The 57671-nt window shown below is 58.7% G+C and carries 47 protein-coding genes (2 of these 47 cut by a window edge); 25 read left to right on the top strand and 22 right to left on the bottom strand.

Annotation, left to right across the window (positions count from 1 at the left end; genetic code table 11):
- On the top strand, positions 1-1746 hold the 3' portion of the coding sequence (locus ACMVPR_RS18115; protein WP_416884000.1) for a hypothetical protein. The gene continues 465 nt to the left of window position 1, outside the view; only the last 1746 of its 2211 coding nucleotides appear in the window; the start codon falls outside the window, past its left edge; it ends in the stop codon at positions 1744-1746.
- A gap of 4 nt (positions 1747-1750) precedes the next feature.
- Here ACMVPR_RS18115 and galE read toward each other — a convergent pair whose 3' ends face one another.
- Positions 1751-2767: a UDP-glucose 4-epimerase GalE gene (galE, locus tag ACMVPR_RS18110; protein WP_416883999.1), complete on the bottom strand. Its 1017-nt coding sequence runs from the start codon at positions 2765-2767 to the stop codon at positions 1751-1753.
- A 234-nt stretch (positions 2768-3001) separates the two neighbouring features.
- Between galE and ACMVPR_RS18105 the strand changes: the two genes are divergently transcribed.
- Positions 3002-4048 carry a glycosyltransferase family 2 protein gene (locus tag ACMVPR_RS18105; RefSeq protein ID WP_416883998.1) on the top strand — a complete coding sequence of 349 codons (1047 nt, stop codon included), beginning with the start codon at positions 3002-3004 and terminating at the stop codon, positions 4046-4048.
- A 16-nt stretch (positions 4049-4064) separates the two neighbouring features.
- On the opposite strand, the gene epsE is transcribed toward ACMVPR_RS18105, so the two are convergent.
- The 4 genes from epsE to ACMVPR_RS18085 all read right to left on the bottom strand — a co-directional run bounded on the left by epsE (position 4065) and on the right by ACMVPR_RS18085 (position 9778).
- A complete protein-coding gene (gene epsE, locus ACMVPR_RS18100; protein ID WP_416883997.1) occupies positions 4065-5276 on the bottom strand; it encodes an exopolysaccharide biosynthesis GT4 family glycosyltransferase EpsE in 1212 nt (403 codons plus the stop codon).
- A gap of 111 nt (positions 5277-5387) precedes the next feature.
- Positions 5388-6266 (bottom strand): DMT family transporter, encoded by an 879-nt coding sequence (locus tag ACMVPR_RS18095; RefSeq protein ID WP_300587414.1) that lies wholly within the window; start codon positions 6264-6266, stop codon positions 5388-5390.
- Positions 6263-8599 (bottom strand): PIG-L family deacetylase, encoded by a 2337-nt coding sequence (locus ACMVPR_RS18090; RefSeq protein WP_416883996.1) that lies wholly within the window; start codon positions 8597-8599, stop codon positions 6263-6265. The genes ACMVPR_RS18095 and ACMVPR_RS18090 overlap by 4 nt, the downstream gene beginning before the upstream one ends.
- Before the next feature lie 3 nt (positions 8600-8602).
- Positions 8603-9778: an ROK family protein gene (locus tag ACMVPR_RS18085; protein ID WP_416883995.1), complete on the bottom strand. Its 1176-nt coding sequence runs from the start codon at positions 9776-9778 to the stop codon at positions 8603-8605.
- A gap of 119 nt (positions 9779-9897) precedes the next feature.
- On the opposite strand from ACMVPR_RS18085, the gene ACMVPR_RS18080 reads away from it, so the two are divergent.
- The 6 genes from ACMVPR_RS18080 to ACMVPR_RS18055 all read left to right on the top strand — a co-directional run bounded on the left by ACMVPR_RS18080 (position 9898) and on the right by ACMVPR_RS18055 (position 16253).
- Entirely contained in the window at positions 9898-11166 is a 1269-nt protein-coding gene (locus tag ACMVPR_RS18080) for an extracellular solute-binding protein (RefSeq protein ID WP_416883994.1), read from the top strand.
- Between the two features lie 62 nt (positions 11167-11228).
- Complete coding sequence (locus tag ACMVPR_RS18075) at positions 11229-12116, top strand: carbohydrate ABC transporter permease (RefSeq protein WP_416883993.1); 888 nt, start codon at positions 11229-11231, stop codon at positions 12114-12116.
- Entirely contained in the window at positions 12117-12992 is an 876-nt protein-coding gene (locus ACMVPR_RS18070) for a carbohydrate ABC transporter permease (protein ID WP_416883992.1), read from the top strand. It begins immediately after the preceding gene.
- 64 nt (positions 12993-13056) lie between these two features.
- Positions 13057-14544, top strand: a complete 1488-nt coding sequence (argH, locus tag ACMVPR_RS18065) for an argininosuccinate lyase (RefSeq protein ID WP_416883991.1) — start codon at positions 13057-13059, stop codon at positions 14542-14544.
- 2 nt (positions 14545-14546) lie between these two features.
- Positions 14547-15602 (top strand): ABC transporter ATP-binding protein, encoded by a 1056-nt coding sequence (locus ACMVPR_RS18060; protein ID WP_416883990.1) that lies wholly within the window; start codon positions 14547-14549, stop codon positions 15600-15602.
- Positions 15603-15626: 24 nt separating this feature from the next.
- A complete protein-coding gene (locus ACMVPR_RS18055) occupies positions 15627-16253 on the top strand; it encodes a glutathione S-transferase family protein (protein WP_416883989.1) in 627 nt (208 codons plus the stop codon).
- 183 nt (positions 16254-16436) lie between these two features.
- Here the strand turns inward: ACMVPR_RS18055 and ACMVPR_RS18050 are convergent, their stop codons facing one another.
- Genes ACMVPR_RS18050 through ACMVPR_RS18025 form a run of 6 tightly spaced genes read right to left on the bottom strand, consistent with a single transcriptional unit; the run spans position 16437 to position 22326 of the window.
- Complete coding sequence (locus ACMVPR_RS18050; RefSeq protein ID WP_292267331.1) at positions 16437-16811, bottom strand: Na+/H+ antiporter subunit G; 375 nt, start codon at positions 16809-16811, stop codon at positions 16437-16439.
- A gap of 9 nt (positions 16812-16820) precedes the next feature.
- Positions 16821-17090 (bottom strand): K+/H+ antiporter subunit F, encoded by a 270-nt coding sequence (locus ACMVPR_RS18045; RefSeq protein WP_292267333.1) that lies wholly within the window; start codon positions 17088-17090, stop codon positions 16821-16823.
- A complete protein-coding gene (locus ACMVPR_RS18040) occupies positions 17087-17578 on the bottom strand; it encodes a Na+/H+ antiporter subunit E (protein WP_416883988.1) in 492 nt (163 codons plus the stop codon). Before ACMVPR_RS18040 ends, ACMVPR_RS18045 begins: the two co-directional genes overlap by 4 nt.
- A 2-nt stretch (positions 17579-17580) precedes the next feature.
- Positions 17581-19113 carry a monovalent cation/H+ antiporter subunit D gene (locus tag ACMVPR_RS18035; protein ID WP_300585477.1) on the bottom strand — a complete coding sequence of 511 codons (1533 nt, stop codon included), beginning with the start codon at positions 19111-19113 and terminating at the stop codon, positions 17581-17583.
- On the bottom strand, positions 19110-19463 hold the full coding sequence (locus tag ACMVPR_RS18030; RefSeq protein WP_416883987.1) for a Na+/H+ antiporter subunit C: 354 nt from the start codon (positions 19461-19463) through the stop codon (positions 19110-19112). The genes ACMVPR_RS18035 and ACMVPR_RS18030 overlap by 4 nt, the downstream gene beginning before the upstream one ends.
- Before the next feature lies 1 nt (position 19464).
- Positions 19465-22326 carry a monovalent cation/H+ antiporter subunit A gene (locus tag ACMVPR_RS18025; RefSeq protein WP_416883986.1) on the bottom strand — a complete coding sequence of 954 codons (2862 nt, stop codon included), beginning with the start codon at positions 22324-22326 and terminating at the stop codon, positions 19465-19467.
- Positions 22327-22733: 407 nt separating this feature from the next.
- Between ACMVPR_RS18025 and ACMVPR_RS18020 the strand changes: the two genes are divergently transcribed.
- The gene (locus tag ACMVPR_RS18020) at positions 22734-24029 is read left to right on the top strand and encodes a sensor histidine kinase (RefSeq protein WP_416883985.1); all 1296 of its coding nucleotides are present in this window, start codon (positions 22734-22736) and stop codon (positions 24027-24029) included.
- Positions 24030-24095: 66 nt separating this feature from the next.
- Here the strand turns inward: ACMVPR_RS18020 and katG are convergent, their stop codons facing one another.
- On the bottom strand, positions 24096-26276 hold the full coding sequence (katG, locus tag ACMVPR_RS18015) for a catalase/peroxidase HPI (protein ID WP_416883984.1): 2181 nt from the start codon (positions 26274-26276) through the stop codon (positions 24096-24098).
- Positions 26277-26393: 117 nt separating this feature from the next.
- Between katG and ACMVPR_RS18010 the strand changes: the two genes are divergently transcribed.
- The 7 genes from ACMVPR_RS18010 to urtE all read left to right on the top strand — a co-directional run bounded on the left by ACMVPR_RS18010 (position 26394) and on the right by urtE (position 34271).
- Complete coding sequence (locus ACMVPR_RS18010; RefSeq protein WP_300585467.1) at positions 26394-27293, top strand: hydrogen peroxide-inducible genes activator; 900 nt, start codon at positions 26394-26396, stop codon at positions 27291-27293.
- A 103-nt stretch (positions 27294-27396) separates the two neighbouring features.
- On the top strand, positions 27397-27855 hold the full coding sequence (locus tag ACMVPR_RS18005) for a hypothetical protein (RefSeq protein WP_416883983.1): 459 nt from the start codon (positions 27397-27399) through the stop codon (positions 27853-27855).
- Positions 27856-28151: 296 nt separating this feature from the next.
- The gene (gene urtA / locus ACMVPR_RS18000) at positions 28152-29438 is read left to right on the top strand and encodes an urea ABC transporter substrate-binding protein (protein WP_300585463.1); all 1287 of its coding nucleotides are present in this window, start codon (positions 28152-28154) and stop codon (positions 29436-29438) included.
- Positions 29439-29525: 87 nt separating this feature from the next.
- Entirely contained in the window at positions 29526-31484 is a 1959-nt protein-coding gene (gene urtB, locus ACMVPR_RS17995; RefSeq protein ID WP_416883982.1) for an urea ABC transporter permease subunit UrtB, read from the top strand.
- Positions 31485-31580: 96 nt separating this feature from the next.
- Positions 31581-32837 (top strand): urea ABC transporter permease subunit UrtC, encoded by a 1257-nt coding sequence (gene urtC / locus ACMVPR_RS17990; RefSeq protein ID WP_416883981.1) that lies wholly within the window; start codon positions 31581-31583, stop codon positions 32835-32837.
- Complete coding sequence (urtD, locus tag ACMVPR_RS17985) at positions 32834-33574, top strand: urea ABC transporter ATP-binding protein UrtD (RefSeq protein WP_300585458.1); 741 nt, start codon at positions 32834-32836, stop codon at positions 33572-33574. The genes urtC and urtD overlap by 4 nt, the downstream gene beginning before the upstream one ends.
- A 1-nt stretch (position 33575) precedes the next feature.
- A complete protein-coding gene (urtE, locus tag ACMVPR_RS17980; RefSeq protein ID WP_416884682.1) occupies positions 33576-34271 on the top strand; it encodes an urea ABC transporter ATP-binding subunit UrtE in 696 nt (231 codons plus the stop codon).
- 24 nt (positions 34272-34295) lie between these two features.
- Here urtE and ACMVPR_RS17975 read toward each other — a convergent pair whose 3' ends face one another.
- From ACMVPR_RS17975 to ACMVPR_RS17965, 3 genes are read right to left on the bottom strand one after another with little or no spacing between them, the layout of a single operon-like run.
- The gene (locus tag ACMVPR_RS17975) at positions 34296-35015 is read right to left on the bottom strand and encodes an aspartate/glutamate racemase family protein (protein WP_416883980.1); all 720 of its coding nucleotides are present in this window, start codon (positions 35013-35015) and stop codon (positions 34296-34298) included.
- On the bottom strand, positions 35015-36217 hold the full coding sequence (locus ACMVPR_RS17970; protein ID WP_416883979.1) for a DegT/DnrJ/EryC1/StrS family aminotransferase: 1203 nt from the start codon (positions 36215-36217) through the stop codon (positions 35015-35017). Before ACMVPR_RS17970 ends, ACMVPR_RS17975 begins: the two co-directional genes overlap by 1 nt.
- Positions 36218-36223: 6 nt before the next feature.
- Positions 36224-37249, bottom strand: a complete 1026-nt coding sequence (locus tag ACMVPR_RS17965; RefSeq protein ID WP_416883978.1) for a D-cysteine desulfhydrase — start codon at positions 37247-37249, stop codon at positions 36224-36226.
- 105 nt (positions 37250-37354) lie between these two features.
- Here ACMVPR_RS17965 and ACMVPR_RS17960 point away from each other — a divergent pair, with 105 nt between their 5' ends.
- Both ACMVPR_RS17960 and ACMVPR_RS17955 read left to right on the top strand, forming a co-directional pair.
- Positions 37355-38248 (top strand): LysR family transcriptional regulator, encoded by an 894-nt coding sequence (locus tag ACMVPR_RS17960; RefSeq protein WP_416883977.1) that lies wholly within the window; start codon positions 37355-37357, stop codon positions 38246-38248.
- 111 nt (positions 38249-38359) lie between these two features.
- Positions 38360-39652 (top strand): methyl-accepting chemotaxis protein, encoded by a 1293-nt coding sequence (locus tag ACMVPR_RS17955; protein WP_416883976.1) that lies wholly within the window; start codon positions 38360-38362, stop codon positions 39650-39652.
- A gap of 106 nt (positions 39653-39758) precedes the next feature.
- On the opposite strand, the gene ACMVPR_RS17950 is transcribed toward ACMVPR_RS17955, so the two are convergent.
- Positions 39759-42731, bottom strand: coding sequence for a Hint domain-containing protein (locus tag ACMVPR_RS17950; RefSeq protein ID WP_416883975.1), 2973 nt, complete (start codon positions 42729-42731; stop codon positions 39759-39761).
- 708 nt (positions 42732-43439) lie between these two features.
- Here ACMVPR_RS17950 and ACMVPR_RS17945 point away from each other — a divergent pair.
- Positions 43440-44153: a cyclic nucleotide-binding domain-containing protein gene (locus ACMVPR_RS17945; protein ID WP_416883974.1), complete on the top strand. Its 714-nt coding sequence runs from the start codon at positions 43440-43442 to the stop codon at positions 44151-44153.
- 48 nt (positions 44154-44201) lie between these two features.
- On the top strand, positions 44202-45008 hold the full coding sequence (locus ACMVPR_RS17940; RefSeq protein WP_300585439.1) for an MBL fold metallo-hydrolase: 807 nt from the start codon (positions 44202-44204) through the stop codon (positions 45006-45008).
- A 94-nt stretch (positions 45009-45102) separates the two neighbouring features.
- Here ACMVPR_RS17940 and ACMVPR_RS17935 read toward each other — a convergent pair whose 3' ends face one another.
- From ACMVPR_RS17935 to ACMVPR_RS17925, 3 genes are all read right to left on the bottom strand, one after another.
- Positions 45103-47079, bottom strand: coding sequence for an ABC transporter permease (locus tag ACMVPR_RS17935; RefSeq protein ID WP_416883973.1), 1977 nt, complete (start codon positions 47077-47079; stop codon positions 45103-45105).
- Entirely contained in the window at positions 47076-48098 is a 1023-nt protein-coding gene (locus ACMVPR_RS17930; RefSeq protein WP_416883972.1) for a quaternary amine ABC transporter ATP-binding protein, read from the bottom strand. The genes ACMVPR_RS17935 and ACMVPR_RS17930 overlap by 4 nt, the downstream gene beginning before the upstream one ends.
- A 72-nt stretch (positions 48099-48170) precedes the next feature.
- Positions 48171-49112, bottom strand: coding sequence for an ABC transporter substrate-binding protein (locus tag ACMVPR_RS17925; RefSeq protein WP_416883971.1), 942 nt, complete (start codon positions 49110-49112; stop codon positions 48171-48173).
- 273 nt (positions 49113-49385) lie between these two features.
- Between ACMVPR_RS17925 and ACMVPR_RS17920 the strand changes: the two genes are divergently transcribed.
- Genes ACMVPR_RS17920 through ACMVPR_RS17905 form a run of 4 tightly spaced genes read left to right on the top strand, consistent with a single transcriptional unit; the run spans position 49386 to position 54429 of the window.
- The gene (locus tag ACMVPR_RS17920) at positions 49386-50636 is read left to right on the top strand and encodes a sarcosine oxidase subunit beta family protein (protein WP_300585433.1); all 1251 of its coding nucleotides are present in this window, start codon (positions 49386-49388) and stop codon (positions 50634-50636) included.
- A gap of 13 nt (positions 50637-50649) precedes the next feature.
- Complete coding sequence (locus tag ACMVPR_RS17915) at positions 50650-50937, top strand: sarcosine oxidase subunit delta (RefSeq protein WP_292267055.1); 288 nt, start codon at positions 50650-50652, stop codon at positions 50935-50937.
- Positions 50934-53873 carry a sarcosine oxidase subunit alpha family protein gene (locus ACMVPR_RS17910; protein ID WP_416883970.1) on the top strand — a complete coding sequence of 980 codons (2940 nt, stop codon included), beginning with the start codon at positions 50934-50936 and terminating at the stop codon, positions 53871-53873. The genes ACMVPR_RS17915 and ACMVPR_RS17910 overlap by 4 nt, the downstream gene beginning before the upstream one ends.
- Positions 53866-54429, top strand: a complete 564-nt coding sequence (locus tag ACMVPR_RS17905) for a sarcosine oxidase subunit gamma (RefSeq protein ID WP_416883969.1) — start codon at positions 53866-53868, stop codon at positions 54427-54429. Before ACMVPR_RS17910 ends, ACMVPR_RS17905 begins: the two co-directional genes overlap by 8 nt.
- Here the strand turns inward: ACMVPR_RS17905 and ACMVPR_RS17900 are convergent.
- Complete coding sequence (locus ACMVPR_RS17900) at positions 54426-55376, bottom strand: GlxA family transcriptional regulator (RefSeq protein WP_416883968.1); 951 nt, start codon at positions 55374-55376, stop codon at positions 54426-54428. The genes ACMVPR_RS17905 and ACMVPR_RS17900 overlap by 4 nt on opposite strands.
- 174 nt (positions 55377-55550) lie before the next feature.
- Here ACMVPR_RS17900 and ACMVPR_RS17895 point away from each other — a divergent pair, with 174 nt between their 5' ends.
- Entirely contained in the window at positions 55551-56186 is a 636-nt protein-coding gene (locus ACMVPR_RS17895; protein ID WP_300585427.1) for a helix-turn-helix domain-containing protein, read from the top strand.
- Positions 56187-56243: 57 nt separating this feature from the next.
- Here ACMVPR_RS17895 and ACMVPR_RS17890 read toward each other — a convergent pair whose 3' ends face one another.
- Positions 56244-57311: a heme-dependent oxidative N-demethylase family protein gene (locus ACMVPR_RS17890; RefSeq protein ID WP_416883967.1), complete on the bottom strand. Its 1068-nt coding sequence runs from the start codon at positions 57309-57311 to the stop codon at positions 56244-56246.
- Position 57312: 1 nt separating this feature from the next.
- A protein-coding gene (locus ACMVPR_RS17885; protein WP_416883966.1) for a PDR/VanB family oxidoreductase crosses the window boundary here: on the bottom strand, positions 57313-57671 show its final stretch. Its footprint extends 604 nt past the window's final position; only the last 359 of its 963 coding nucleotides appear in the window; its start codon lies off the right edge, out of view — the gene reads right to left on this strand; the stop codon is at positions 57313-57315.

Here is a 57671-nt window from a genome sequence, read left to right as displayed (position 1 = left end):
CGGAAAGAGGAAATGCGCAAGAAGGCCGAAAAGGGCAAACCGGTGCATATCACCGAACAGCCCTGGGGCGTTTGGGGACCGATGATGGTGACCCATTATGTGCATGCGCTTGGTCTGGAGGAGCATGTGCAACCGCTCAATGCCTTCTACCCGATCACCTTTCGCGAACGGTTCAAGTTCATGCGCCGTGCCGACATTGCCGAAGGGCTGATCACGTCAGAGACAACCGCCCTGCACCTCTGGGCCTCGAACAAGCGGCAGTTGGGCAACCTGCATGACGGGCTGCCACCCAAGGGGTCGTACCTCGAAAAGCTGGTGCAAGAGCATGGCATCACCCCTGCACTGGCCCCGATCAAGGGGCGCGGAAACACGACATTCGACGGTGCTCTGATCGACGAGTTGGACCTTGATGAGGTTACCAGCGTGGCCGACCTGACCGGACAAGCACGCAGCTTCGTTCTGGCGCTGCATCACAAGTTCGATTGCGACATCCAGTTGGTGAACACCAATCGCCGCGCCAAGTTCAAAGACGAGGACATGCCCTGGCTGGCCGAGTACATCACCTTCCTGACCGAAAACGAGGTCGATCCCGACCGGATCAAGGTGATCCGCGCTGAGAAAGACCTGCGCCCGGTGGATGTGCTGTGCAATCTGCAGGGCTTTGGCGATCAGTGGAAAACGCAGTTTCTGGAGCTATTCCTGCAACGCTGCATACATTCCGACACACGGGTTTTCATGGATGTCCGGCGCGGCTCTGGCGCGTTTCCGTTTCTCAAGCCCTATGGCGCGAACACAACCCTGTCGACACGCGAGGATGACGGTAAACAGGTCACGCGCATCCGGGTCACACCCAACCCGCCCGAACCTGTCACCGATGACAGTTGGGACGCCATCGCGCTCAAGCTCGCAGGTCTTAAAGGGTGGTATCGCGCAGGCACAAACGGGCACAGCTTTGTCTACATCCCGCGCGACTCCGATACGCTGGTGGTGTCTTTTGACAATCTCGACATCGCGATGACCAAACGCGAGGACCGCCGCCCCTGGGGTTACAGCTTTATCAAAGATCAGGGCTGGTCGATGCTGGGTGTGCTGGCGGGCGGCTGGACGTGGTACCGCGAACCATGGGTTTACGACCAATTCGACGATTTGAAAGCAAGCGGGTTCTTCGAAAAGTTCAAACGCGTGGTGTTCTATGGCGCGTCAATGGGCGGGTACGCGGCTTGCGCCTTTTCCCCCGCCGCGCCGGGATGCGATGTGGTCGCCATCTCTCCGCAGTCGACGGTCGACAAATCCATTGTGCCTTGGGAAACCCGCTACAAGGTTGTCTGGGACCGCGACTTTTCCGGACCCTATGGCGACGCCGCCGTGGTCAGCCAAGCCGCCAATCGCGTTTCGATCCTGTATGATCCCTATGAGCCGCTCGACGCGCAGCACGCCGCGCGGTTCACCGGCGATAACGTGCAACACCTGCGCGCGCCGTTGCTGGGGCACCGGCTGGGCAGTTCCCTGAACCAGATGGGCATTCTGAGTCCGATCATCCTTGGCGCGCTGAATGGCACGCTGGGCGCGCACGACTATTACAAGCTGCTTCGCGAACGGCGCAGCTTCCCGCGCTACCAGAGGGAGCTGTTCAACCGCGCCGTCGAAAAGGGCCATACGACCCTCGCCAAGGCACTCGGGGAACACATCCTCAAACAGAACCCCAATCGCGCCGTGCGCATGGCAATGAAGGAATTGGCAGACTGAACGATCACTCTGCCGTTTCGGCCGAGTTCTGCATCCAGACCCAACTGGTGCGGCACATGTCGAACAGATCGTACTGTGCCTCGAACCCCAGGACCTTTTTGGCAAGGCTGGGATCGGCATAGCTGGCTGCCGCATCCCCGTCTCGGCGCGGCGCGATCTTGTAGGGGATGTCCCGATTGCTGGCCCGCGCATAGGTCGCGATCAGTTCCAGCACGGAATAGCCACGCCCGGTGCCAAGGTTCACGACATGGCCCTGCCCGTCACGCTCCAATGCCGCGAGCGACTGCACGTGACCTCGGGCCAGATCAACAACATGGATATAATCCCGCACGCCGGTCCCATCCGGCGTTGGATAATCGTTTCCGAACACCGACAGAATGGGCAGTTCGCCCACCGCGACCTTTGCGACATAGGGCATGAGGTTGTCCGGAATGCCCGACGGGTCTTCTCCGATCAAGCCAGACGGGTGCGCGCCCACAGGATTGAAATAGCGAAGCACGCCGACAGTCCATCCTGGATCGGATGCGACCGTCTGTTCGATGATCTGTTCGCAGACCAGCTTGGAATACCCATAGGGATTTCCATAGCTGAGCAGCGCAGTTTCGGGGGTCGGCAGCTCTGCGGCATTGCCATAGACCGTGGCCGAGGACGAGAACACCAACCGGCGTACGCCAGCATTGTCCATCGCCTGCATCAGATTGACCAAGCCCACAACGTTGTTCTGCATGTAGGCCAGCGGCTTGCGCACGCTTTCGCCCACCGACTTGAAGGCGGCAAAATGGATCACCGCGTCGATCTTTTGCTCTGCAAACACGCGGTCCAGCGAAGCGCGGTCCAGCACATTGGCCTCGACCACGACAGCCTCTTGCCCTGTGATCTTGGAGAGCCGTTTTGGCACGTCCCGTGCGGCATTGCTGAAATTGTCGAGGATCAGAACATCATAGCCGGCTTCGACGAGGGCGACATAGGTGTGAGACCCGATATACCCGGCCCCACCTGTCAATAGCACGCGCTGTTTCACCAAATACCCTCCTGCCACGGACCGGTCACACCGGTCTTGCCTGCGCCATGACTGCACATTCGAGGCTTTAGTAACCAAATTAGTCCAAGATCGGTACCCTGTCGTGTTAAAATTCAGAACCTAAACTGCCCCGCAATTGACAATTCCTGTGCATCGCGCCGCAGTTTGGTCAAATTACAATGCTAACACCTCGGAAAATTTACCGTTGAGTAAGAGAGTGACTATCGTAGGCTTATGACCCTGTCTTGGACGTTGACAATCTGCACATACAATCGACCTCATTTTCTGGTCGAAACCCTCCGCTGTGCGCTGAGGCAAACGCGACGACCCTCCGAGGTGGTCATCGTCGATGCCTCTGACAATTGGGAGGACAACCGGGATCAGATGGTGTCTGAATTCACGGCCGATTGGCAGGACGTGACACTGGTTTATGTCCCTGCCGATGTGCGGTCCTTGACCTTTCAACGAAATCAGGCGTTGGGCCTTGCGACGTCGGACATCGTGTTTTCGCTGGATGACGACATCTATCTGTATCCCGATGCCGCCGAGATTGTGATGCGTGTCTACGAAGCCGACGTGGACGATGAGATCGCGATGGTCACCGGTCAGTTCACACCCGGCCCTTATGAACCCGCGCGCAAACGCAGCTATCCGACCATGCAGACAGGCGCAGATCATTCGAAGCTGCGCCAATGGTTCGAGAACCAGCTGACACTCGACAGCCATTTCGTGCCTTACGGAGACCCGGTGGACATGGGCCCGGTGCCTGCATCGGTGACGCATCTGAACGTGTTCCCCAGCGGATTGGTCAACGGCGGACGCACCACGTTTCGCCGCAAATTCGCGACAGAGTCAGGCTGGACGGAATTGCTTCGCTACTATGCAACACATGAAGACAGCGACTTTTCCTATCGCATGTCGCAGTTCGGTCGTCTGGTTGTCGCCCCGGACGCCGGGTTCTTCCATGCCGACGGCAATGACAGCAAAGCCAGCCGCTTTCGCATCAATACGATCCGGGTGCGCAACCTTTTGGCCCTGCATGCGGTGCACAGCCCGAACCGCGTGCGATCCGCCCTGCGATGCGCGGCATCCTTTGCAAAGTTCATGGGTCTCTACGTGGCCATCGACGCGGCGCAGAAGCGGATCAGTTTTCCCACGGTGCGGGCCTATGCCTATGGCATTGCGCAGATCCCGGTGTTCCTGTTCTTCCCGATCCGGAACTTCAAAAAGTGGTATATCGACATGCAGGAACGCATGTACGGGGACCGCTACAAATCCTGATTTGCCGCCAGTCGGCCTAGGCGTTCCAGATCTCGCGCACCAGCATGTCTGCGCCGCGGCTTGAATCGAAATCCGCCACCACACGTGCGCGTCCGGTTTTCGCCAGCGACTGCGCCTTTTCCGGATCTGCGGCAAGCTGCATCAGGGCCTCTGCCAAGGCCTCGGGGTCTTTTGGCGGGACCAGAATGCCATCCTCGCCACTGGTGATCAGCTCGGGCACACCACCCGCGTCTGTGCCGATGGTGGGAACTTCGCAACTCATCGCTTCCATATAGGCCACGCCCAAAGGTTCCGACCAACTGGCCAGGACAAAGACATGCGATGACATCAGTTTGTCCCGTACCGCCTCGGCGCTGATGGCCCCCAGAAGAGTGACATGTTCCTCAAGCCCAAGTTCAACGATGCGCGTGTCCAGCTCTTTGTGAAAGCCGCCTCCGCCGGCATCGTCCTCGCCTGCGATCTCTAGATGCACGGGCTGCCCCCGGTCGATCATCAACCGGACCGCTTGCATCAAATCCTGATGACCTTTGACCACGTTCAGACGACCACAGCTGAACACCCGCAAAGGCTCTCCGGGAACCGGTGGCACGTAGGGCGTGTCGCGGCGGAAGGCACTTGTATCAACCCCCATCGGCTGCAGAGGCAGACGTTTCGGCAACGCGTCCCCCAATTGGCCGGGCAACAGGTCAAGCAACGCGCGGGTGATGACACTGACAAAAGCGGCGCCGCGCCATTTGAAGCGCTGGCCGACACCGTAATCCTGCAGCGGTCCATGAAGGGTCAGGCTATAGGACAGCCCATGCGCATGATGCGCAAGGGCGGCGATCAGGGCAGCTCGACCGCAGGAATGGGCGTGAATGTGGGTGATGCCGCGACGCTTGCAGTCGCGCGCCAGCTTTTCCGCCGCCGGGGCGCTGATGATGACATCCTTGAGGAACGTTTTCGCCTCGTCCTTGGGCAAGCGCCGCGCTTCTTTCAGGATCAAGCCCCAAGGCAAGCGCGGCAGGATCGCCATAAGCAACGCCGGATTGCGCGACGCCAGATAGGTCGTGCGGGCCATCGCCTCTTGCGACCATCGATGCGAGATCAAACCCGAAGGCGGAACGGTTGTGCTGTAAAGAACCGGCGTCACGCCCTGTGCCTCAAGCGCCGCGATCTCGCGCCAGAAGAAGATATGCGTCTGACCGGGGAACTGCGGCACGAGGTAAGCGAATGATTTGTTCGTCATTACAAGCGACACGTTACCCAAGCTTCCGATTGGCGGCGACGATAGGTGTGCAAGACATCATGTGCCAGTTGTTTTTCCTCAACAGACTGTTGAGACACGGATGATGTCCCCTTAGCGCACCCGCAAGCGCGACAGGTGCTTGCGCGACATGGTCAGCGATGCCGCGGCCAGCACGACAAGCGCTGCGCCTGCGTAGAACCGCAGGGTCGGAATTTCGCCAAAGACAAAATATCCGGCAGCGGTCGACAAAGGCAGGCTTAGGTAACCCAGAACAGACAGCACCCCGGCATCTCCGTTATAATGCGCACGCAGGAAACAGGCCTGTGCGCCTTGGGCAAAGACGCCAATTGCCAGCAGCGGCACAAGATGGTGCGACGGGATCGGCTGCCATGACCAGAGCGCAAACGGCAGCGTGCACAGGCCCAAGCCGATCGTGTACAATGTCATTAGAACGAGGGTCGGGGTGCTTCGAAGCCGTCTTGTGACGATCACAGCAGCCGAACCTGTCAGAATGACCAAAGCCAACGCCATGAGCCCCGGTCCAAAGGTTGTGCCGTCAGGGTCGATGGCGATCACCACACCAACCATCGCAACCGCCGCCGCGAGCCATTGCCTGGGCGTCACCCTCTCGCGCAGCAAGACTGCCGCCAGCACCATGACAACCAAGGGACGGGTGAAGTTCATCGTGGTGAACAGCGCCAGCGGCACACGCGAGATGGCAAAGTAGCTGGCGGTCAGGGTCGCTGCACTCAGGGCGATGCGCAGGATTTGCAGGGGCCAGTCAGGAACCGCGGCAAAAGCGGCACGGTGGCGCAGCACCCATGGCGACAGCAGCAGAAGACCAATCGCCGCCCGCAGGAACACGATCTGCGCCACCGGATAGCCAAGGCCCAGCGCCTTGACTATGCTCAGCGCCCAGATGTTCAGGGCCATATCGGCCAAAAGCCATGCACCCCCCTTGAGATTGTCGCGGGGCGCGTCTGTGCTCATCGGCGGGGGGCAATCAGGTTCGCCATCAGGCGATAGGCTCCTGGCACCAGCTTGGCCATCTGGTGATGCAGGACAAGGCTGCAATGGGTGTGACGGCCTTTGCCGATTTCGGCCGTGAGAAGCGCGCCGGTGAGCGGGTCTTCACCGGGGTCCGACATCGACAGAAGCGGCGTGTAGGCATCGTCCCAGCTTTTGGCAAAGTAGAGGCCACGTTCCTTGACCCAACCCTCCCAGTCCTCGGCGGTGATGTGGTTGGGCGTGTTCAGAAGCGCATGATCGGGCGCCAGATGCGTGACCTCGGCATTGGCATCGGTCACGCGCCAACGCAGCGACGGTTGTCCGATTTCGAGCCTACGCGGCGGAACAGTGTCTGAATCCCAGTTGTCCCACGGGCGGTGGTAGAGCGTCACCAGCGTGCCGCCCTCTTCTACCCATTCGCGCAGGCGGGGCATTTCCGACACCAGCCCGTCGCGGAAGCGGAGGGCGAAGATGCCGATGACAATCGTGTCGAACGCGGCAAGCGCCGCGTCACTGGTGATCTGATCGTCAGACAGAGAGGTGATGTCCGCGCCAAGCGCAGTCAGCCAGTCGGCGACTGCGTCATGCCCACTGCCGATGTAGCCGACCTTGGCTTGGGGCAGCGCGACATCCAGCACCCGAACCGTCAGGGCAGCGGGTCGGGCATAGACGGTTGGGTCGACATGGTCATAGGCGATGCGCTGTTCGGTCATCGCAGGAGAGTCACCGACATAAAGTGGGAGTGTATAAAGCCCCGGTTCGGGATCGTCCGGCAGTGTGATCTCCACCGCGCCTGTGCCATGTTCCATCGACCAACCCTCTGGCAGATCGAACGTCACCCGTGACCCCGCCGGGCTGACATCTGCAATCGCCACCGAGACAGACCTCTTGGGCGTTTTGAGGTTGATCAGAGCCGCATCTGGCGCGATCAGCGCGGCGCGGTCCGGCAGGATAACGGGCGGTTTGGCGAAGGATAAAGTGACGGTCGTCATCTCAAGCTGGATCTCGATCCGGGGCAATGGCGGATCGGCTGGATCGTATTCGGCGCGGTAAGGGTCGGTCTGATTGGCATCGGACGTAATGGTGATTTGGCCATCCTCCTCGGACCAGCCATAGGGGAGCGCGAGGTTGTAGCTGGCGCGGTCGGCATCGCCTTTGTCGAACTCTACCGTGACATCGGTTGTGTCACCGGGACGGAGCCAGGTCTGGTGCGTTCGGGCATCGGTTTCGATGCCCAGCGCCAGACGCAGGACATGGGCCAATTGCCGATGTTTGGCGGTCAGGCGGTGCGCAATGCTGTCGGGCGCATCGGCTTCGGCCTTTTGCAGGTGGAGCAGAGCCTTCTGCGCCGTCTTTGCAATGTGACGCGCATGGGGAAAGGCCGACACGGTTTCGGTGATATAGCCATGCGCCAGCAGCAGATCCTGCTTGGCACCCGGAGCGAGGTCGACCAGATCGGCCAGAGTTTGCGGCAAGCCAGCGTGCAACGCATCATCCGGCCCATCGACATGGCTGATTGCCAGATGCAGCGGCCAGTCCTTGCCAGGGCCAGCAGGAACCCAGCGCCCCATGCCTTGCGTCCGGTGATAGGCGCGGGACATCTGGCCGATGCGGGCATAGCTCCAGCCCGACATTGGGTCTTTGCCTGCACCGTCGATGGTGAGGGTGGCTTCGGGCGGAGGCAGATCGTCATCATAAGCCTGCCCGGCACCGGACCATGCGGGAAGGTACATCTTGGACACCTGCCATGGCGGCAGGTTCGACGGGAAGTCGGGATCGGCGGCAGCATCCATCACTTCATGCGCAGCTTGGGTCATGGCGCGGTGGTGGCCGTGCTGGCCGGGCACGTCGAGGAAGGTCGGCAGGATGATGTCGGGGCGATCTGTCCGCACAATCTCAACAAAGCGATGAAGCAGATGGTCGTGCCCCCAGATGCCCATCGTTTCCTCGCCGCTTTTGGAAAAGCGGAAATCGCGGATCGGGTCGTCGGGTGAGGTGCCGTGCCAGTAAAGGCGCATGTTGAGCAGATCACAGGCGCGTTCCATCTCACGCGTCCGCAAAGCGCCCAGCGCCGGGCCGCTTTCAGTACCGATGTCGTTCTGCCCGCCTTCACCGCGTGTGGAGCAAGCATAGCTGAGGTTGATGCCATCGCGCAGACCGATGGCGGCCAGAAGGGCTGTTGTCTCATCATCGGGATGCGCGCCAGTGTTCATCAGCCGGACCACGGATTGCAGCGGGCGCAGCGCCCACCAGAGATCAAGCACACGCGGGCGCATGCGGGTCTGTTCAAGGCGGGTCTGATCAGGGGTCGGCATGGGTTACCTCGCTTCGGCGATGGTGGGGGTGAAGGCCTGATGCAGCACCAGCGCAGCGGCACCGAGTGTTGCTGTCATACGACCAGAGGTGCCGCGCATCAGGCGCGGATGTGTGCGATCCGGACGGTTCGACACCGATCTGGCAGGCAGCGCCGTGCGGGCAATCATGTGATCCAGAAGATCGTCCGGCATCGCCCCGCCAAGGATCACGGTTTGTGGGTCAAAAAGGTTTTCGATGATCGACAAAGCCGAAGACAGCGCCTGTGCCGCGTGGTTCAGCCAGTCGAATAAATGGCGATTTGCGGTGGAATAGAGACTGTTGAGCTCGTCCATGTCTGTCACACTCACCCCCTGCGCGGCCAGATAGGCCTGCACGGACAAACGGCTGGTGGCACTTTCGAGTTCCACGGCATGTCCGTCGACCAGCACCTGAATGTGCCCGATCTCTCCGGCGTTGCCGAACGCGCCCTGAAGGATTTGACCGTTCTGAACAAGGCCCAGCCCGAGCCCTTGACCGAAATAGAGATAGGCAAAATCGTCCAGCCCTCGGGCGACGCCATTCATCCTTTCGGCCATCGCCGCCGCATTGGCGTCATTTTCGACGAACACAGGCAGGTCGAGCGCGTTGGCAAAGATCTCGGCCGGATCGCCGGTGTTCCAGCCGGGCAACTCTGATTCTGTGCCGGTCAGACCCGTGTCGCCGAAGGGGCCCGGCATGACGATGCCTGCGCCCATCAATGCGCCTTTGCGGACCCGCGACTCTTTGAGACAAATGTCAAGTTGAGCCGAAACAGTGTCTAAAATTGTGGATTTTCCCGCATTGCGCAGCGGAATACGCCGGGTCTGAATCGGCGTGCCGACCAGATCGACAAGCGCGGTGAAAACAGCCGTCGGGCGGACCTCAACACCAAAGGCATACCCACCGTCCGGTTTGATGGCATATTGCTGAACCGGCAGGCCGCGACCGGCGCTGCGGACCCCCTGTTCGACCAGAAGGCCTTCGCCCAGCAGATCGGAGATGATGTTGGACACCGCCTGTGTCGAAAGCCCCGAGGCGCGGGCAATTTCGGCGCGACCTGCCGCACCGACATGGCGAATGGCGCGCAGAACCAACTGTTTGTTGTGGCTGCGGGCGCGTTCGGGATTGGCCCCAAGTTGCGGTTTCAGCGTACTGACCATGCCTTCGCTTAGCGCACCAAACTTGAACACTCAAGAAAGTTGAGTTAACGCTTGGAGAATGACCGGTCGCGAACAAGAATGGATCGGCACATTCAACAGATCTCAACAGGGAGAGGTCCATGGCATTCTTCAACGTCAAGGCACTGGCCGTTGCGACAGCAACCAGCGCCGCCGCACTTTTCAGCACCGCCGCACATGCGGTGGAAATCGAATACTGGCAGTACTTCTTCGATGCCCGCGTCAAGGCAATGGAAACGCTGATCGAGAATTTCCAGGAGGCAAACCCGGACATCACGGTCAAGATGACCCATTTCCCCTATGCCGATTACCGCACCAAGGTCGCTGCAGCGATCCCAGCGGGGGAAGGCCCGGATGTGGTGCAGTTGTTCTACGGATGGCTCAATGACTACGTGGCCGCCGAGCTGATCCAGCCGCTTCCTGCGGATGTGTTCCCGGCCAGCCAGATTGATGCAGAGTTCTTTCCGATGGTGCAGGCGATGAAGGACGGCGACGCCTATTGGGCGCTGCCAACCGCCGTGCGGTCCTTGGCGTTGTTCTACAACGAGCGTCTTCTGGAAGAGGCCGGTGTCGAGCCGCCGACCACTCTGGACGAGATGATCGCCGCCGCTAAAGCCATGACCAAGCGCGATGGCGCGGGGAACCTGACGCAAGTCGGTATGACGGCGGGCATGACTGCGCAGGATCACCATTGGTGGCGCGAAGGACTGGTCCGTCAATTCGGCGGCGAGCCTTATGTCGATGATTACCAGACGGTGAATTACAACAATGAGGCCGGGCTTGAGGCGCTGAATTTCTATGCGTCGCTGTTCAGTGGCGACGATGCCGTATCCGCCATCGGGTTCATGGATGAACCGCAGGCTGCGTTCAAGGCGGGGCGTGCGGGGCTGCATATCGACGGATCGTTCCGCATCGGATCCCTGAACGACACGCGCGGCCTGAAATGGGGTGTGACCGAGCTTCCGGCGACAGCCGATGGCACGCGGTCGAATTATTCGTCTTACTGGGTGAACGCGATCACCACCAAGGCCGAGGGCGAGAAATACGACGCGGCAGTCAAGTTCATGCAGTACATCACCAGCGACGAGGCGATGCAAATCTGGTTGAACGTGGTTGGTGAATTGCCGGCAAAACCATCGGTTGGTCTGACCGACGAAAACGCGAATGACCCGGTCTATGGCCCCTTCATCAAGGGGCTCGCCTATGCCCACACCACCAAGTTCGCCAATGAAAGCGGCCAGCGTCAGGTGATGGTGGAAATGGTCGAGCGCATGACCCTGCAGGGTATGAGCGCGGAAGAAAGCCTCGCCATTGCTGCAGAGGCAGAGCAGAAGATCCTCGACGATTATTACAAGAGCGCGTCCAACTAAGCGCGCGGCACGGACGCCCCGGTTCCCTCCCGGCCGGGGCGTCACCTTTTTCGGGCTGAGGCATGTATCGCAATCTGACCATCCGGCAGAAGCAGATCGTATGGGCGTGGGCGTTCCTTGCCATTCCGATCCTGTTTTACTCGGTCATTCGGTTCTATCCGACGGGCAACGCCATCCTGATCAGCTTTCAGGACTGGAACCTGCTGGGCGACCGGACATGGACAGGTCTGGACAATTACCAGAAGCTGTTTGCCGACCCTGTGTTCTGGAAAGTGTTCAAGAACACCTTTGTTTATCTGCTGATCGGCACGCCTGTCAGTCTGCTGATTTCCTTCGTGATCGCCTACCACCTGGATCAGGTTCGGTTCATGCACGGCTTTCTGCGGATGCTTTATTTCCTGCCCTTCATGACCAGTGCGGTTGCGATGGCATGGGTCTGGCGCTGGTTCTACCAGCCGGTCCCGGTGGGTTTGTTCAACAACGCACTGGCCAGCATCGGCATTCCGCAATTCCCGTTCCTGCAATCCACCACATGGGCGCTTCCCTCTGTTCTGGCCCCTGCGGTCTGGGCCGGATTGGGGTTTCAGGTGATCATCTTCATGGCAGGGCTGCGGGCGATCCCGCGCAGCTATTACGAGGCGGCGCGCATTGACGGCGTGTCGTGGTGGACGGTGTTGTGGGAAATCACGCTGCCGCTCTTGAAGCCAACCATCGTGTTCATCGTGGTGTTTTCCTCTATCGGGTTCCTGCGCATTTTTGATCATGTGTTCAACATGACGACGAACAATCCCGGTGGGCCTTTGAATTCTACAAAACCGCTGGTTCTGATGATCTACGAGACCGCATTCAGCGCCTTTGACATGGGGTACGCCGCAGCGCAAACAGTGGTTTTGTTCCTTGTGCTGCTGGTGGTGAGCCTGATCCAGCTGCGCATTCTGAGGGACAGCTAAATGACCGCTACGGAAATCCGTCCCACGACTGACGCGCTGCTCAAGACCGAAGCTCCCAAGAAGCCTGCGAACATGGGGCAGATCCTGCGCTGGACGCTGCTGTTCCTGGGCGGTGTCGCGATGGTGATGCCCATCGCCTACATGATCTCGACCTCGCTGAAATGGCCGCATGAGGTGTATAACCTGAAGCTGATCCCGGATGAGCCACACCTGGAGAATTACACCTATGTGCTCGAGGATGGACGGTTCTACTGGTGGTTCGTCAATTCAATGATCATCGCGATCATCACGACGGTCTGTAACGTGATCTTTGACTCGCTTGTGGGTTATACCCTCTGCAAGTTCCGCTTTCCGGGCCGCTACATCGTCTTCATCGCGATCCTGTCGACACTGATGATCCCGACCGAGATGCTGGTGATCCCGTGGTATCTGATGAGCCAGCAGTTCGGGTGGCTCGACACCTATTGGGGGATCATGTTTCCGGGATTGATGACGGCCTTCGGCACCTTCCTGATGAAGCAGTTTTTCGAGACTGTTCCGGACGATTTTATAGAAGCGGCGCGGATCGACGGGCTGAACGAGTTGCAGATCTGGTGGACCGTGGCGATGCCTTTGGTGAAACCGGCGCTGGCAGCCTTGGCGATCTTTGTTTTCTTGGGCAACTGGACCGCGTTCATCTGGCCGCTGATCGTGACCAACTCGGTCGAGATGTATACCCTGCCCGTGGGTCTGTCGTCCTTTGGCGACGAGGCGGATGTGGCGTGGGAGCTGATCATGACCGGGGCGGCGATTTCGACCATTCCGACTCTGATCGTGTTCCTGATCTTCCAGCGTTACATCATTCAGGGTGTGGTGATGGCGGGCCTTAAAGGATGAGTGTGATCGGTTTGGGCTCCGTTGCGTTTGCGTATTTGGAAAGAGAAGAAGCAGGGGGCGGTGCATGACGGACCAGAGCGTGTTTCCGGACCCGACCTATCGGGACACGGTGCTCGCGCCCCTGTTTGACGGGGTGAAGGCGCATTACGCGGGGCACATGGCGGCGATCAACCGGGCGCATCTGGTGATGCTGGCGGAGACCGGGATTTTGGAGTCCGGGGACGCGGGTGCGATTGCCGGGGCGTTGCTGGATGTTGATGCCGAGGTGAACCTCGATGCGCTGAGGTATACCGGCGAGTTCGAGGATTACTTCTTTCTCGTCGAAGCGGAGTTGAAGCGCCGCTTGGGCGATCTAGGTGGAGCCTTGCACACCGCGCGGTCGCGCAATGACATGGACCATACGCTGTTCAAACTGGCGTTGCGCACTCGGGTGTCTGTGCTTTTGGAGCAGGCGTTAACCTTAACGGAGGCGCTGATCGCTAAGGCGGAGGCCGAGAAGGCGACACTGATCGTCGCCTATACGCACGGGCAGCCTGCGCAGCCGACGACCTGGGGGCACTATCTTGGCGCAGTGATCGAGGTGATGTTGCGCGATATTGCGCGTCTCAATGCGGCGGCCGATGGGTTGGAGCATTGCCCAATGGGGGCGGCGGCGATCACCACCAGCGGGTTTCCGATTGATCGGGCGCGCGTTGCCGAGTTGCTGGGATTCGAGGGGCCGCTGGTCAATTCCTATGGCTGCATCGCGTCGGTCGATTACGTGACCGGGCTTTATTCCGCGATGAAGCTGATGTTCCTGCATCTGGGGCGGGTCATTCAGGATATGCAGTTCTGGACGGCGTTCGAGGTGGGGCAGCTTTATGTCCCGAACAGCCTTGTACAGATCAGTTCGATCATGCCGCAGAAGCGCAATCCGGTGCCCATCGAACACCTGCGCCATCTCGCCAGTGCGACGGTCGGGCAATGCGATGCTATCGTTGGGGTGATGCAGAACACACCGTTCACCGACATGAATGACAGCGAAGGTGAGGTGCAGCAGTTGGGTTATGCTGCCTTCGAGCGGGGCGCGCGGGTGTTGCAGTTGCTGACGGCGCTGATCCCGGCCTGTCGGGTCAATGCGGACAGGGTGCGGCGGACGACGGATGCAGCTTGCATTACGATCACCGAATTGGCGGACACATTGGTGCGGGACGAAGGGCTAACGTTCCGCGCGGCGCATGAGATCGCTGCGGCGACGGCAAAGGCGGTGATTGCCGAAGGGGCTGCTCTGGGCGACGGGTATGCGGCGTTCTCGACTGCGTTCGAAACACTGACCGGGCGCGCGCCGGGGTTGGACGAGGCAGCGTTTCGGACAGCGGTTGCGCCGGAGACCTTTGTTGCGCGGCGGGACCGGATTGGTGGACCGGGAGAGGCGGCGTTGCGAGAGGCTTTGGCGGGGTACGTGGCGGAGGCGGAGGCGGCGCGGGCTGCCTGTGCCCTGCGCAAAACCAGACACGAAACCGCGGAACAGAGACTGAAATCGGCGTTCGATGCGCTGCTGGTGAAGGACTGAGCATGGCCGATCTGGCGATCCGAAACCTGGTCAAACGCTATGACAAGACCGAGGTGCTGCATGGCATCAGCCTTGATGTCGAAGACGGGGAGTTTGTTGTGTTTGTCGGCCCGTCGGGTTGTGGCAAGTCGACGACGCTGCGCCTGATTGCCGGTCTTGAGGACGCGACCAGCGGGGAGATCGTGATCGGCGGGCGGGTGGTCAACAACCTCGAACCCAAGGACCGGGACATCGCGATGGTGTTCCAGAACTACGCGATCTATCCGCACATGACCGTGCGCAAGAATATCGGCTTCGGGCTGCGGACCTCGAAGATGTCGAAGGCCGACAAGGAAGCGCGGATTGACGAGGTGGCAGGAATACTGGGGATGACCGACCTTTTGGCGCGCAAGCCGAGCCAGTTGTCCGGGGGACAGCGACAGCGGGTTGCCATTGGCCGGGCGATGGTGCGGGACCCGGCGGTGTTTCTGTTCGATGAGCCTTTGTCGAACCTCGATGCGCAACTGCGGACGCAGATGCGGCTGGAGATCAAGAAACTGCACCAGCGGGTCGGCAACACGATCATCTTTGTGACCCATGATCAGGTCGAGGCGATGACGATGGCTGATCGGATCGTGATCATGAAGGACGGTCATATCCAACAGGTGGGCACCCCGGCTGAGGTCTATCACAAACCGGCGAATACCTTCGTGGCGCAGTTTATCGGGGCGCCGTCGATGAACATGCTGTCTGGAACGGTGGCGAATGGGGCGGTTCAGATGGCATCCGGTAGCACGGTTGATCTTGGAGTTGGGTTACCGGAAGGCCGTTACGTGACGGTGGGCGTCCGGCCCGAAGACCTGCATCCCGGCGCGGGGCCTGCGCTGGTGCGGGGGCCGGTGACAGTGCGCGAACCTCTTGGGCATGAAACGCTGATCTATGTCGGGGCCGAGGGGCAGGAAGTGATCGCCAAGGCGGATGGGCGTACCCCGCCCGAGGTTGGCGAGGAGGTGACCTTGACGGCGGCGCTGGACACGCTGCACATCTTCGATGCGGCGACGGGTGACGCTCTGCGGTAAGTTCACAAGACAAGGCAGGATGCAATGATCGACCTATACACATGGACCACACCGAACGGGCGCAAAGTGTCCATCCTGCTGGAGGAGCTGGGTGTGCCCTATACCGTACATTCCATCGACATCGGCAAGGGTGACCAGTTCGCGTCGGAGTTCCTGAAGATTTCACCCAACAACAAGATCCCCGCGATTGTCGATCAGGAGAATGGCCTGTCGCTGATGGAGAGCGGGGCGATTATGCTCTACCTCGCGCAGAAGCACGGGCGTTTTCTGGCCGAAGGCGATGCCTATTGGCAGATGATGGAATGGCTGATGTGGCAGATGGGAGGCTTTGGCCCGATGCTGGGTCAGGCGCATCATTTCCTGAAGTTCAACAAAGGCACGTCGGACTACGCCGAGGCGCGGTACGGGAAAGAGGCGCAGCGGCTCTATTCCGTGCTGAACACGCAATTGGATGGGCGCGATTTCATCGCCGGCGAGTACACGATTGCCGATATGGCGATCTTTCCCTGGGCCGCGCGGTTCGAATGGCAGGAGATCGATCTGAACGATTTTCCCAATGTCAGAGACTGGTATCTGCGGATTGCAGAGCGTCCTGCGGTGCAAAAGGGCTATCAGGTGCCGAAGTACGTTACAGATATTCCAATGCCCTGAGACGAGGGCTGATCCGTTGCTTCAGGATCGGCTGCAAACCAGCGCGACGGTGACCAAGGAAGGCCACGGCTATTCGGAACGTACGGCAGATGGTTTGCAGCAATGCTATTTGCGCAAATATCTGGACATGGCGGACGCGTCACCAGTCCTCAAGACTTTTGGAGCCTGCGTCGGGAAAAAGACTTAGGAACCGGGACGCGACTCGGGTGGTTCGTCGTAGATCGACCAGCCGCATGTGCTTTGGCTGTCTGGCAGATCGGATCGCTTGAGATTGCGCGCGATATAGGTCTTGGCGATGAAGTTCGCCGTGATCGGAGCGGTCAGCAACAGGAACACCGAGATCAGCAACTCGTGGATCGAGAGATGTCCTGTCTTGGCGAAAAAATAGATCATCGACGCAACAAGCACACCGCCGACCCCAAGGGTTGTTGCCTTGGTTGGCGCGTGCAGACGCTGAAGGCTGTCCTTCAGCTTGACCAGACCGTAAGAGCCCACCAGACCGAAGATGCCACTGACGACAAGCGAGATGGTGATCAGAAGTTCGACGACGAAGTTCATGCTTGTCCCTTACTCGATGATGTCGCCGCGCAGCAGGAAGCGGCAGTAGGCGACGGTGGACACAAAACCGACCATAGCGACCAGCATTGCAGCTTCGAAGTAGATCGCCGTCCCGCGCCAGACACCGTAAAGCACCAAGAGCGCAATCACGTTGATGACCATCGTGTCGAGCGCGAGAATGCGGTCGGCTGCATCCGGCCCCTGCGCAATGCGCCAAAGGTCCAACAGCAGGGCGATGCCATAGCATGCGGCTGCAAACAGAATTCCGGCTTCGATCATTGGAAAATCTCCTTCAGCCGCCGTTCGTACCGGTTCTTGATCTCGTCGCGCACCGCGTCCGGGTCATCGGTGTGCAGGCAATGCACGAGGATGCTGCGGGCATCGGCGGACAATGTGGCGGAAACTGTGCCCGGTGTCATTGTGATGGTTCCAGCAAGAACAGTGATCGCTTCGGCCGATTTTACGTCAAGCGGCACAACGATCCACTGAGACCGGATGTCTTTTTCGCGTTTGAACAGGATGATTGCCGCGACCTGCACGTTGGCAACGACAATGTCCCACACCACGATCAGAACGTATTCAAACCCTTTCAGCGGGCGTTTGATCTTGGGGCGGTCCGGCCAGTAGGGCGCGGTCAGCATCGGGATCACGATCCCGAACAGAAGGCCCAAAAGCAGGTTGCCCAATGTGAACTTGTTGACCAGCGCGAGCCAGACAAACACCAGAGTCAGGCTCAGGAACGGGTGAGGGATCAAGCGTTTCAGCATGTTCAGCTCTCCTCGACCGGGGCGAGGACCGCCGAGATATATCCGGACCGGTCGAACAATTGAGCAGAGGTTTGTTCAAGATAGGTCGCAACCGGGCCCGCAAATACGGCAAGGGCCACCAGCACGGCGAGTGTCAGCATGACCGGGGTCACTTGTGCGACCGTGGCGGCGTCATGGGGCGCAGCTCCGTCCGCATCCGGCAAGGGTGCCTCGATCTCGGTCGATTTCCAGAACAGCGCGCTTCCTGCGCGGGCAAAGCCCACGATGGTCAACAGCGACCCGACAAGGATCGCTGTCCATGCCCAGACGATCACATCGGGACCACGCAGGGCATCGAGGACCAGAAGCTTGCCTAGGAACCCGCTGAGCGGCGGCATGCCGGCCATCGCTATCGCGGCGGCAAAGAAGATCGCGGCGAAGAGGCCGTTCTGCACGGTGGCGAATGTAGGCGTCAGCGAGTCGCCGCTGCGACGGCTGACCACCAGATCCGCGATCAGGAACAGGCAGGCGGCGGCAAAGGTCGAGTGCACCATGTAGTAGAGTGCTGCGGTCGTGGCGACAGGCGAAAAGACGGCGACCGCCACAAGCAATGTGCCCATGGATCCAACAACCGAGAAGCTGATCAGCGGCATCAGGCGTTTCGCGCCCAGCACCCCGAATGCACCAAGGGCAATCGTGACGATCGCGGCCGGGAAAAGCCACGCGTCGATCATGCCTTCGGTGCCGGGCACACCGGGTCCAAAGACAACGGTATGCACTCGCAGAATGGCATAGGCGCCGACCTTGGTCATGATCGCAAACAGCGCCGCAACGGGGGCGGGTGCGTTCGAATAGGTGGCCGGCAACCAGAATTGCACCGGGAACAGGGCCGCCTTGACCGCGAAGACGATCATCAGGAGCATTGCCGCGACACGGACCAGTCCAGCTTCGTCGGCGGGAATGGCCGGGATCTTGGCGGCGAGGTCAGCGATGTTGAGCGTACCTGTGCTGGCGTAAAGCGTGCCCAGTGCAAAGAGGAACAGGGTCGACCCCGCAAGGTTCATCACCACATACTGCAGACCCGCGCGCATCCTCTCCCGACCGCCCGAGTGGATCATCAGACCATAAGAGGCGATGAGCAGGATTTCGAAGAAGACGAACAGGTTGAAGATGTCGCCGGTCAGGAACGCGCCGCAGATACCCATGAGTTGGAACTGAAAAAGCGCGTGGAAATGTTTGCCGCGATTGTCCCAGCCGGTGGCCATCGCGTGCAGCAACACCATGAAGGCCAGGACCGAGGTCAGAAGCACCATCAGCGCAGACAGCCGGTCGAGGACCAGAACGATGCCGAACGGTGCGGGCCAGTCCCCCAGACGGTAGATGTGGGTTGTGCCGTCCATCGCCATGCTGAGAAGCACCATCGAGATGGCGAGCAACAGAACGGTGCCGACAGTCGATGTGACACGGGCCAGAACGATATCGTGCCGCATCATGAACCCGATGATCGGGGCGATCATGGCCGGAAGAACGACGGGAAGGATGATCCAATGGCTCATTTCGCGACGTCCTCGTCAGTCTCGGTCTGATCTATATCGATGCTGTCGGTATCCGCTTCGAGGAACGCGCCAAGCGAGACCATCACCAGAACCGCCGTCATCCCGAACGAAATCACGATAGCTGTCAGAACCAGCGCCTGCGGCAGCGGGTCGGTGTAGCTGGCTTCGCCGTATTTCGACAGGATCGGCGACATGTCGATGGCCAGACGTCCGCTGGAGAAGATAAAGACGTTGACCGCATAGGACAGCAACGCCAGCCCGAGGATCACCGGGAAGGTGCGCAACCGCAGCAAAAGGTAGACGCCGCCTGCGGTCATGGTGCCAACGGCGCTTGCAACAAGAAATTCCATGTCAGCGCGCCTCCGGTGTGTCTTCGACCCGGCTGGCGGGGTCGTAATCCATGGGGTCCACGTTCACCGTGGTGCCAGCATAGCGCGCGATGCGCGACAGGCTGTAGAGCATCAGCATCACGGCCCCCAGAACGGTCAGGAACACGCCCAAGTCAAAGAGCATGGCGGTGGCCAATTCGAACTCCTCAATCGGGGGCAGATGCACATAGGTGTAGGAGCTGGTCAGGAACGGTGCACCGAAAACCCACGCACCCGCGCCGGTCACACCGGCGATGATCACACCGAAGCCGATGAGGGTGTGGTATTCGATACGCTGGCGATCCTGTGTCCAGGCGAAACCCGACGCCATGTATTGCATCAGAAGGGCAATCGCGACGACGAGACCGGCGACAAAGCCGCCGCCCGGTTGGTTGTGGCCACGCAGGAAGATGTAGATGCCAACCATCAGCGCGATCGGCATCAAAACGCGGGTGACAACGACCATCATCAGCGGGTGACGGTCCTTGGAGCGGTCCTGCGCATAGTCGGCGTTGCGCAGACGACGTGCAGCCGGGCCTTCAAGCAGCGCTTGCATCAATGCGTAGATCAACAGACCGGCGATCCCCAGAACAATGATTTCGCCGTAGGTGTCGTATCCGCGGAAGTCCACGAGGATCACGTTCACGACGTTTGTGCCGCCGCCGCCCTCGTAGCTGTTTTCGACGTGGTAGGACGAGATTGTCGAGATGTCGCGCTGCATAAAGGCAAATGCCAGACCACCAACCCCGGCCCCTGCCGCAATGGCGATGATGCCGTCGCGGATCTTGAGGCCAAACGGGCTTTCCTTCGGGGTTTCCTTGGGCAGGAAGTGCAGCGCCAGAAGGAGCAGCATGATCGTCACGGTTTCGACCGAGATCTGCGTGAGCGCGAGGTCGGGGGCCGACATGTAGACAAAACCGGCAGAGATCGTGAGGCCAATGATCCCGATCAGTACAAGTGAGCGGAACCGGTGGTGGTGCATGGTCACGACGGACACGGTGGCAACAACCAGCATGATCCATCCAACTGCAATCACAGACGGCACAGGCAGCATCCCGCGCGTGGGTTCGGACAGGCCGCCCCCCATGAAGGCGATGGCGCCAAGCACAACCGAGCTTACGGTGAATATTGCAAGATAGCGGCTGATGGCACCATTGTGGGTGGATGCCGTGAAGCGCTGCGTCATGCCGACAATCGCGGCAATCAGGCTGTCAAAAATGGCTTTGGCTTCTGGACGGGGGGCCTTGATCCAGGCCCGATCCAGAGGCGCGTGCATGGCAAGCAGGACAGCGCCACCGACAATGGCGATAATCGACATGAAGAGCGCCGGCGTGACTCCGTGCCAGATTTTCAGGTGCGGATGCAATTCGGCCCCTGTGACTGCGCTTGCCGCAGCGGTGACGATGCCTTCGGCAAGGAAGGGCATCACGCCGATCAGTATGACCAGAATGACCAACAGCGCGGGCGAGGCCCAAAGGCCAAAGGGCGGGTCATGCGGCTTGGACGGGTAGTCGTCACGCACCGGTCCGAAAAACACATGGCTGATGAAGCGGAAGGAATAGGCAACCGACAGCAGCGCGCCGATTGTTGCCAGCGCTGGCACGGCATAGGCGCTGCCCGCCCAATAGGTGTGCGAAGCTTCCTCGAGCATCATTTCCTTGGACAGGAACCCGTTGAAGAGCGGAATACCCGCCATCGACAACGCGGCAACCGTGCCGATGAAGAAGGTGATCGGCATCAGGTGCCGCAAGCCGCCAAGGCGTTTGATGTCGCGGGTGTGCGCCTCGTGGTCGATGATCCCGGCGGTCATGAAGAGCGCCGCCTTGAAGGTCAGGTGGTTGATGATGTGGAACACGGCGGCGACCGCTGCTGCCTCGGTTCCGAAACCCAAGAGCATGGTCAGAAGGCCAAGATGGCTGACGGTCGAGAAGGCGAGGAGCGCCTTGAGGTCATCCTTGAAGAGCGCAATGAGCGCGCCAAGGACCATCGTAACCAGACCTGTGGTTGCGACGATGTAGAACCATGCATCGGTGCCAGACAGAACCGGCCACATGCGGGCCATCAGGAAAACGCCCGCTTTGACCATCGTGGCCGAGTGCAGGTAGGCCGAGACCGGTGTTGGTGCGGCCATCGCGTGCGGCAGCCAGAAGTGGAACGGGAACTGTGCGGATTTGGTGAAGGCACCCAGCAGAATCAGGATCAGCGCGGGCAGATACCATTCGGAGGCGCGGATCGCGTCACCCGCTTGCAGGATGTCAGTCAGGTTGTAGCTGCCTGCGATATTGCCAAGGATCAACATGCCGCCAATCATCGCCAAACCACCGGCCCCGGTGACGGTGAGCGCCATACGGGCACCCTGACGGCCTTCGGGCAAGTGTTTCCAATAGCCGATCAGCAGGAAGGACGACAGCGACGTCAGTTCCCAGAACACCAGCAAAAGCAGGATGTTGTCGGACAGGACAATTCCCAGCATCGCGCCCTGAAACAGCAGGAGGTAGGTGTAGAACTGCCCCACGGGATCTTCGCCCGAGAGATAGAACCGGGCGTAGAGCGTGATCAACAGGCCTACGCCAAGGATCATGCAGGCAAAGAGCAAACCCAGCCCATCAAGGAAAAACGAGGCCGAAAGGCCCAATTGCGGCAGCCAGTTCACTTCGGCCTGAATGACCTGACCGTCCAACACGGCAGGCACAAATGTCAGCAGGAGGATCAGTGCAATTGCAGTTGGAACGGCCGTGAAGCTTGCACATGCGTTGCGTCCGGCGCGAATCATGAGACCGGGAACCAACGCGCCGATGAACGGCAGCAAAGCTATGAGGATGAGGACGTTGTCCGATGTGTTCATGTCAACTGTTAGTCCAACCTGAATAACCTCGGAGCGCAATATCGTTAAACGCAGGCGTTGTAAAAGCCTCGGTACTGAAATCAGGCGTTTTATGGGTCGAGACTGGACTCAGGTTTATCTGGTGTTTTCGAAAATTAAGCGTGGGTTGTGATGTCGAGCGCGGTGTTACACGGGCCCATGATCGTCTGTACCAGAGCGTTTGCTTGAAAAAACCTGTCTTTAGGTAAACCAAGTTGTTTATTTGCGATCCAAAGCATCCAAAGATAGACGCAAGCATCAGTTTACCGTCAGAAAACAATGCCACATTTGCAGGCACGTGACGTTAGGAGACAATGACAGCAGCGCAGACTTTCTACGGTCCCGCGTTACAATTTGTGCAAAGATCAGCAAAGCCACCTACATCTCACATGCCGCTAAACGTTCAAGACAACACCGAAGCTGACGACCTCAGACAGCGCACCCAATATTCATTGGTCTCGGTCAAGCTGGTCGCGCCGTTTGCGTTGGGATGGTGGATCGCCGCGTATTTGCTTGATGCGCCGTTGCTGTCGACGGCCGCAGGCATCGCCACCCTTGGGGTGATTGGCGGCATCGCGCTGCACCACTTCCAGTGGCATCTGGCGGCACGTGTTTTCTGGTTGGGAGCAACCAATGTGGCGGTTGCACTGGCCTCTTTCGTCACGCCGCCAGAAGGTCACATGTCGTTCATATTCATCGCGACTGCGATTGGTCCCTTCGTCATATTCTCGCCGCGGACCGAAAAGTTATGGTTTTCGGTCATGCTGATCGCGCCCATTTCCCTTTGGTTCGTGGGATGGGCGACCGATTATTCCTTGGTTGGATATTTCGAGGTCTCGGCAGAGGCAGCGGATCGGGTGCTTTCACCAGCGACGGCGGTGACCCTGTTCGGAACCGTTCTGTTCGTGATTGCCTATTTTGTACACGTGACGCGCCGAAATGCCCAATCACTGAGAGAGGCACGGCGTCAGGCAGAACAATCCAGCGAAGCAAAAAGCAACCTGATGCGCAGCGTCAGTCATGAGATGCTCACTCCGCTGCACGCGATTTCCGGGTTTGCCGAATTCCTGCATTCAGACGCGAGGGCCGGTCGCAACGTGCGTAAGGAGCAGCTTGAAGAATACTCCGCACATATCATGAGCGCGTCGAACACGCTGCAGCTCATCATCGAGAACATTTTCGACTTTGCCAACTGGAACGCCGAAGAAACCTCAGCGGAGACCATGCGGGTGTCTGTGCACGCCTGCCTGAACCCCGTCATCCAGAGGTTTGCGGGCGCTCTGTCGAACAAGACTGTGACGTTGGACAATCTGGTGCGCGACGACCTTAATGTCGTTGGCAACCCGATCTGGCTGGCCGCGATCTTTAAGCAACTTCTCGACAACGCGATCAAGTTCGCCAAGCCGGGTGGGCGCATTTCGATCCGTGCCCATGCCAAAGATGACGACACGGTCGAGATTGTGTTCAAAGACGATGGCCCGGGGTTTCCCGCTGGCCGCGCGTCAGCCGCCTTTGCCGCATTCGAAAGATTGGGACACGAGACAGGCACGACCGCTGGTGTTGGTGTCGGCTTACCACTGGCACAGAATTTCGCGAAGGCGATGGGAGGTATGATCGTCATTGACGAGTCAGTTTCCGACGGCGCGCAGGTCAGGTTGGTCTTGCCGATGGCCGCGGCAGAGTGATTTTCGTCATACGTCCATGACGGGTCCCCCCGGACAGTCTTTCTGTCCGAGGGGTGCGTTTGAAGATCAGGCGATCAGATCAAAGCGATCCGCGTTCATCACCTTAGTCCATGCGGCAACGAAGTCACGGACGAATTTCGCACCGTTGTCATCCTGCGCATAAACCTCCGCATATGCCCGGAGGATCGAGTTGGAACCGAACACCAGATCCATGCTGGTTGCCGTCCACTTGACCTCACCGGTCTTGCGGTTGCGGATCTCGTAGGTGCCATCTTCCATCGGAACCCATGTATAGGTCATGTCGGTCAGGTTGACGAAGAAGTCGTTCGTCAATTGGCCCTCGCGGTCCGTGAACACGCCATGTTTGTTGCCGGCGTAGTTTGCGCCCAGAACACGCATACCGCCGACCAGAACGGTCATCTCGGCGGCTGTCAGGCCCAAAAGCTGCGCCTTGTCGAGCAACAGTTCTTCCGGGGCGACGGCGTATTTTTCTTTCTGGAAGTTGCGGAAACCACAGACCAGCGGTTCGAGCACTTCAAAGCTGGCCGCATCTGTCTGTTCCTCGCTGGCATCGCCACGGCCCGGCGCAAACGGCACGTCAACATCGTAGCCTGCTGCTTTGATCGCCTGCTCAAGACCGACATTGCCTGCCAGAACGATCACGTCCGCGATCGATGCACCGGTCTCTGCTGCGATGGGCTCGAGAATGCCGAGCACTTTGGCCAAACGTTCGGGCTCGTTTGCAACCCAGTCCTTCTGCGGCGCAAGGCGGATACGGGCGCCGTTGGCACCGCCGCGCTTGTCCGACTGACGATAGGTGCGGGCGCTGTCCCATGCGGTTGCGATCATCTCGGCCGAGGTGAGACCGCTGTCCGCGATCTTGGCTTTGACGGCAGCCACATCATAGGTGGTGCTGCCAGCCGGGATCGGGTCCTGCCAGATCAGGTCTTCGGCGGGAACGTCCGGGCCGTAGTAGTTGGCCTTGGGACCCATGTCGCGGTGGGTCAGCTTGAACCATGCGCGGGCAAAGGTGTCTGCGAAATACTCGGGGTCTGCGCGGAACTTCTGGCAGATCTCGTTGTAGATCGGGTCGACCTTCATCGCCATGTCGGCATCGGTCATCATCGGCATGTCACGCTTGGACGGGTCGGACGCATTCACCGGCTTCTTGTCTTCCGGCATGTCGACCGGTTCCCACTGGTTGGCACCGGCGGGTGATTTGGTCAGACGCCATTCATAGTCGAAGAGGTAGTCGAAATAGCCCATGTCCCACTGTGTCGGGTGCTGGGTCCACGCGCCTTCGATGCCGGACGTAAAGGCATTGGCTGCTTTGCCCTGATGGCCGGGGTTGTCCCAGCCGAAGCCTTGGGAGTGAACCGGGCAGCCTTCGGGTGCGGCACCGATCTGGTCGGCCATGCCGCCGCCACCATGCGCCTTGCCGACGGTATGACCGCCACAGGTCAGGGCTGCGGTTTCTTCGTCGTTCATTGCCATACGGGCGAAGGTTTCGCGCACGTGCAGTGCGGTGCGGGCCGGATCGGGCTGACCGTTCACACCTTCGGGGTTCACATAGATCAGGCCCATGTGGACCGCAGCAAGCGGGTTGTACATTGTGCCCGGCTGATCAAGATCGCCGTAGCGGTTCTCGCTCGGCGCAAGCCATTCGTCTTCGGCACCCCAGTTGACGTCGGTCTCCGGACCCCAGATGTCTTCGCGGCCAAAAGCGAAGCCAAAGGTTTTCAGACCCATGGATTCATATGCCATATTGCCTGCGAGAATGATCAGGTCCGCCCAAGACAACGCGTTGCCATACTTCTTCTTGACCGGCCAAAGCAGACGCCGCGCTTTGTCGAGGCTGGCGTTATCGGGCCATGAGTTGAGCGGCGCAAAACGGATATTGCCGGATCCGGCGCCGCCGCGACCGTCGCCCATGCGGTACGAACCGGCCGAGTGCCACGCCAGACGGATCATCAGACCGCCGTAGTGACCCCAATCCGCAGGCCACCAATCCTGGCTTTCCGTCATCAGCGCACGGACGTCTGCTTTGACGGCGTCATAGTCCAGCGCCTTGACGGCATCGCGGTGGTTGTAATCCGGGTCCATCGGATTCGTACGCGCGCCATGCTGGTGCAGGATGTCGAGATTGAGCGCCTTGGGCCACCACTTGGTGACGCTGTTTCCGGTGCCGGTGTTGCCACCGTGCATGATGGGGCAGGCCCCTTTCGGATCGAGATTGTTGCCGTCCATGATCTTTCTCCCTCGCAGTGAATCAGATGAGCCACCCAGCCCATTCTGGAATCGTTCTAACCAGACCGCGCAATAATTTCCAATTGGATATCCAAAAAGACGTGATAAGTTTTTCAAATGATAGGATTGACCATAAAACAACTGAGATATTTCGATGCGCTGGCCCGGCATCGACATTTTGGGCGCGCAGCGGAAGCCTGTTCGATCTCGCAACCCGCCTTGTCGTTGCAGATCAAGGAGCTTGAGAACATGGCCGGGGCTGCGTTGGTCGAACGCGGTGCCCGGGAAGTGCGACTGACGTCAATCGGTGAGGATTTTGTCATCAAGGCGCGGCAGGTCTTGTTGGGCATTGACGAACTGGAAGACCTGATGCGCGTCTCCCAAGGGCCGTTTGCCGGACGCTTTCGCCTTGGTGTCATTCCCACTGTCGCGCCGTATCTCTTGCCGGATACGATCACGGCTTTGACAGAGCGTTTCCCTGACATCGATCTGGAACTGCGGGAATCGGTCACCAAGTCGCTGGTCACGGATTTGCTTGAGTCACGTCTGGATGCGGCGATCGTCGCTCTGCCGATCTCGGAACCCGCGCTGCGGGAATTCGCGCTGTTTCAGGAAGACTTCGTTCTAGTGCGGTCTCGCAAGGACGACGGCAAACCCGTACCCAGCCCCGACATGCTCAAGACAATGCGGCTTCTTCTTTTGGAAGAAGGTCATTGTTTTCGGGATCAGGCTTTGTCGTTCTGCGAGATCACCAAGACCCAACCGCGCCAACTGATGGAAGGCAGTTCCCTTTCCACGCTGGTGCAGATGGTTGGGGCGGGTATGGGGGTGACTTTGATCCCAGAAATGGCGATCGCGCTTGAAACGCGAAACGCCAAGGTGTCGGTCGTGACGTTTGATCCGCCAAAACCCAATCGCACGATCGGGATGGTCTGGCGCAAATCAAATCCGCTTGCTGATCAGCTCATGAATGTCGGCGCAATCGTGCGGGGGCTGGGGCAGCGGAACAGGCCGTAAAGCCCCTGCGGCATTAATGACTCACAAACCAAAAAAGCATATTTGGCCCACAGGTTAACTTGCGCGATGGAAAATCGTGCGACACGCTCAAAATATGGGCGCTTTGAAAACTCTTGGATATGCCTCCTGTTTCACCTGTCTCGCGGCCACGGCGGCGAAGCCTGACGAAGACCTTTTGCGCCGGGTGACCGATTGTGTGGGACGGCTGTCGGCCCAGATCGAACACCACTGGTTGCTGTCTGACCAACCGACCGAGCAGATCGAAACACAGCGGGCGCATATGGAGGATATTCTCGATGCGCTGGTCACACCCGATACCGCGACTCGGATCCTGTCCAATCGGATCGACGCCAAGATGGCACATGCCACTCTTTTGACCCAAGCGGCGTTTTCCAAGGATGATCGGCGGGCGGCATGGGCTGAAAAAAGGGCAAAACAGGAATTGAGCCAGTGTGGAACGATCCTGTTGGAACCAGCCCCCGAAAGCGTTGCCATGGCAGACAGCACCCACGTTTCCGAGATCGAATCCGTGAATCAGGGGACGTGGCAGGCCTCGCAATAGCGCCTCCCCATACGCCTAGTTGCTCAAAAATCAGACGAAGCCAAAAAAGCGCGTAAAACTTGTGCGTTTGATCCGAGGATCGCTATCCCGGTTAACGGCCCATTTCCTGCGATGAAAATCTGCGGCCTAGATACCGGCGGCTGATGCGCAACATCAGTTGATCACGTGCGATGGAGCCGGCCGTTCAACTCCAGGCCCCACCGCACTCCGCAATAGACTTGCGTTTGCGATATCTGGGGCCTTGCACTACTTATGGCAACCTTCGCGGCGCAAAACGTACAAAGGACGTTTGCATAATGTCGATGAAATTTCTCAGCACTACAGCGGCTGCCGCGCTTCTGGTTTCCACCCTTCCCGCATTCGCACAGGATGTCAGCTGCCCGATCAAGGTGGGTGTACTGCATTCGCTGTCCGGCACGATGGCCATCTCCGAGACCACGTTGAAAGACACGATGGAAATGCTGGTGGATATCCAGAACGAAAAGGGTGGTCTTCTGGGCTGTCAGCTTGAAGCCGTTGTGGTTGACCCGGCTTCTGACTGGCCGCTCTTTGCCGAAAAGGCGCGCGAGCTTCTGACGGTCCAGAACGTGGACGTGATCTTTGGCTCATGGACTTCCGTTTCGCGGAAATCGGCACTGCCGGTTCTGGAAGAACTCAACGGTCTGATGTTCTACCCGGTTCAGTATGAAGGCGAAGAAAGCTCCAAGAACGTGTTCTACACCGGTGCCGCGCCAAACCAGCAGGCGATCCCCGCTACCGATTACTTCCTTGAAGAGCTTGGCGTCGAGAAGTTCGCGCTTCTGGGCACCGACTACGTCTACCCGCGCACCACGAACAACATTCTCGAGGCCTACCTGAAGGACAAGGGCATCGCGGAAGAAGACATCTTCGTGAACTACACGCCCTTCGGTCATTCCGACTGGTCCAAGATCGTGGCTGACGTTGTGGCGCTTGGAGCAGACGGCAAGAAGGTCGGCGTGATCTCGACCATCAACGGCGACGCCAATATCGGCTTCTACAAGGAACTGGCGGCTGCAGGTATCTCTGCGGACGACATCCCCGTTGTCGCGTTCTCGGTCGGTGAAGAAGAGCTCTCCGGTCTCGATACCACGAACCTCGTCGGTCACCTTGCTGCCTGGAACTACTTCCAGTCCGCCGACACACCCGCAAACGAAGAGTGGGTTGCCGCCTGGAAAGCCCGCATGGGTGATGATCGCGTCACCAACGACCCGATGGAAGCACACTACATTGGCTTCAACATGTGGGTGAATGCGGCCACAGCGGCTGGCACCACGGATGTGGATGCAGTCCGTACTGCGATGTACGGTCAGGAATTCCCGAACCTGACTGGCGGCACTGCTGTCATGCTCCCGAACCACCACCTGACCAAGCCGGTTCTGATCGGCGAAATTCAGGCGGACGGTCAGTTCGACATCATCAGCCAGACCGATCCGGTGCCGGGTGATGCCTGGACCGACTTCCTGCCGGAATCGGCAGTGCTCAAGTCGGATTGGAAAGACCTTGGCTGCGGTATGTACAACACCGCAACGTCGACCTGCGTACAGATCAAGTCGAACTACTAAGCCACTGAGCGGTGCGTGGGAAACCACGCACCCTACCCTTTCCCGCAAGGTACGCGTTCGCGCGTTCCATTGACGACGGATTTCCAGATGCTGCGCTTTGTCGCCACTTTCCTTGCTTGTCTGACGCTGGCCCTTCCGACTTCTGCCCAGCAAGCGGACGCCCCCATCCAGCAATTGCTTCAATCCCAGAGCGATCTCATCATCGAAAGCTCGCGCCGCTCTATTGGACCGGCCATTGATGCGCTGGCCAACAGCGGCATGCCCGAAGCGCAGGTCGTCCTGGACAAGTGGCAAACCCGCGAGATGTGGGTGAACAAAGAGACAGGGCTTTTCGTCTACGCCGAGGAAGTGGATCGCGACACGCTGCGCATCTTTGACTTTGCCGATGGCAGCGAGATTGCGGAAGTTCCGGATGACGGGTTTGACCAGCTCAAGCCGAACTCCGGCATTCGGGGTTTGATTGGCACCGCACTTGTCCAATTCCAGCTCAGCGATCCCAACCCGGACACCCGCCAGCGCGCTTTGGACGCGATTGAACGCGGGGCCGAGGAAAGCCATCTTGCCGCCCTGCGGGCGAGTCTTCCGAAAGAGCCCGACGCACTGATCCTCGCCCGTAAGCAGCGGTTGGAACGGCTGCTGACCATCGCCTATGGCGCGACGGACGCCGAACGGATCGAGGCGATCCAGAGTTTTGACGGTGATCTGGGCGTCGATGTGCGGGCCGCGTTGAACCCGCTTTTGGCGGTGCGCGTTGAAGCCGCCGAAGCGTTGCCTGCAGATGCCGATATTGGGCGCGTGCTTGAACCCGGTTCCGCCTCGCTGAGCCGCGATGATGCTTACGCGCTGCTGGTCGCAGCCAATCTCGCCAAGCCGCGTATCAGCGTCGAGGACCAGCGGAACGCGCTGATCGCGAATATCGCCAATGGTCAGGTTGCGGGCATTCAGGTGGCCACATTGAACAGCCAGGAGGCCCGTGACATGGCCTATGCGGCGCTGGCGGAACAGGGCACGGTGACAGCTGTTGCGACCGAAGCCGAGGTCGATCAGCGTCTTGCCAACCACGTGTTCTTCGAACGCTATGTCGGCGCGCCGCCCGAAGTGGTGTTCGCCGCGCAAGCCGCGCTGGCCGCTATCGAGAACAAGGTCGCGATCAACCAGATGTTCGATCTGTCGCTGGACGCGCTGTCATTGGCGTCGATCTATTTCCTCGCCGCCATCGGCCTTGCCATCACCTTTGGCGTGATGGGCGTCATCAACATGGCGCATGGCGAGTTCATCATGATGGGTGCCTATACGGGTTATGTCGTGCAGCTCTTCATCCCTGACTACACGCTGTCCATTCTGGTCGCGATCCCGCTGGCCTTTGCCGTGACCTTCGGTGCGGGGGTCGCGATGGAACGTCTGGTGATCCGATGGCTTTACCATCGTCCGCTGGAAACGCTGTTGGCGACCTTCGGCATTTCCATCGCTTTGCAGCAGATCGCCAAGAACATCTTTGGCACACAGGCCCGGCCTCTGACAGCGCCCGGTTGGCTGGACGGGTCACTGGTGATCAATGACATCGTGTCGATCAGCTATATCCGCATCGCGATCTTCGTGCTGGCGCTTCTGTTCCTTGCGCTGTTCCTCTTCGTGATGAACCGCACACGGCTGGGGCTCGAGGTGCGGGCAGTCACGCAAAACCCGCGCATGGCGGCGTCGATGGGGATCAAGCCTGACAAGATCAACATGCTGACCTTCGGTTTTGGGTCGGGCATCGCGGGCATCGCAGGGGTTGCGATTGGGCTTTACGCCAAGGTCACGTCCGAGATGGGCAGCGACTACATCGTGCAGAGCTTCATGACGGTCGTTGTAGGCGGTGTCGGCAACATCTGGGGCACGCTGCTTGGCGCAACCATGGTCGGCTTTCTGCAAAAAGGGATCGAGTGGTTCAACCCGTCCAACACGCTGGCGGCGCAGACCTACATGATCCTGTTCATCATCCTCTTCATCCAGTTCCGGCCAAAGGGCATCATCGCCCTCAAGGGCCGCGCGGCGGAGGCGTGATCATGTTTGTTTCGTTGCTTTCAGCACCGACCCGCGTGGGGGTTCTGCCCCCACACCCCCGGCATATTTTCAAAAAGAAGAAGCAGGGTTGATCGCATGAGTGACGTTGCAATCGGACAAAGACGACAGCCCTTTGCACTGCGCTTTCCGTCGGTGATGATCTTTCTCGCCATCCTCGCGCTGTTTACCGTCGGTGTGACGATCCTGTCCGAGGGATTTGGGATCGGGGTGATCTCGACCTCGTTCATCAAGACCTTGGGAAAGACGCTTTGCCTCTGCCTTGTCGCCTTGGCGATGGATCTTGTCTGGGGCTATTGCGGGATTCTGTCGCTGGGGCACATGGCGTTCTTCGGGCTAGGCGGATACGCCATTGGTATGTGGCTGATGTACGCCCGGACCGAGATCATCGTTCTGGAAAGCCTTGCTGCAGCCGAGTTGCCGCCAACACCCGAGGAAGTGTCCAACGGCATCGCCACGCAGATCTTCGGCGTTGTCGGATCGTCCGAGTTCCCGCCGATCTGGGCCTTTGCGCATTCGCTGCCGCTGCAACTCGCCGCTGTTGTCATTGTACCGGGCTTGCTGGCGTTGGTGTTCGGTTGGCTGGCGTTCCGCAGCCGGGTCACGGGCGTCTACCTTTCGATCCTGACACAGGCGATGACCCTCGCGCTGTCGCTGCACCTGTTCCAGAATGACAGCGGGTTGCGGGGCAACAATGGATTGTCGGGATTGCAGAACCTGCCGGGATTGGATGACCTGCCTCAGGCAACCGTGTCGCTGTGGTTCTTCTGGGCCTCTGCGCTGGCGCTTGGCCTTGGGTATGTGCTCTGCGCGTGGATCGTGTCGGGAAAGTTCGGGTCGGTCATCCGCGCCATCCGCGATGACGAGGCGCGCGTGCGCTTTCTTGGCTACCCGGTTGAGGCGTTCAAGCTGGTGATCTTCACCCTGACCGCCGTAATCGCGGGCATTGCTGGGGCGCTTTATTATCCGCAGGCGGGCATCATCAACCCCGCAGAGATTGCGCCCATCGCGTCGATCTATCTGGCGGTCTGGGTCGCCATTGGCGGGCGCGGCAGGCTGTATGGCGCGGTCATTGGTGCGGCGTTTGTATCGCTTGTCTCCACTTGGTTCACCGGCGGGCAAGCACCCGACATCAACCTCGGGTTCTATACGATCAGTTGGGTGGATTGGTGGACGGTTCTTCTGGGTCTGAGCTTTGTCTGCGTGACGCTTTACGCGCCCAAAGGTATCGGTGGGCTGATTGATCTGATCACAGATCGCAAAAGTCCGAACCGCCACGGTGCATCGCTGGGCACAGACCAAGGGTCCTTGCGCGAACAGGAGGCCGAGAAATGAGCACTCTTCTCGAGGTTTCGGGCGTGTCGGTGTCGTTCGACGGGTTCAAGGCAATCAACAACCTGTCCTTCCAGATTGCCGAACGTGAATTGCGCGCGGTGATCGGGCCGAATGGCGCGGGCAAGACCACGTTCATGGACATCATCACTGGCAAGACGAAGCCCGATGAAGGCCGCGTGATCTATGGCGACAAAAGCCTTTCACTTCTCAAGATGTCGGAGAGCAAGATCGCGCAGGCCGGGGTGGGCCGGAAGTTCCAGCGCCCCACTGTATTCGAGGATCAGAGCGTATTCGACAACCTGATGATGGCGCTCAAGAAGACGCGCGGGCCATTGGCCGTGCTGTTCTTCAAACCTTCGAGCGAAGACAACGACAAGGTGGCCCAACTGGCAGAGCAGATCGGCCTGTCCGGCTCGCTGCACCGCAAGTCGGGAGAGTTGAGCCACGGGCAGAAACAGTGGCTCGAGATCGGGATGCTGTTGGCGCAGGATCCGCGCCTGTTGCTCGTCGATGAACCGGCGGCGGGCATGACGCCGGCGGAACGCGAACACACCACGGACATCCTGCGCGAGGCGGCAAAGACCCGAGCCGTTGTTGTGGTGGAGCATGACATGGAATTCGTGCGGCGGCTGAACTGCAAGGTGACGGTGCTGCACGAAGGGTCGGTGCTGGCCGAAGGCTCTTTGGACCACGTGACAAAGAACGAACAGGTGATCGAGGTGTATCTTGGCCGATGAAATCCTCCAGACCAAAGGTCTCACGCTGCATTATGGCGGCAGCCAGATCCTTAACGGGATCGACATGGCCGCGGCCAAGGGCGAGATCACATGTGTGATGGGCACCAATGGGGTCGGCAAGACATCGCTGTTGAAAGCCATTTCAGGCACGCATGCTTATTCCGGCGGGACGATGTCGCTGAATGGGGAAGTCGTCAAATCCGCCACGGCGCATGCGCTGGCGCAGAAGGGCGTGGCCTATGTTCCGCAGGGCCGGGATATCTTTCCCCTCCTGACAGTGCGCGAAAACCTTGAGACAGGGTTTGCCTGTCTGCCCAAGTCGGAGCATCACATCCCCGACCATATCTTTGAGCTGTTTCCGATCCTCAAGGATTTCCTGCACCGGCGGGGCGGTGACCTGTCCGGTGGGCAGCAGCAGCAATTGGCCATCGCGCGGGCTCTGATCACCAAGCCGAAGCTCTTGCTGCTGGACGAGCCGACCGAAGGCATCCAGCCCAACATCATTCAGCAGATTGGCCGGGTGATTGCACTGCTGCGTGAACAGGCGGATATGGCGATTGTGCTGGTCGAGCAGTATTTCAGCTTTGCCTACGACCTTGGCGACCGGTTTTACGTGCTGGAGCGCGGTGCGGTGAAGATGAGCGGGCCGAAAGCGGATCTGGATCGCGATGCGCTTCTGGCGGGCGTGTCGGTCTGATGTGAGAGGCGGCGTGGTGTCCGGTCAGGATACGGCGTTTGCCGATTGCGGAACATCCTCATCGGACCTTGCGAAATCGACCGCTGCATCGACCAACACCTGCATCGCGTCAAAAACCGGCACAGTCGCCTCGATGCTTTTGGACATGAGCGAGAATTCCGTGCAACAGATGCAGATGACATGCGCGCCGTCCGCCACCATATCGGCCGCGACATCGGTCAGGGTATGCGCCGCGAATTCGGATGCACCCTGAGCCTTGATCGCGCGGATCGTCGCAAGCAAGCGGCCATGATCCCGCGCATAAACCGGGCTGAGACCGAAATCGGACAAAGCTTTTTCAAAGACACCGACGCGTTGAAGCGCCGGGGATCCAAGAATACCCACGTTCCCGCCCGGAGCGAGCCGCGCGGCTTCGGCGCAGGACATTTCGACCATGTTCAGAAAAGGCCTGTCCGTCGCCGCAGCCACGCGGTCGGCATAATAATGCGCGGTATTGCACGGCATCACCAAGGCTTCAGCCCCGGCACCAACCAGGCCTTTCGCCATCTGTTCGAGAACCGGACCCGGATCTTCGCCGCCCCCTTCGAGGATGGCCTTGATGCGGGACGGCACCTGCGTGTTGTTGTCGACAAGCAGCGGAATATGGTCCGCATCGTCATGCGCCTGAACCGCATCCACGATCTGCTGCATGAAGTAGATCGTCGCCTCTGGCCCCATGCCGCCCAGAACACCGATTTTTCGCATCAGGCTGCTCCTTTTTCAAGGTCTTGACCGACCGCATGCACGATGATGTCCGCGACATGGGCGCAATCCTCAAGGCTGAAGGTCAGCGGGATGCGCATGTCCAGAAGACCGGCAAGGATTGCGTCGGTTCGGGGCAAGTCCTGGGGTGTCACGTAGCGCCAGCTTTGGTGGTTCGAGGTAAAGCCGACCGGGCTTGCGGCACCGAACCATTTGAGTTCGACGCCCAGCGCCTTGGCCCCGGCGACCACTTGCTGCACCGTTTCGGCACTGGCGTCAGGCATGAGGAACTGGAACGACGACCCGACATAGCGTTCTTGCGGTGGACGGTTGGGAACGTAGACACCCGCGACGGCGCGCAGGCGATTGGCGATCAGGTCATGCCTGTCGTTCCAACGGTCGATATTCGTCTCTAACGTGGCCAATTGCGGCAGCAGGATTGCCGCGCGCAGGTTGTCCATCCTGCCCGACATGTTCGGTGTATCCAGCCGAATGTCTTTGAACACGTCTGGAGACGGACCAGCGCCGTGCCGATCATAGAGCATATAGGATCCGGACAGCATGATCGCGCGGGCCATGAATTCAGGATCATTCGATGTGAGGAACCCGCCTTCGCCGCTGTTCATATGCTTGTAGGTCTGGGTCGAGAAACATCCGGCGATGCCGAAGCTGCCGGATTTGCGGCCGTTCCATGACGCGCCCATGGTGTGGGCGCAGTCTTCGATCAGAGGCACACCATGACGGTTCAAAACCGCCATCAATGCGTCCATATCGCAGAGGTGCCCGCGCATGTTGGACAGGAGCATGGCTTTGGGGGCAGTTGCCCGGATCTTGGCCTCCAGATCGTCCAGATCAATGATCAGATCAGGTGTGATCTCGACCAGAACCGCGTCTGCGCCGACTGCAGCAATTGCGCCGGGAACGGGGGCCAGCGTAAAGGCATTGGTGAGCACGCGGTCGCCCACGCCGACACCGAGCGCCCGCAGGGCGGTGGACATCGCGTACCCACCCGAGGTGCAGGCAAGGCAATAGGTCGAGCCCTGGTAGGCGGCATATGCCTTTTCAAGCTCGGCCACAGGACCAAGCTCGTTACCAACCGTGTTGTAGCGATGCAGCCGCCCACTGCGCAGCACCTCAACAGCCGCCCCAATCGCGTCTTCTGCGATCGGCTCCTGCTGGGTGAAACTGCCCGTGAACGGCTGCATGTGTGATTACTCGGCGGCCATGGTCGGCGCGTCGTAGTCGAACGCTGCCGTGTAGCCGAAGAGCGCCACGCCACCGCCGGTGTGGACAAAGACGATGTTCTCGTTGCCCTTGAACGCGCCTTTGCGGATGAGGTCGATCAGACCCGCAGCGCCTTTGCCGGAATAGACCGGATCGAGCAGGATGCCTTCAAGGCGGGCGAACATCTCGATCGCGGCAAGCCCTTCCTTGGTTGGGATGCCGTAACCTTCGCCGACGTAATCGGTGTTCGCCTCGACGTCCTCGCGCTTGACCACACCGGGGCAACCCAGCTTTTCAGCCGTCTTGACGGCGAGGTTATAGACATTCTCTTCCTGCTTGGGCTTGGGCGCGCGCACGCCGATGCCAAGGAGCGGGATATTGGCGTTGATGGCTTTCAGACCGACGATCAGCCCCGCCTGTGTGCCGGCGCTTCCGGTGGCATGAACGATGCGGTCGATCTTGAGACCCATGTTGTTGGCCTGTGTCACAAGCTCCATCGCGGCATTGGCATAGCCGAGAGCGCCGGTCGGGTTCGACCCACCACCGGGGATGGTGTAGACATTACGGCCCTCGGCGCGGAATTTCTCAGCCACCGCTTCCATCTCGGCGTTCATGTCGAGACCCGAGCCAGGACGCTTTTCCGCCGTCGCACCGTGCAGGAAATCAAGGAACACGTTACCGTTCAGATTGTAGTTCGGATCGTTCGACCCGGTGCGATCCTCAAGCAGGATATGGCAGGCCATGCCCAGCTTGGCTGCACACGCGGCTGTCTGACGTGCGTGGTTGGATTGCGTGGCACCCTGGGTGATGACCAGATCGGCACCTTGCGCCTGCGCTTCGGCCATAAGGAATTCCAGCTTGCGGGTCTTGTTGCCGCCGGTTGACATGCCGGTGCAATCGTCGCGTTTGATCCAGATACGCGGCCCGCCCAGCTCGGCTGAAAGACGGTCCATCGGCTCGAGCGCGGTGGGCAGATGAGCAAGGTTTACGCGAGGGAATCGGGAAAAGTGCATCGGAACGTCCTTTGATTGGGTAGCCGTATCAATTCTGCATGTAACCAGCCTCGTCAAATAGAAAAACCGGAGCTATTATGCAGAACATGCATAAAGAGGCTCGGAATGCGCATTGACTGGATCGAAGACCTTGTGGCGCTTCTGGACAGTGGCGGCGTGGCTGACGCCGCTCGCCTGCGCAATGTAACACAACCTGCCTTTTCGCGCCGCATCAAAACTCTTGAAGAGGTTCTGGGGATCGAACTCATTGACCGCAGCGTCAAGCCCAGTGGACCCTCCACCGTCCTGCGTGACCGCGACGCGGAGTTGCGAAAGCTGGCGGCTGAACAGAGACTTCTGCTGTCCGACATGCGACAGGAACAAAGCTCTGGCCTGCGGCAGCTTGTGATCGCCAGCCAGCATGCGATCACCACGTCGATGGGGACGCAGATCATCAACTCGGTTGCCGAACCCAGCCGGACGCATATCAGACTGCGGTCAGCGAACCGGGATGAGTGCGAAACCCTGTTGATCCGCAGACAAGCGGCAATTTCCCTGACTTACCGGATCAAATCGGAACCCGCGTCCGAACCGGCCTCTTTTATTATTGAAGCGGTGATCGGCGAAGAAACCCTGATCCCGGTCTGCGGCAGCGCCCATGCTGCAGACCTTATCGCCCGGTTTCACGACGGGGCATTGCGGATCATCGGCTATCCTGCGGATGTGTTCCTCGGGGCCGCTTTGAACCGGCATATTCTTCCCCCGATCGAAGCGCAGTGCAGCGTGAGCGTCGTGACGGAGACCGGCCTTTCGACTGCGGCGCTTCAGTTGTCGCAATCGGGCTTGGGCGTCGCATGGGTGCCCGCGGCCTTGGCGCAACCGGACCTTGCGCGCGGCGATCTGACCAATCTCGTAGATACGCTTGGTTGTATCGAAATGGACATCGTCGCGCAGCGCTGGGCAACCACGTCAAACCTTGCGACGCTTGATGCTTGGTCGCGGCTCGTTCGAGAAATGTGACTACGAACAAAAAATTTTCTTGCCAAACCGCAATTCCGAACTACGGCAAGTTTTTCCCTAAAACTGGCACGCTTCTTGCCGTTGAGTCAGCAAGCCAAAGGGGATTGAACCATGCTTGATATTTCAACCGAAGCCGACATCGACGAAGGTCAGATTGCGCTTCTTTCGATGGTCGAACGCACACAGGCCGTGATCCACTTCACGGTGGAAGGTGTCATTCTGCACGCGAATGCAAACTTTCTCGGCGCGCTGGAATACACCGCAGATGCTGTTGTCGGCAAACATCACCGCATGTTCGTCGATCCGGAATATGCGCGCAGCGATGCCTACGCCAAATTCTGGCGGGATCTCAAATCGGGGAAGACGTTTGCCGATCAATTCCCGCGTGTGACGCGCACCGGTCGGACGATCTGGATTCAGGCGACATATGCGCCGGTCTTCGACCGGGACGGCGCTGTGACTCGCGTGGTCAAAGTTGCCAACGACATCACCGCCCGGCAGGAAGCAATTCAGAGCATCGCCGAAGGCCTGGAGCATTTGCGCCGTGGCAACCTCACCCATCGTATTCACGTTGGCAACGTGCCTGACCTCGCCATCGTGGCCGAAGCCTACAATCGCACGACCGAAGACTGGAACGCGCTTTTGGGGCGTGTGTCGACGGTTACCGGATCTTTGCAGCATATCGAAGGGCAACTGACCGCATCATCGGAAGAACTGTCCAACCGCAGCGCGTCACAGGCGTCGGCACTGAGCCAAACAGCTCAGGCTTTAGGACAACTCAACGAGACAGTTCGCAGCGCCGTGAAAGAGGCGCAAAGCGCTGACAGAACCGCCGCAGAAACACGCGGCAAAGCCGACGGCAACAGCAAGCTTGTCGAAGACATGATGCAAGCGATGGTGTTGATCCAGAATTCTTCGGGCCGCATCTCCAAGATCGTCAGCACAATCGAATCTATTGCCGTTCAAACGAACCTGCTTGCCCTCAATGCAGCGATCGAAGCGGCGCGCGCCGGCAATGCCGGACGTGGGTTTGCCGTAGTGGCAACAGAAGTCCGGCAGCTAGCGCAGCGCAGTTCGGAATCCGCCCGTGAAATCGGTGGCTTGATCTCGGAAAGTGAAACACACGTCTCCAACGGTGTGGCAATCGCCAATCGCGTAGGATCGGACCTGAGTGAGATCTTCCATGATATCGAAACTCTGGGCACATCCGTCGGAAAAATTGCCGAAGGCATCACCGCCCAGTCCGCAGCGCTGTCACAGATCAGCGAAGCCGTTGGCCACATGGAGCAGATGACGCAGGAAAACGCGCAAATGGCCACGGAGACGACCTCGACCTGCAAGACTCTGGAAGCGGCGGCGAACTCCCTTGCGTCCGACGTCTCGACCTTCCAGATCACCAGGTAACGAACGGCTCAAACACCACGCCCCTTTTTTGAAGATGACAGGAGCAGCCAAATTGGCTGTTCCTGTCACTTCTTTTTTGCGTACGTAGGTAGGCTCAGGCTTCTACTTATCTGGCATGCGCCAATGCGGTTAGATGGCCTGGCAATTCGCGAAAGCAGGCTACCGGGCGGACGCGATCCCCATAGAGATTTTCCGGACGTGACGGATAAAGGCCTGGAAACAGGCTCAGCACTTCTTCCCGCGCAGAGTTGGCCAGCGCTCCAAACGCGTTTGCGCCGGGATAGAAGCTTTCTGCAGGCCCACCATTGGCGTAAAGAATCTCATGCGCCTCGAACATGAGGTGGAAATAAGTGACTTTTCGGCACCCCTCCATCACACGCGCCTTGCCGCCGCGCATCCGCGCCAAGTGACCCGCACGCACCAGCGTTTCCGACCCATCTTCGAGTTGCACCAATAATCCGTGCTGGCGCGAGACAATCATCGGGGCATCGCCCCCTGTGACGCTCTGCGATATCCAGATTGGCTTAAATCTTGGGTTCCGCTCCAGCTCTTGCGCTGACACGTGCCGTTTTCCGATCCAGACAATCGGCTTCGGTCCATTATCGCGCGTTACGACAAGGTCTCCCTTGGAGAGTGCTTCAATCGGGACCTCGCCCCACGGTGTCAAGATCAGCGTTCCCGCTGCAAAGCAGACGACACCTGTATTTTCCGCGTTTAATTCGCTGGCAGCGACAGCGGACCCGCCGTTTTGCAGCTGAAGGCCGCCAGCTTGGTCCAAAACACCATCTTCTTGGTCCGCGCGCAGCCAACCCAATGCAACCCCGTACTGGGACGTTGGATTGTTGGCGTTCCAATTTGCCAGTGTGGTCGCATTGTAGAAGGCCGTCAGGTCGACAAAATCATTGTCTGTCGTATCGGCGTTTCCGATGCCGGTCAGTGCGTCAAAATCGGTGATTAGATCACCGCCGTTATCGATGAGGAAGACGTCAGCATCCGCGCCACCGGTCAGCGTATCCGCGCCTGCGCCACCCTCGAGCGTGTCGCGGCCATCCCCGCCGTCGATCAGATCGTCGCTTGCACCGCCAACGATGCTGTCATTGCCAGCGCCCCCTGAAAGGGTGTCTCCGCCGCCAAGCGTTGTAACCCCGCCCGTATTCATTGCGGCAACGGAGGCCGCAGACAGCTGGGTGTCAAAGACGGCAAACTCGTCCAACTGGCCATCAAAATACGTCGCCAAGGCGTTGGCGATGTTGTCGCCCGAGAATTGCTGACCCGCGCCAAGTGTGAACGGTTCGGTATTTCCGCTGATCCCACCGGTATAGGCGTCAGATGCAACCTCAACGCCATCGAGATAAAGCCGTGCGCCATCGGCACCAAAGGACAAAGCCATGTGGTGCCATGATCCCGGTGACACAAGTCCGCTGCCCGAGGAAAACTCGTAGCTTGTGTCGGTATCCTGCATCCGGACCCGCACGGCGCCGGTATCCCGCACCCACACATGGATGTGGCCGCCGCCGTCAAAACCGGAGCTGTCCCGCGACACAAGGGTCTGGTCCCCGTCCAAGTTATCAACGTTGAAGCGGATCGAGATCGTGCCTTCGGTCAGTTGAAAGCTCGGATCATCGGGGATCTCGATATAATCGTCAGTTCCGTCGAGCGTAACCGCGGTACCGCTTCCGTCCCAACCTGTCCCACCGGCAGCTGCGCCCGATTGGTAGATCCCGATATTGCCGTTTCCGGTGTCGTCAGCAGCCGTTCCGCTGGCCCCATCTTCAAAATTCAGAAGAACCACCTGGCCCGGACCTGTGCCGCTGGTGTTGCCGCCCCCGACTATCGTGTCGTTGCCGTCGCCACCGAAGATTAAATCCGCGCCATCGTCACCGTTGAGGAAGTCGGCGCCGGCACCGCCCTCTAGACTGTCATGACCGGTGCCACCAATCAGCAGATCGTCGCCATAGCCACCGATGATCGTGTCGTTGCCAGCACCTCCGTCAAGGGTGTCATCGCCGAGCAGGCCGCGGACAGTGTCATTGCCGATGCCACCGTCAACACTGTCGTTCAAGCCATTCGCGCCGTAGTCCACCGTCTGGTTGGGCGCACCTTCGATCACTTCGAGATAGAAGCCATCCTCGTCGTTCAGAAGCCAGTTATGGTCTTCAAAAGTCTGCTGAACGTAGGTCTCGCCAGGTTGGATCGTGGCGTAGAATTGCTGCAAACCCGACCCGTCGATCCACCAAAGTTCGATCGGGCCGTCCGCGCTGTTGATGATTGTCAGATTGGTTGCGACCACACCCGGTCCAGAGGCGTAGTCTCCGGAGTTTAACCACTGTCCGTCGCCGCCGATATCGTCGTCGCCCGATCCCCCGAAGAGAGTATCATTGCCTTGGCCACCTTCAACGTTATCGTTGCCATCACCGGCATCAACCGTGTCATTGCCTTTGCCGCTGGCGATCTGGTCATTGCCGCTGCCAGTAACAACTGAATCGTTGAGCCCGTCAAAACCATCGATGGCGTCGCCCTGAGCGTCGACAAAGCCGGCTTTGATCAGATCATTGCCAGATGTGCCATCCACGGTCCCATCCGGAACGACGTAGTTTCCCGCCGCGCGAGATGCGTTCAAGCTGCTGGAAAAAGTTGAGGAGATCGAGTTCAGGGTCAGGGACTCGATAGCCTTGGCTTCCAACGCGGTTTGGTCGGAACCTGCCCCAAGCTCTGGTGCGAGATAGAGGTTGCCTGCGGTGTCCTGAAAGACGACTGCTGTTATTGTTGCCGTGGTGCCATCGATATAGGTGAGCGTGGCGTTGTAGACGGACAAACCATCGACGGTCCGATCTGCGCCGCCATCAAGTCTGAACGTGTCGTTGGCGTTGAAGTTGTTTTGATCGTAGCCGGTTGTGTCGCCACTGCTCCATCCAGTGGATCCGGGGCTGAATTCCTGAACGTTGCCATAGAGCGGACTGCCCGGCCCGCCAAAGGTTAATCCGACCAGCGCACCCGCGTTTTCGGCATTGTCATTGCCTTCGGTCGGGTCAATGAACGGACCTGTTCCCAGTGAAAATACGTTAAAAATATTGGGCATGTGTCACCTTTGACCCAATGGGAATTTCAAGCTGACTGTGGATGTATCCGTAGGGATGGCCGTCCCGATTTCTTTGGGTCCGTGCCCAGCTTTGAGCCCCGGATTTGACCTTGGGCGCGCATGGGATAGCGGCATGCTGCGGCGCTCTGGCAGATGCGGCCGACGGTGTGTGTGTCGACCGAAAGAGGCGCTGGCACCTTCGTTCCGATGTTCTGCGACACGTCGACTCTGTTCGAGCGGCCGAGTCCGATCGCAAACACGATGCCAATCGTCGGCATCGCCAAGTACTCCTGTGACACAGGAACTGGTTCTGTCTCCCAAAGGGACATCCCGGAATCGTACGAGCCGGACGGCAATGCCATCCGCCAAGTCTCCGCGGAACTTCTCGTCTGTGTCTCGCATATCGTTCAGTCGGAACTGCCTCGGGTATTTTGATGCTAAGTGCGCAACGAGTAACCTTCTGACAAACGGCACAAATGGCCGTTTTCTTAGAAAGCCATGGCGTTATTCCCTAGAGGGTTGCCGAAAACCCCATTCGGCATGTGCGCCACAGGCTGTTGTGCTGCTCACAATCGATTTTGGCGCGGCAGGTCAATGACTCGGTGGCGCCGGTATTATTTGGATGCCTCTGTGAATTAGGTCACAGACCGAACTGCCGAAACTTGGTTCAGTGGTTTTCTGAAAACTCACCTGGACAGGGTCGGCAGCATGCCAATCGACGAAGTCTTGAAGTACATCGGCTTGCTTGGCGCCTTCCTGTATCTCGCCTCATATTTCTTGTTGCAGGCCGGATATATCGGCGGGAACTCAAAAGCTTACACATATCTGAACTTGTCTGCGGCTTCGCTTGTTCTTGTCAGCCTGACCACAGCCTTCAACGCTGCGTCGGTTGTGATTCAGGTCAGTTGGATCCTCATTTCGATTTTCGGAATGAGCCGGATGTATCTCTTGTATCGCCGCATTCGGTTTACCGACGAAGAGATGGAATTCGTCACCGAGCAGTTGTCAGAGCTGCCCTTGCATCTTGCGCGCAAGGTGCTCGACATCGGTATCTGGATTGACGGCGACCGCGGAGGCGAGCTGACGCGGCAAGGCGAAAAAAACTTCAATCTGATCTATTTGAAGGAAGGTCGCGCCGAAGTTTTGCTGAACAACACGCAGATCGCGATCTGCGGTCCGGGAAGTTTCATCGGGGAAATGACAGTTCTGAGCGGCGGGCCTGCAACAGCCACTGTCAGGCTCATCAGCAATGCAAGGCTGCTTTGCATAGACGCCGAAGCATTGCGCGCGCTGAGCCAGAACGAGGCAGGAATCGCCTCGGTGATACAGAACAGCTTTTCCCGCGATATGCGGCTCAAGCTGGAGGCAACGAGCAGACACGTCAGAACATTGAACATGGTGGAATTGGGTGACCATTCCTGACGTACCGGAAGCAAGGGAGTTCTAAAAATCGAACAAGACAAATCTGAATTGAGCGTCACACTTTGGGGCGTGCATGGGTCCGTTCCGAAGTCGGGGCTTCTGACTTCCGAATACGGATGCGCAACATCATGTTACGAGGTGACATACGGGTCCAAGAGCCTCATTTGTGATGCGGGAACCGGGCTTGTTGCCCTTGGGCAGAAGCTGCTGCAGGACGAAACGACAGAGATCGACATCGCATTGACCCATTTTCACGTCGACCATGTCATGGGTTTGCCATTCTTCGCTCCGTTGTTCGAAAAGGGCGTGAAGATCAGGTTCTTCGCGGATGAAAAGGTACTCGCGTATTCGGTTGAGGAAATGATGCATCAATTGTTTGCGCAGCCCTTCCTTCCAATCGACATCAACGCAATCCAGGCCGATCTCTCGTTTCATGACCTTTCAGAGGCGGCCGTGCACAATGTCGGCGACGCCACGATCGAATGTCTCGAACTGTGCCATCCGGGTGGAAACACCGCCTTTCGCATAAGTCACAAGGGCAAGAACATTGTGTATTCCGGCGACTTTTCTCACCGCGATGCAGATCAAATGTCCGAACTGACCGCATGGATGAACAATGCCGATCTTGGCATCGTTGAAACGACCTTCACACCGCAGAATTACGAGCCGCACAAAAGCTTTGGACATACACACTGGCGCGCCGCCGGAGAGATCGCGGCGGATGCAAAAATGTGGCTGGGCGTCCACCATCACCATCTCGCCGATGATCACACACTTGGTCTGGCAGATCAGGACCTGCGTGCGACGTTCCCCAATGGGAAGCTCGGAAAAGACGGTCAGACGTTCTGGCTATAGTTCTGCCGACATGCAGCAAAGATTTCTATGTCGGCAAGACGGATCGAGTCATCGTCGACCCGATCCGCCGGTTGCCGGGACTGAACGCACAGATTTAATCCAGCCCGAGCAACCGCTTTTTGTCTGCTGCCCATTTCAGGATCGTGAGATCAAAGGTCAGCGCCATAAGAGAAACGCAAATCCCCAGGACGAAATTCTTGCCAAGATCGGTGCCGGCAAGCGTGCGCTGAAGCTCTTGACCAAGGTCCTGCGTGCCGATGAACGCCGCGATGATTACCATGAAGAACGCGAACATGATCGCCTGGTTGAAGCCAACGGCCATCGTCGGAAGGGCAAGCGGCAACTGAACGCTCCATAGCTTCTGGAACCGCGTCGCGCCGGACATGTCCGCCGCTTCTGTCATTTCTTCCGGCACGTTGCGCAAACCCTCGATCGTGTATCGGGTGAGCGGCACCATTGCGAAAACGAGGATCGAGAAAATGACCGCCACATCCGTGATGCCGAACAACATGATGGCCGGGATCAGATACACGAAACTTGGGAAAGTCTGCGCCGTATCACAAACCAGCAGCACCCGTTCCGACCACTTTTGGGATCGGGATGCGAGGATTCCGATGGGCAGGCCGATGAGGGCTGCAAGGCTCACAGCGGAAATCACGGAATACAGTGTGATGATGGCTCTGTCCCACCACCCCGACAACGCGACCAGCGAGAAGAACACAAGCGCAAAGATCGCCTCCCGGCGTCCGGCCAGTGCCAAGGCAAAGGATGCGACAAGCAAGATGAAGGCGGGCGTTGGAATCGAGAGCAAGAAGTTTCGGAATGGGATCAGCACCTGAACGTTCAGAAATGCGCGTATGAAGCCCGTGCTTGCCTTGACCCATTCGATATCAAGAAAGCCCTTGATCAAGTTATCAAGTTCCTTGCCCTGACTGAAATCCTGTCCCCGACCCACTTCGGCAAAGAAGGGGATGACAAGCGACAACAGCGTGAAGCCAATGAAAAGCCCGAGACCAAGGAGGAGCATGCTGTGCTTCTTCCAAAGCGGTGTGCCACGCTCGAAGTGTACGGGTTGTTTGATGACCCACGCCTTGGACATCCGGTCCAGCATCACGGCAAGAAGAACGATTGTGACGCCGATCTCGAAAGACCGGCCCAATTTGAAACTTCCCATCATCGCCAGCAGCTTGGCACCAAGACCCGGCATGCCGATAAAGGCGGTCAGGACGACCATCGCAAGACTGAGCATGATCACCTGGTTCACACCCACAAGGATTTCGGTGCGTGCCGAAGGAATGTAGACATGGCGCAGCATCTGCGCCTTGGTACAGCCGCTCATCTTGCCGGCTTCAACCACTTCCGGTGGGACCTTCTTGAGCCCAAGCGTCGTCATCAGGATCATCGGCGGGATCGCGTAAATTGTCGTGGCGACGGCTCCGGCTGTTGGGCCGACTTTGAAGAAGATGACTGCAGGCAACAGATAGGTGAAGAAGGGCAAGGTCTGCAGAACGGACAGGATGGGTTTGATTGCCTTGTCGACCCAAGCGTATTTCCACGCCGCGATTCCCAAGGACAGGCCGATGACAAAGGCGAGCGGTGCCGCGATGGCCAGAACCGACATCGTCTGCATGGCGATTTCCCACTGACCGATCAGCGCGGTCCACACCATCGTCCCGCCACCGAGCAGAGCAAGCCGCCACCCGCCCAGATAATAGCCTATCACGGCGGCTATGGCCGCCATTGCGGTCCAAGGGACCGGTCCAATATTCGGGAAACGGCGTTTTCCGTAGAAAATGTTCGCTGAAAAGTCCAGCAACCATTCAAGTCCCTCGGTCAGGAACCGGGTCAATGCCAGCAGTCCAAGGTCGTCTTTGACAAAGTTGAAAATCGTATCGAGCGCACCTGCAAAATTCGGAATGATGGCCTCTGGCAAACGGTGCAGCCACGCTGGGAGCACACCCAGATATTGCAGGATCGTCAGGCCGCAGGCGACGGCAACACAGGCAAGGGCGATCTGGGCGTTGCTGTAGGTTCGCGGTGGAGTTGGGAGCGTGGTGGTGGCGACGGTCATGAGGCGCCACCCAGAAGAACATCAAGCGCGTGTTTCCGGGACATCGCGCCGATCACAACACCGTCCCGCTGGACGGGGATCATCTCGCGGCTGTCGTTCACCAACATGCGTGCCATATCATGAACGGTCGTGCGCGCGTCTTGCGGTTCGCCTTCGCCGAAGGCTTGCGCCTGCGCCAACACCCCTGCATGCACGACGCGGGCTTTGTCGATGTCTTCGGTAAATTTCCGGACATATTCGGTCGCTGGATTCAGAACGATCTGATCCGGTGTGTCGCATTGCTCCACCGCGCCGTCTTTCATGATCGCAATGCGATCGGCGAGGCGAAGCGCTTCGTCAAAATCGTGCGTGATGAAGACAATCGTCTTGTTCAACATCTGCTGCAGGCGCAGGAACTCGTCCTGCATTTCCTTGCGGATCAAAGGGTCAAGCGCGCTGAACGGTTCGTCGAGGAACCAGATATCCGGCTCAATGGCGAGGCTGCGTGCGATGCCGACGCGCTGCTGTTGTCCGCCGGACAATTCGCGTGGAAAATAGTCTTCGCGCCCCTCAAGACCGACCAGCTTGATGACTTCCAACGCGCGTTCGCGACGTGTGTGTTTGTCCTGTCCGCGCATCTCTAGCGGGAAAGCAATGTTCTCCAGAACTGTCCTGTGCGGCAGCAAACCGAAGGATTGGAACACCATCCCCATTTTGGAGCGTCGCAGTTCGATCAGGTCTTTTTCGGACAAGGACATGATGTCCTGACCTTCGACCGTAATCGTTCCGCCGGTGATGTCGTGCAATCTAGAGAAACAGCGCACCAGTGTAGACTTGCCGGAACCGGACAGCCCCATGATGACCAGCATCTCGCCCTTGTGGACATCAATGGAGACGTTTTTTACGCCGGCGATGTACCCTGCTGCCCTGATCTCGTCATAGCTCATGCCCTCGGGCATGCTCTTGATGAAAGCCTTTGGGTCTGGTCCGAAGATCTTCCAAACGTTCTGACAGGATATCACGGGCTTATGGGCAGTCATGGCAATCCTTCATGCAGGTGTCCCCGCCCGAACCCGGACGGGGATCAATCATAGGTCAGAATTGGCGGCCGATCAGTTCAGCCAGCTTTTCCAAATGTCCTCATTGGCTTCCAACCAGGCTTCCGCTGCCTCTGCCGGCTCCATCTCGTCGATGTCGACCAGCTTGGCCATTTCAGCAATCTGCGGGTTGGTGAAGTTGACCTTTTCCAAGATGGCGTAAGCCGACGGCCATTTTGCTTGCATGCCGTCCCATGCCGCTTTCTTCAAGTATCCGTCCGCGGGGTTGCCGCAGTCGTAAAGGGCATTTGGGTTTGGACCAACAGCCGGGTCTTTGTCACAGCCGTCTACCCATGCCGGGAATTCGACGAATTCGCCGGGCCAAACAGCTTCTGCGAAGTTGGGCGTCCAGTTGAACACGACGATGGGACGCTTGTCAGCTTCAGCAGCGCCGATTTCAGCCCAGAGAGCGGCCGCAGAGCCTGCGTTCACCACAACGAAATCCATGCCCAACGCTTCGACGCGTTCCTGACCGTGCTTGAGCCAGTCCACCGGACCGTCAAGGTAGCGACCTTTGTCACCGGTCTCAGCCGTTGCAAACACGGAGGCGCAGGCGTTCAGAGCTTCCCAGCTTGGGAGGCCCGGGCAGGATTCCTTGGTCCACATCGGGTACCACCAATCCTCGCGGGTGACCGCATTGTGGTCGCCCACATCGACGATACCGCCTTTGTCCAGTGCTGCACGGAAGGATGCGCCAAATGCACCTTCCCAGACTTCCAGTTCCAGCGTCACGTCACCAAGGCGCACCAACTCGTAAACCGCCTGGCTGTCGGTGGTGACGTATTCGACTGCATTTCCGTTCATTTCCAGGATCTGACCGACAACGTTGGACATAACGATCTGGCTGGACCAGTTATGGATCGGAATAACGATCGGATCATCGCTGTCAGCCGCGAAAGCGGTCAGCGGCGCAAGGGCAAGGACCCCTGCCGTCAAAGCTGTCGTGAATTTGTTCATTGCTTATCTCCCTATGTGTTGCCCCCAGATTGGGCACGGTGCCGTCGGCCCTTAACCGTCAGCGAACAGATACGATAACCAGCAATTCTGCGTGCTGTGGTATGCATCTGCATTCACCTTCGCAGCATTTTCCTCTCAATCAAGTTTTTTTCTTTCTAGTGCCTAAATGTTAAGCGGTTAAGCAATGTCGCAAATGCAATGATCGATGTCCAATCTCGAGCGGATTTCCGGCTTTTGTTACGGCAAGTTGCCAAAAAAATGAGGATTCTCGACATGCGCTATTCGGGTTTCAAGGTTCTGAAAGAGGCCTTGACGGGACATAAGGGTTGGACCCCTGCCTGGCGCGATCCAGAGCCGCAGCCGCACTATGACATCGTCATTATCGGCGGCGGCGGCCACGGACTTGCCACCGCCTATTATCTTGCCAAGGAGTTTCAGCAGAAGCGTATTGCGGTGCTTGAAAAGGGCTGGATTGGTGGCGGCAACGTCGGGCGGAACACAACGATCATTCGGTCCAATTACCTTCTCGATGGGAACGAACCCTTCTACGAGTTTTCGCTGAAGCTGTGGGAAGGGCTGGAACAGGATTTCAACTACAACGCGATGGTCTCGCAGCGCGGCATTCTGAACCTGATCCATACGGACGCCCAGCGCGACGCCTTTGTCCGACGCGGCAATGCGATGATCCTCAACGGTGCCGATGCCGAGTTGCTGACAACTGCACAGATCAAGGAACGCTATCCGTTTCTGAACACCGAGGACGCGCGCTTCCCGATCAAGGGCGGGTTGGCCCAACACCGTGGCGGCACCGTACGCCATGATGCAGTGGCCTGGGGATATGCGCGCGGCGCCGACAGCCGAGGTGTGGACATCATCCAGAATTGCGAAGTCACAGGTTTCCGCATTGAGAACGGCAAGTGCCTGGGCGTCGAAACATCACGCGGGTTCATTGGTGCCGGAAAAGTGGGGTGCGCCGTTGCGGGTTCGTCGGGTCGTCTGATGGCCAAAGCCGAAATGCGCCTTCCCATCGAAAGCCATGTCTTGCAGGCGTTTGTCTCCGAGGGTCTCAAGCCTGTTCTGCCCGGTGTCATCACCTTTGGTGCCGGTCATTTCTACGTCAGTCAGTCCGACAAAGGTGGGCTTGTCTTTGGTGGCGACATAGACGGCTACAATTCTTATGCGCAGCGCGGAAATCTCCCGGTTGTGGAAGATGTGTGCGAAGGCGGCATGGCCATCTTCCCGGCTTTTGGCCGCGCACGGCTTCTGCGCATGTGGGGTGGCATCATGGACATGAGCATGGATGGGTCACCTATCATCGACAAGACCCATATCGAAGGCCTCTATTTCAACGGGGGCTGGTGCTACGGCGGCTTCAAGGCGACCCCGGCAAGTGGATACTGTTTTGCACATCTGCTGGTGCGCGACACACCCCACCCCACTGCCGCAGCGTATCGGTTCGATCGTTTCGAGAAGGGTCTGATGATCGACGAAAAAGGGATGGGCAATCAGCCCAACCTGCATTGAAAGGTCGCCATACATGATTATCGAACACCCCCTTCTGGGTCCGCGCGATGCTGCCGAGTTCACTTACCTTGGCGACGCAAGGTTGATCGACCGCCCGGACTGGCAGTCGGAAAACGCCGCGCAGGAATTCTTTGAATACGGCTACCTTCGGGACAACCCGGCTGGGTGGCATCAGGAATTGTGGTTCCACGAAGCAGGCGACCGCTCGTGGCTCGTGGTCACACGCAACACACTCACACACGAGATTTCCAAAGTCGAACTGGCCCGGGATGTGGCACGTTCGCGGGGACGCAGCAAATGACCCAGAAAAACCGGATCGCGACGGGCGGACAGATCGACCGCAGTCGCACCCACAGCTTTACCTTCGATGGTGTCGCCTACCGAGGCCATCCCGGGGATACGCTGGCCTCTGCCCTGCTGGCAAACGGCGTTCGCCTGATGGGACGTTCATTCAAGTACCACAGACCCCGAGGCCCGCTGACCGCCGGTTCCGAAGAACCCAACGCGTTGGTCGAATTGCGCGAAGGTGCGCGTCAGGAGCCCAACACACGCGCCACCACAACAGAGCTTTTTGACGGGCTGTTCGCCAAAAGCCAGAACCGTTTGGGGTCTCTGAAATTCGATCTTTTGTCGATCAATGATCGCTTGTCGAACTTCCTCACAGCTGGCTTCTACTACAAGACATTCATGTGGCCCGCCGCGTTCTGGGAAAAACTCTATGAGCCGCTGATCCGCCATGCGGCCGGCCTTGGATCATTGTCGTTGAAGGACGATCCGGATGTCTATGACAAAGGCTTCCTGCATTGTGATCTGTTGATCGTTGGCGCTGGTCCTGCAGGGCTGGCCGCCGCATTGACTGCCGGACGGGCCGGGGTCGACGTGATCCTTGCCGATGAGGATTTCCGCATGGGCGGACGCCTCAACAGCGAGACGTTTACGCTGGGCGATGCCAGCGGCGCGGACTGGGCCAATGGGGTGGTCGCCGAACTGGAAAGCCTGCCCAATGTCCGTCTCATGGCGCGCACCACGGTGATCGGTGCTTTCGATCACGGCATTTACGGCGCGGTCGAACGGGTCAGCGATCATGTCCACACCCCCGATGCGGGTAAACCACGCCAAATCCTATGGCGCATTTACACAAAGCGGACGGTACTGGCCGCAGGCGCGACGGAACGGCCAATCGCGTTTGAAAACAACGACCGGCCCGGCATCATGCTGGCCTCAGCGATACGGACTTATGCCAACAGGTTCTCGGTTGCCGCGGACAAGCGTGTTGCCATTTTCACCAACAACGATGACGGGCACCGGACGGCGGCGGACTTGCATGCCAAAGGTATCAAGATCGCGGCCGTTATCGATGTGCGCCCCGATGCACCCAAGAGCACCGATTACGAGGTAATTGAGGGTCAAGTCATTGATACAAAAGGCCGTCTTGGGCTGACCTCAATTGAGGTCAAGCTCGCAAATGGATCAACGCGCAGGTTGGACTGTGGCGCGGTGGGTATGTCCGGCGGTTGGAACCCCAATGTGCATCTGACGTGCCACCAGCGAGGTCGTCCGGTCTGGAACGAGGCGCTCGCAGCTTTTGTGCCGGGTGATCACCTGCCTGCTGGAATGACAGTGGCAGGCGCAGCATCCGGCGAGATGTCGACCGCCGGTGCATTGCGAAGCGGCGCCCACGCGGCGATGTCGGCACTTGATCTTAAGGGGGACATCCCAAGCTTCCCGAAGGCCGAAGATGCGCCCGTCAATCTCAAACCGTTCTGGTATGTCGAAGGGTGTTCCCGAGCATGGCTTGACCAGCAAAACGATGTGACCGTCAAGGATGTCAAACTCAGCCATCAGGAAGGCTTCAGGTCCGTCGAACACCTGAAACGCTATACCACGCTGGGCATGGCAACCGATCAGGGCAAGACGTCGAACATGGGTGGCCTCGCCATCATGGCCGAACTGGCTGGCAAGACGATTCCCGAAGTCGGCACGACGATCTTTCGTCCGCCCTACACACCGACGGCAATCGGCGTGTTCGGTGGCCGCCATCGCGGTCAGGACTTCCACCCCAAACGGCTGACGCCCAGCCACCATTGGGCCAAGGAACAAGGCGCGGTGTTTGTCGAAGTCGGCAACTGGCTGCGCGCACAATGGTTTCCGCGCGCGGGCGAAACAACTTGGCGGCAAAGCGTGGACCGTGAGGTGCTGGCAACGCGCGGGTCTGTGGGCGTTTGTGACGTCACAACGCTGGGCAAAGTAGGCGTTCAAGGCACGGACGCGGCGGAGTTCCTCAACAAAATCTATTGCAATGCTTTTGCCAAACTCGAAGTCGGCAAGACCCGCTATGGCTTGATGCTGCGCGAAGACGGCATTGCCAAGGACGACGGCACGGCGGCACGGCTAGCCGAGGATCATTTCGTTGTGACCACGACAACCGCAAATGCCCTACCCGTGTACCGCCATATGGAATTCGTCCGTCAGTGTCTGTTCCCTGACATGGACGTGCAACTTATCTCGACGACCGAGGCATGGGCGCAATATTCCGTCGCAGGCCCGAACAGTCGGCGGGTTCTCGAAAAGATCGTGGATCAGGACATCTCGAACGAAGCGTTCCCCTTCATGGCCTGTGCAAACATCACCGTTTGCGGGGGATTGAGGGCGCGGTTGTTCCGTATCTCGTTCAGCGGTGAATTGGCCTATGAGATCGCCGTTCCGACCGCCTATGGCGATGCACTGATCCGCAAGATCATGGAAGCCGGTGCCGAATACGATATCACGCCCTACGGCACCGAGGCCTTGGGCGTCATGCGCATCGAGAAAGGTCACGCGGCCGGCAATGAATTGAACGGCACAACGACCGCCCAGAACCTTGGGATGGGGCGGATGGTGTCCAAGAAAAAGGACAGCATCGGGTCCATTCTTTCGGAACGCGAGGGCCTGAACAGGGATGATGATCTGCGACAAGTCGGGATCAAACCCGTTGATCCCAAAGCCTCGGTGCCTGCTGGCTCACACCTAATGTCCCTCACAGGGCCGGTGGATGCCGCACACGATCAGGGCTACGTCACCTCGGCCTGCTATTCCCCATGCCTCGGGCATGCCATCGCGTTGGGTTTCCTGAAGAACGGGTCCGAACGCATGGGTGAACGGATGCGACTGGTCAGCCCGTTGACCAAAGTGGAAACGGAAGTGGAAATCGTGAGTCCACACTTTATCGACCCCGAAGGAGAACGACTTCGTGCATGATCTGAAAACCATCACGGCGCTTGGGGGTTCCGAGCCGCGCGTTGATACGTTCCACCATATTTCGATTTCGGAAAACGATGATCTTGCGTTGGCGTCTGTGGCCGCACGGCTTGGGTCAGAGGATGCATGTCACAAGAATATGCAGGACTTGCTTGGGGCGGTGCCGGGTCCGGGTGAGGCGGTGCTGCGCGAGCCCGAGTCCGGTTTCTGGATGGGACCTGAGCAATGGATGATCGCAGCTCCGAGGCAAACGCATGAGCTCTTGGCGGACGATCTCAAAACCCGGTTTGGGGGCTGTGCCTCGGTGACTGAACAATCCGGGGCGTGGGTCTGTTTTGACTTGGTTGGACCGGGACTGGCAGATGTGACAGAGCGCCTGTGCGCCGTTCCGATCCGCAAGATGCAGGCCGGAGATGCACGACGTACCATGATTCACCAATTGGGGTGCTTCGTGATCCGCCTAGCTGATCCGCATCACCTGCGTATTCTTGGACCCCGCGCTTCTGCCGGATCATTGCACCATGCTTTGATGACAGCAGCCCAATCGACCGCTTAAGCCAAAGGCGCAACCCGGTTGTTGCTGGCGCGGAACATATTGACCTTCTTGCGGTCGTCCTTGGGATGAATGCCGAAAACTTCGGTGTAGTTCTTGATCAGCGTAAAGGAAGACGCATACCCGACGGCCGTGGACACTTCGGATATTGTGTAATTGCCGTATAGCAGCAGCTGTCGCGCTTTGTGCATGCGCAAAGATCGGTAGTAGACAAGCGGGGTTCTGCCTGTGGTGTTCTGAAACACACGTTCCAACTGGCGCACCGACACGCCCACCTCTCGTGCAACGTCGGTGATATTCAGTGGGTCTTCAAGGTGATCCGAGAACATCGCAATCGCATCACGCACCATGCGCGGCAGCATGTCATTCGTGCTTTCCGCGGCGAAGGTCGGTTTGCGTTGCGGAACCCCCTGCCCACGCATCATGGGATGCTGAAACCAGCACGCCACTTCGGTCGCCACACCCGAACCGACGGCCTTTTCGATCAGATGCAGGGACAGGTCAAACGCGGCGGCTGCCCCCGACGCGGTCAACCGTCGTGCGTCGATGCTGATTACATCCGAAGAAGGCGTGAAGTCGGGGAATTCTTCTGCAAAGGCCGCAGCATAACACCAATGAACCGACGCGGCGTGTCCATCCAGCAAACCCGATCGCGCAAGAGGAAACACGCCGCCACTTATCGCTCCGATCGTCGTTCCGTGACGGGCCAATTTGCGGAGTTTCCCATTCGAATTCTGACGGTCCTTGAAATGTGACGACGGATCGCTGAGCAGGTAGAGCTGATCCAGCGTTTCGACATTTGCGAGCGCCATATGAGGGTCGAATCCGACGCGTGCGCTCGCCTCAACCCGGTTTCCATCCTCCGAGATAAGGGACCACGCAAATATCTCGCGCCCCACGATCTCGTTCGCGGCGCGGAGCGGCTCGATCATCGAGGTCAGGCAGGCCATAGGAAATCCCGGAAAGATCAGAAATCCTATGTGGATGTTTTCATCTGAGTGCATAAGTTTATACTATCGGGAAAGACTCGTGCCACAATATCGATCAAGTTGATCAAATGTCACGCTGTCTGTAGAGCAGATCTGAAAATTTTGGGTGTCGCGATGAATAAACAAGCTGGCGGAATGTCCGCAACGAATACTGCTCTGCACCAGGATCCTCACCGTGTTGTCGATAACCGGGAAAAGGTGCTGGAGGTGGCAATCGGACGCGAAGTCCGCGCTTACCGCCGCAAGCAAGAAGTCACCGTTTCGGAACTTTCGGCGACGACAGGAATATCCATCGGGATGCTGTCCAAGATCGAGAACGGGAACACGTCGCCGTCACTGACCACCCTGCAAAGCCTTGCCCATGCCTTGAATGTTCCCCTGACGGCTTTCTTCCGGGGATTTGAAGAATCCCGCACTGCCGTGCACACCAAAGCCGGTGAAGGCGTGGAGCTTGAGCGCGCTGGGACACGGGCAAACCACCAGTACAATCTGCTTGGACATATCGGTGCCAATTCAAGCGGTGTGATCGTAGAGCCTTATTTGATCACCCTGTCAGACGAAGCCGACGTGTTCCCGACGTTTCAGCACGCCGGGATCGAGACAATCTATATGCTGGAAGGCGAAGTGGATTATCGCCACGGCGACAACATCTATAGCTTACGCCCCGGTGACACGCTGTTCTTTGACGCCGATGCTCCGCATGGGCCAGAGAACCTTGTCAAACTGCCCGCACGGTACCTTTCCATCATCAGTTATCCGCAAGAAACATAAGTCCAAGACACGCACCCGAGGCCCTTTTCTCATGTGCACTCGGGCATATTTTGCGTCTCACTTCTGCAACGGTGGCTCTGTCTCAAGGTCCGGCCAAATCCCCGGCGATGTTGGCAAGCCGTCATCAAAGTTCTTGAGATAGTCGAGCATCATCGGACGGTTGTTGATGAACCCCTTGTAGGTCGCCAATTCAACCGGCAAATCCCGCACCACACGGTGCAATCTGCGGCCCCATTTCGGGACAGTCATCAGATCCTGAAAACTGCACAGGTAGCAGCGGATCGGGAAGACAAGCGCGTTTGAACGCGGCAAGCGGAAGAACGTCTGCAATTCGACACGCAGATGTTGCTTCGCGCCAATGTTTTCGGGTGTCAGGGTCGTCTTTTGGATGCCCCATTTGTGATAGTTTTCCGGGCTTGTGTCCAAAAGCGGGTTCACCGTCATCGTCCAGTTCAGGCGCCGTGCAGGCGCGCCCTGCTGGATGTTCAACAGGAACTTCAACGCGCGGACAAAGATGCCTTTTTCATGGGCCAGCGGAACAGGCGCGTGCCATTCGAAAAAGTTCATACCAATGTCGAAATCAAGCGACCAGTCCGCCTGTGTGGTGACCATGCCCGCGTCCATCCACAGGTTGTCATCACGCTGGTCAAGAACGGCAAAGTCACCCTGCGCCTGACGGGTGATGTATTCCATCGGGCCATAGGGCAGTGTGGCGTCGTCGAGGAAAGTAAACGTGTCGTCGATCCCCAGGGGCTTGTTGATCCACCGCCATGTATTGCCGTCGCGATGCAGTTCGAACAGATCAGGATAGTCCTCGGACTTGGACACCATGATCAGTTCCAGCAAATCCCATCCCGCGAGGGTCATGTGCGGCAAAGACTGGCAGCGCAGTGGGTCCTCGGCCAGCACGATTGCGCGATCCCGCATCTCGGAGATGTAGTGTTCGTCTACATCAAACCGCTTTTCGTAGACGGAGTCTTTCGGGCCGCCACGGTGCTGTTCCATGTTGACCGAATACATGTAGCTGTCTTCGTGAAACGGGAACGGGAACCGTTTGATCGCCCGCTCGGAGTTGCAGAAGGAATAATCGTCACGGAAGGATTCTTCGTTGAATTGAATGGTCATGTCAGCGGTCCAGTACCAGGGTTTTTCCTTCAAAGCGGCTCACGCACGGCATGATCTTTTGGCCGCTTGCGTGCTCTGCGTCATCCAGCCAGTGATCGCGGTGAATGAAGGTGCCAGAGTAGTCGATCACATTCGTTTCGCATTGTCCGCAGGCACCGCCACGACACAGATACGGCGCATCGACACCGGCGCGTTCGATCGCTTCCAGCAGGCTTTCGTGTTCGCCCACCGAAATAACCTTGTTTGAGACAGCAAGCTTGACTTCGAAGGGTTTGCCGGGCTGCGGCGCAAGGAATTCTTCGTAATGGATCGCTTCGCGCGGCCACCCTTCGGCGGCGGCGGTCTTACGAACCCATTCGA

Source organism: Marivita sp. (genome assembly GCF_048006345.1).
Lineage (GTDB): Bacteria > Pseudomonadota > Alphaproteobacteria > Rhodobacterales > Rhodobacteraceae > Marivita.
This window is presented reverse-complemented; position numbering and strand designations above follow the sequence as displayed.

Excerpts from the sequence above, each read along its gene's own strand:
- ACMVPR_RS18105 (WP_416883998.1), top strand. The coding sequence starts at position 3,002 with ATGACCCTGTCTTGGACGTTGACAATCTGCACATACAATCGACCTCAT.
- epsE (WP_416883997.1), bottom strand. The coding sequence starts at position 5,276 with ATGACGAACAAATCATTCGCTTACCTCGTGCCGCAGTTCCCCGGTCAG.
- ACMVPR_RS18095 (WP_300587414.1), bottom strand. The coding sequence starts at position 6,266 with ATGAGCACAGACGCGCCCCGCGACAATCTCAAGGGGGGTGCATGGCTT.
- ACMVPR_RS18090 (WP_416883996.1), bottom strand. The coding sequence starts at position 8,599 with ATGCCGACCCCTGATCAGACCCGCCTTGAACAGACCCGCATGCGCCCG.
- ACMVPR_RS18085 (WP_416883995.1), bottom strand. The coding sequence starts at position 9,778 with ATGGTCAGTACGCTGAAACCGCAACTTGGGGCCAATCCCGAACGCGCC.
- ACMVPR_RS18080 (WP_416883994.1), top strand. The coding sequence starts at position 9,898 with ATGGCATTCTTCAACGTCAAGGCACTGGCCGTTGCGACAGCAACCAGC.
- ACMVPR_RS18075 (WP_416883993.1), top strand. The coding sequence starts at position 11,229 with ATGTATCGCAATCTGACCATCCGGCAGAAGCAGATCGTATGGGCGTGG.
- ACMVPR_RS18070 (WP_416883992.1), top strand. The coding sequence starts at position 12,117 with ATGACCGCTACGGAAATCCGTCCCACGACTGACGCGCTGCTCAAGACC.
- argH (WP_416883991.1), top strand. The coding sequence starts at position 13,057 with ATGACGGACCAGAGCGTGTTTCCGGACCCGACCTATCGGGACACGGTG.
- ACMVPR_RS18060 (WP_416883990.1), top strand. The coding sequence starts at position 14,547 with ATGGCCGATCTGGCGATCCGAAACCTGGTCAAACGCTATGACAAGACC.
- ACMVPR_RS18055 (WP_416883989.1), top strand. The coding sequence starts at position 15,627 with ATGATCGACCTATACACATGGACCACACCGAACGGGCGCAAAGTGTCC.
- ACMVPR_RS18050 (WP_292267331.1), bottom strand. The coding sequence starts at position 16,811 with ATGAACTTCGTCGTCGAACTTCTGATCACCATCTCGCTTGTCGTCAGT.
- ACMVPR_RS18045 (WP_292267333.1), bottom strand. The coding sequence starts at position 17,090 with ATGATCGAAGCCGGAATTCTGTTTGCAGCCGCATGCTATGGCATCGCC.
- ACMVPR_RS18040 (WP_416883988.1), bottom strand. The coding sequence starts at position 17,578 with ATGCTGAAACGCTTGATCCCTCACCCGTTCCTGAGCCTGACTCTGGTG.
- ACMVPR_RS18035 (WP_300585477.1), bottom strand. The coding sequence starts at position 19,113 with ATGAGCCATTGGATCATCCTTCCCGTCGTTCTTCCGGCCATGATCGCC.
- ACMVPR_RS18030 (WP_416883987.1), bottom strand. The coding sequence starts at position 19,463 with ATGGAATTTCTTGTTGCAAGCGCCGTTGGCACCATGACCGCAGGCGGC.
- ACMVPR_RS18025 (WP_416883986.1), bottom strand. The coding sequence starts at position 22,326 with ATGAACACATCGGACAACGTCCTCATCCTCATAGCTTTGCTGCCGTTC.
- ACMVPR_RS18020 (WP_416883985.1), top strand. The coding sequence starts at position 22,734 with ATGCCGCTAAACGTTCAAGACAACACCGAAGCTGACGACCTCAGACAG.
- katG (WP_416883984.1), bottom strand. The coding sequence starts at position 26,276 with ATGGACGGCAACAATCTCGATCCGAAAGGGGCCTGCCCCATCATGCAC.
- ACMVPR_RS18010 (WP_300585467.1), top strand. The coding sequence starts at position 26,394 with ATGATAGGATTGACCATAAAACAACTGAGATATTTCGATGCGCTGGCC.
- urtA (WP_300585463.1), top strand. The coding sequence starts at position 28,152 with ATGTCGATGAAATTTCTCAGCACTACAGCGGCTGCCGCGCTTCTGGTT.
- urtB (WP_416883982.1), top strand. The coding sequence starts at position 29,526 with ATGCTGCGCTTTGTCGCCACTTTCCTTGCTTGTCTGACGCTGGCCCTT.
- urtC (WP_416883981.1), top strand. The coding sequence starts at position 31,581 with ATGAGTGACGTTGCAATCGGACAAAGACGACAGCCCTTTGCACTGCGC.
- urtD (WP_300585458.1), top strand. The coding sequence starts at position 32,834 with ATGAGCACTCTTCTCGAGGTTTCGGGCGTGTCGGTGTCGTTCGACGGG.
- ACMVPR_RS17975 (WP_416883980.1), bottom strand. The coding sequence starts at position 35,015 with ATGCGAAAAATCGGTGTTCTGGGCGGCATGGGGCCAGAGGCGACGATC.
- ACMVPR_RS17970 (WP_416883979.1), bottom strand. The coding sequence starts at position 36,217 with ATGCAGCCGTTCACGGGCAGTTTCACCCAGCAGGAGCCGATCGCAGAA.
- ACMVPR_RS17965 (WP_416883978.1), bottom strand. The coding sequence starts at position 37,249 with ATGCACTTTTCCCGATTCCCTCGCGTAAACCTTGCTCATCTGCCCACC.
- ACMVPR_RS17960 (WP_416883977.1), top strand. The coding sequence starts at position 37,355 with ATGCGCATTGACTGGATCGAAGACCTTGTGGCGCTTCTGGACAGTGGC.
- ACMVPR_RS17955 (WP_416883976.1), top strand. The coding sequence starts at position 38,360 with ATGCTTGATATTTCAACCGAAGCCGACATCGACGAAGGTCAGATTGCG.
- ACMVPR_RS17950 (WP_416883975.1), bottom strand. The coding sequence starts at position 42,731 with ATGCCCAATATTTTTAACGTATTTTCACTGGGAACAGGTCCGTTCATT.
- ACMVPR_RS17945 (WP_416883974.1), top strand. The coding sequence starts at position 43,440 with ATGCCAATCGACGAAGTCTTGAAGTACATCGGCTTGCTTGGCGCCTTC.
- ACMVPR_RS17935 (WP_416883973.1), bottom strand. The coding sequence starts at position 47,079 with ATGACCGTCGCCACCACCACGCTCCCAACTCCACCGCGAACCTACAGC.
- ACMVPR_RS17930 (WP_416883972.1), bottom strand. The coding sequence starts at position 48,098 with ATGACTGCCCATAAGCCCGTGATATCCTGTCAGAACGTTTGGAAGATC.
- ACMVPR_RS17925 (WP_416883971.1), bottom strand. The coding sequence starts at position 49,112 with ATGAACAAATTCACGACAGCTTTGACGGCAGGGGTCCTTGCCCTTGCG.
- ACMVPR_RS17920 (WP_300585433.1), top strand. The coding sequence starts at position 49,386 with ATGCGCTATTCGGGTTTCAAGGTTCTGAAAGAGGCCTTGACGGGACAT.
- ACMVPR_RS17915 (WP_292267055.1), top strand. The coding sequence starts at position 50,650 with ATGATTATCGAACACCCCCTTCTGGGTCCGCGCGATGCTGCCGAGTTC.
- ACMVPR_RS17910 (WP_416883970.1), top strand. The coding sequence starts at position 50,934 with ATGACCCAGAAAAACCGGATCGCGACGGGCGGACAGATCGACCGCAGT.
- ACMVPR_RS17900 (WP_416883968.1), bottom strand. The coding sequence starts at position 55,376 with ATGGCCTGCCTGACCTCGATGATCGAGCCGCTCCGCGCCGCGAACGAG.
- ACMVPR_RS17895 (WP_300585427.1), top strand. The coding sequence starts at position 55,551 with ATGTCCGCAACGAATACTGCTCTGCACCAGGATCCTCACCGTGTTGTC.
- ACMVPR_RS17890 (WP_416883967.1), bottom strand. The coding sequence starts at position 57,311 with ATGACCATTCAATTCAACGAAGAATCCTTCCGTGACGATTATTCCTTC.